General features: G+C 69.1%; 52 protein-coding genes (2 of these 52 cut by a window edge). 22 read left to right on the plus strand and 30 right to left on the minus strand.

The features are described 5' to 3' along the window. Nucleotides 1–898, minus strand: partial view of a mandelate racemase/muconate lactonizing enzyme family protein gene (locus ACKTT0_RS12795; protein WP_407850251.1) — the 5' portion only. It extends 254 nt beyond the left edge of the window; the window shows 898 of its 1152 coding nt (coding positions 1–898); it begins with the start codon at nt 896–898; the stop codon falls past the left edge of the window. 101 nt (nt 899–999) lie between these two features. Further along, the gene (locus ACKTT0_RS12800) at nt 1000–1989 is read right to left on the minus strand and encodes a Bug family tripartite tricarboxylate transporter substrate binding protein (protein ID WP_028356785.1); all 990 of its coding nucleotides are present in this window, start codon (nt 1987–1989) and stop codon (nt 1000–1002) included. A 157-nt stretch (nt 1990–2146) separates the two neighbouring features. Here ACKTT0_RS12800 and ACKTT0_RS12805 point away from each other — a divergent pair, with 157 nt between their 5' ends. Further along, nucleotides 2147–3076: a LysR family transcriptional regulator gene (locus ACKTT0_RS12805; RefSeq protein ID WP_407850252.1), complete on the plus strand. Its 930-nt coding sequence runs from the start codon at nt 2147–2149 to the stop codon at nt 3074–3076. A gap of 8 nt (nt 3077–3084) precedes the next feature. Here the strand turns inward: ACKTT0_RS12805 and ACKTT0_RS12810 are convergent, their stop codons facing one another. Then, complete coding sequence (locus ACKTT0_RS12810) at nt 3085–3396, minus strand: hypothetical protein (RefSeq protein ID WP_407850253.1); 312 nt, start codon at nt 3394–3396, stop codon at nt 3085–3087. 215 nt (nt 3397–3611) lie between these two features. Between ACKTT0_RS12810 and ACKTT0_RS12815 the strand changes: the two genes are divergently transcribed. From ACKTT0_RS12815 to ACKTT0_RS12825, 3 genes are all read left to right on the plus strand, one after another. Continuing rightward, a complete protein-coding gene (locus ACKTT0_RS12815; protein WP_407850254.1) occupies nt 3612–5057 on the plus strand; it encodes a Hint domain-containing protein in 1446 nt (481 codons plus the stop codon). Nucleotides 5058–5226: 169 nt separating this feature from the next. Next, entirely contained in the window at nt 5227–5901 is a 675-nt protein-coding gene (locus ACKTT0_RS12820; RefSeq protein WP_407850255.1) for a hypothetical protein, read from the plus strand. A gap of 151 nt (nt 5902–6052) precedes the next feature. Further along, complete coding sequence (locus tag ACKTT0_RS12825; protein WP_407850256.1) at nt 6053–6535, plus strand: carboxymuconolactone decarboxylase family protein; 483 nt, start codon at nt 6053–6055, stop codon at nt 6533–6535. A gap of 18 nt (nt 6536–6553) precedes the next feature. Here the strand turns inward: ACKTT0_RS12825 and pdxR are convergent, their stop codons facing one another. After that, a complete protein-coding gene (pdxR, locus tag ACKTT0_RS12830) occupies nt 6554–7972 on the minus strand; it encodes a MocR-like pyridoxine biosynthesis transcription factor PdxR (RefSeq protein WP_407850257.1) in 1419 nt (472 codons plus the stop codon). 122 nt (nt 7973–8094) lie between these two features. Between pdxR and ACKTT0_RS12835 the strand changes: the two genes are divergently transcribed. Further along, nucleotides 8095–8541 (plus strand): GNAT family N-acetyltransferase, encoded by a 447-nt coding sequence (locus ACKTT0_RS12835; RefSeq protein ID WP_407850258.1) that lies wholly within the window; start codon nt 8095–8097, stop codon nt 8539–8541. Next, the gene (locus ACKTT0_RS12840; RefSeq protein WP_407850259.1) at nt 8538–9185 is read left to right on the plus strand and encodes an FMN-dependent NADH-azoreductase; all 648 of its coding nucleotides are present in this window, start codon (nt 8538–8540) and stop codon (nt 9183–9185) included. The genes ACKTT0_RS12835 and ACKTT0_RS12840 overlap by 4 nt, the downstream gene beginning before the upstream one ends. A 98-nt stretch (nt 9186–9283) precedes the next feature. On the opposite strand, the gene ACKTT0_RS12845 is transcribed toward ACKTT0_RS12840, so the two are convergent. The 4 genes from ACKTT0_RS12845 to ACKTT0_RS12860 form a co-directional block, all read right to left on the minus strand. Then, nucleotides 9284–10276: a Bug family tripartite tricarboxylate transporter substrate binding protein gene (locus ACKTT0_RS12845; protein ID WP_407850260.1), complete on the minus strand. Its 993-nt coding sequence runs from the start codon at nt 10274–10276 to the stop codon at nt 9284–9286. A 184-nt stretch (nt 10277–10460) separates the two neighbouring features. Next, nucleotides 10461–11801 carry an NAD(P)/FAD-dependent oxidoreductase gene (locus tag ACKTT0_RS12850; protein WP_407850261.1) on the minus strand — a complete coding sequence of 447 codons (1341 nt, stop codon included), beginning with the start codon at nt 11799–11801 and terminating at the stop codon, nt 10461–10463. A 34-nt stretch (nt 11802–11835) separates the two neighbouring features. Next, a complete protein-coding gene (locus ACKTT0_RS12855; protein ID WP_407850262.1) occupies nt 11836–13854 on the minus strand; it encodes a hydantoinase B/oxoprolinase family protein in 2019 nt (672 codons plus the stop codon). Beyond that, a complete protein-coding gene (locus tag ACKTT0_RS12860) occupies nt 13851–15902 on the minus strand; it encodes a hydantoinase/oxoprolinase family protein (protein ID WP_407850263.1) in 2052 nt (683 codons plus the stop codon). The genes ACKTT0_RS12855 and ACKTT0_RS12860 overlap by 4 nt, the downstream gene beginning before the upstream one ends. A 105-nt stretch (nt 15903–16007) precedes the next feature. On the opposite strand from ACKTT0_RS12860, the gene ACKTT0_RS12865 reads away from it, so the two are divergent. Then, the gene (locus tag ACKTT0_RS12865; protein WP_407850264.1) at nt 16008–16655 is read left to right on the plus strand and encodes an IclR family transcriptional regulator; all 648 of its coding nucleotides are present in this window, start codon (nt 16008–16010) and stop codon (nt 16653–16655) included. A 94-nt stretch (nt 16656–16749) separates the two neighbouring features. Here ACKTT0_RS12865 and ACKTT0_RS12870 read toward each other — a convergent pair whose 3' ends face one another. Beyond that, nucleotides 16750–17994: an MFS transporter gene (locus ACKTT0_RS12870; protein ID WP_407850265.1), complete on the minus strand. Its 1245-nt coding sequence runs from the start codon at nt 17992–17994 to the stop codon at nt 16750–16752. Between the two features lie 97 nt (nt 17995–18091). Between ACKTT0_RS12870 and ACKTT0_RS12875 the strand changes: the two genes are divergently transcribed. Then, entirely contained in the window at nt 18092–18994 is a 903-nt protein-coding gene (locus tag ACKTT0_RS12875) for a LysR family transcriptional regulator (protein ID WP_407850266.1), read from the plus strand. A gap of 33 nt (nt 18995–19027) precedes the next feature. Here ACKTT0_RS12875 and ACKTT0_RS12880 read toward each other — a convergent pair whose 3' ends face one another. From ACKTT0_RS12880 to ACKTT0_RS12895, 4 genes are read right to left on the minus strand one after another with little or no spacing between them, the layout of a single operon-like run. Then, on the minus strand, nt 19028–19486 hold the full coding sequence (locus ACKTT0_RS12880) for an MEKHLA domain-containing protein (RefSeq protein WP_407850267.1): 459 nt from the start codon (nt 19484–19486) through the stop codon (nt 19028–19030). A gap of 27 nt (nt 19487–19513) precedes the next feature. Further along, on the minus strand, nt 19514–20497 hold the full coding sequence (locus ACKTT0_RS12885; RefSeq protein WP_407850268.1) for a Bug family tripartite tricarboxylate transporter substrate binding protein: 984 nt from the start codon (nt 20495–20497) through the stop codon (nt 19514–19516). After that, nucleotides 20494–21696: a CaiB/BaiF CoA transferase family protein gene (locus ACKTT0_RS12890; protein ID WP_407850269.1), complete on the minus strand. Its 1203-nt coding sequence runs from the start codon at nt 21694–21696 to the stop codon at nt 20494–20496. The genes ACKTT0_RS12885 and ACKTT0_RS12890 overlap by 4 nt, the downstream gene beginning before the upstream one ends. 47 nt (nt 21697–21743) lie before the next feature. Then, entirely contained in the window at nt 21744–22679 is a 936-nt protein-coding gene (locus tag ACKTT0_RS12895; protein WP_407850270.1) for a hydroxymethylglutaryl-CoA lyase, read from the minus strand. A gap of 186 nt (nt 22680–22865) precedes the next feature. On the opposite strand from ACKTT0_RS12895, the gene ACKTT0_RS12900 reads away from it, so the two are divergent. Then, entirely contained in the window at nt 22866–23594 is a 729-nt protein-coding gene (locus ACKTT0_RS12900; protein ID WP_407850271.1) for an IclR family transcriptional regulator, read from the plus strand. Nucleotides 23595–23607: 13 nt separating this feature from the next. Here the strand turns inward: ACKTT0_RS12900 and ACKTT0_RS12905 are convergent, their stop codons facing one another. Continuing rightward, nucleotides 23608–23793, minus strand: coding sequence for a hypothetical protein (locus ACKTT0_RS12905; RefSeq protein ID WP_407850272.1), 186 nt, complete (start codon nt 23791–23793; stop codon nt 23608–23610). A gap of 276 nt (nt 23794–24069) precedes the next feature. On the opposite strand from ACKTT0_RS12905, the gene ACKTT0_RS12910 reads away from it, so the two are divergent. From ACKTT0_RS12910 to ACKTT0_RS12920, 3 genes are read left to right on the plus strand one after another with little or no spacing between them, the layout of a single operon-like run. Continuing rightward, nucleotides 24070–25029 (plus strand): tripartite tricarboxylate transporter substrate binding protein, encoded by a 960-nt coding sequence (locus ACKTT0_RS12910; RefSeq protein ID WP_407850273.1) that lies wholly within the window; start codon nt 24070–24072, stop codon nt 25027–25029. Nucleotides 25030–25062: 33 nt separating this feature from the next. Next, entirely contained in the window at nt 25063–25542 is a 480-nt protein-coding gene (locus tag ACKTT0_RS12915; RefSeq protein ID WP_407850274.1) for a tripartite tricarboxylate transporter TctB family protein, read from the plus strand. Nucleotide 25543: 1 nt separating this feature from the next. Beyond that, nucleotides 25544–27031 (plus strand): tripartite tricarboxylate transporter permease, encoded by a 1488-nt coding sequence (locus ACKTT0_RS12920; RefSeq protein WP_407850275.1) that lies wholly within the window; start codon nt 25544–25546, stop codon nt 27029–27031. Nucleotides 27032–27046: 15 nt separating this feature from the next. Here the strand turns inward: ACKTT0_RS12920 and ACKTT0_RS12925 are convergent, their stop codons facing one another. Continuing rightward, nucleotides 27047–27649, minus strand: coding sequence for a helix-turn-helix domain-containing protein (locus ACKTT0_RS12925; protein WP_407850276.1), 603 nt, complete (start codon nt 27647–27649; stop codon nt 27047–27049). Nucleotides 27650–27850: 201 nt separating this feature from the next. Between ACKTT0_RS12925 and ACKTT0_RS12930 the strand changes: the two genes are divergently transcribed. The 5 genes from ACKTT0_RS12930 to ACKTT0_RS12950 all read left to right on the plus strand — a co-directional run bounded on the left by ACKTT0_RS12930 (nt 27851) and on the right by ACKTT0_RS12950 (nt 31833). After that, a complete protein-coding gene (locus ACKTT0_RS12930; RefSeq protein ID WP_407850277.1) occupies nt 27851–29110 on the plus strand; it encodes an ABC transporter substrate-binding protein in 1260 nt (419 codons plus the stop codon). Nucleotides 29111–29132: 22 nt separating this feature from the next. Next, nucleotides 29133–29570, plus strand: coding sequence for a cupin domain-containing protein (locus tag ACKTT0_RS12935; RefSeq protein WP_407850278.1), 438 nt, complete (start codon nt 29133–29135; stop codon nt 29568–29570). A 4-nt stretch (nt 29571–29574) separates the two neighbouring features. After that, nucleotides 29575–30714 (plus strand): iron-containing alcohol dehydrogenase, encoded by a 1140-nt coding sequence (locus ACKTT0_RS12940; protein WP_407850279.1) that lies wholly within the window; start codon nt 29575–29577, stop codon nt 30712–30714. A gap of 97 nt (nt 30715–30811) precedes the next feature. After that, nucleotides 30812–31459 (plus strand): YiaD family glycine zipper/OmpA-like lipoprotein, encoded by a 648-nt coding sequence (locus ACKTT0_RS12945; protein ID WP_407850280.1) that lies wholly within the window; start codon nt 30812–30814, stop codon nt 31457–31459. A 59-nt stretch (nt 31460–31518) separates the two neighbouring features. After that, nucleotides 31519–31833, plus strand: coding sequence for a 4a-hydroxytetrahydrobiopterin dehydratase (locus ACKTT0_RS12950; protein ID WP_407850281.1), 315 nt, complete (start codon nt 31519–31521; stop codon nt 31831–31833). A 6-nt stretch (nt 31834–31839) separates the two neighbouring features. Here ACKTT0_RS12950 and ACKTT0_RS12955 read toward each other — a convergent pair whose 3' ends face one another. The 3 genes from ACKTT0_RS12955 to ACKTT0_RS12965 all read right to left on the minus strand — a co-directional run bounded on the left by ACKTT0_RS12955 (nt 31840) and on the right by ACKTT0_RS12965 (nt 34418). After that, on the minus strand, nt 31840–32538 hold the full coding sequence (locus ACKTT0_RS12955; RefSeq protein ID WP_407852423.1) for a DUF6776 family protein: 699 nt from the start codon (nt 32536–32538) through the stop codon (nt 31840–31842). A gap of 141 nt (nt 32539–32679) precedes the next feature. Beyond that, nucleotides 32680–33378, minus strand: coding sequence for an N-acetylmuramate alpha-1-phosphate uridylyltransferase MurU (gene murU / locus ACKTT0_RS12960; RefSeq protein WP_407850282.1), 699 nt, complete (start codon nt 33376–33378; stop codon nt 32680–32682). Further along, on the minus strand, nt 33378–34418 hold the full coding sequence (locus tag ACKTT0_RS12965) for an aminoglycoside phosphotransferase family protein (protein WP_407850283.1): 1041 nt from the start codon (nt 34416–34418) through the stop codon (nt 33378–33380). The genes murU and ACKTT0_RS12965 overlap by 1 nt, the downstream gene beginning before the upstream one ends. A 187-nt stretch (nt 34419–34605) precedes the next feature. On the opposite strand from ACKTT0_RS12965, the gene ACKTT0_RS12970 reads away from it, so the two are divergent. Genes ACKTT0_RS12970 through rsmA form a run of 3 tightly spaced genes read left to right on the plus strand, consistent with a single transcriptional unit; the run spans nt 34606 to nt 39288 of the window. After that, entirely contained in the window at nt 34606–36951 is a 2346-nt protein-coding gene (locus tag ACKTT0_RS12970; RefSeq protein ID WP_407850284.1) for an LPS-assembly protein LptD, read from the plus strand. After that, nucleotides 36948–38486, plus strand: a complete 1539-nt coding sequence (locus tag ACKTT0_RS12975) for a peptidylprolyl isomerase (protein WP_407850285.1) — start codon at nt 36948–36950, stop codon at nt 38484–38486. Before ACKTT0_RS12970 ends, ACKTT0_RS12975 begins: the two co-directional genes overlap by 4 nt. A 13-nt stretch (nt 38487–38499) precedes the next feature. Continuing rightward, nucleotides 38500–39288 carry a 16S rRNA (adenine(1518)-N(6)/adenine(1519)-N(6))-dimethyltransferase RsmA gene (gene rsmA / locus ACKTT0_RS12980; protein ID WP_407850286.1) on the plus strand — a complete coding sequence of 263 codons (789 nt, stop codon included), beginning with the start codon at nt 38500–38502 and terminating at the stop codon, nt 39286–39288. A gap of 27 nt (nt 39289–39315) precedes the next feature. Here the strand turns inward: rsmA and ACKTT0_RS12985 are convergent, their stop codons facing one another. After that, on the minus strand, nt 39316–40458 hold the full coding sequence (locus tag ACKTT0_RS12985; protein WP_407850287.1) for a glycerate kinase: 1143 nt from the start codon (nt 40456–40458) through the stop codon (nt 39316–39318). Between the two features lie 111 nt (nt 40459–40569). Here ACKTT0_RS12985 and pyk point away from each other — a divergent pair, with 111 nt between their 5' ends. Beyond that, on the plus strand, nt 40570–42012 hold the full coding sequence (pyk, locus tag ACKTT0_RS12990) for a pyruvate kinase (protein ID WP_407850288.1): 1443 nt from the start codon (nt 40570–40572) through the stop codon (nt 42010–42012). 160 nt (nt 42013–42172) lie between these two features. On the opposite strand, the gene ACKTT0_RS12995 is transcribed toward pyk, so the two are convergent. Further along, a complete protein-coding gene (locus ACKTT0_RS12995) occupies nt 42173–43402 on the minus strand; it encodes a nucleoside recognition domain-containing protein (protein ID WP_407850289.1) in 1230 nt (409 codons plus the stop codon). Between the two features lie 136 nt (nt 43403–43538). Here ACKTT0_RS12995 and ACKTT0_RS13000 point away from each other — a divergent pair, with 136 nt between their 5' ends. After that, nucleotides 43539–45761, plus strand: coding sequence for an acyl-CoA dehydrogenase (locus ACKTT0_RS13000; RefSeq protein ID WP_407850290.1), 2223 nt, complete (start codon nt 43539–43541; stop codon nt 45759–45761). Between the two features lie 200 nt (nt 45762–45961). On the opposite strand, the gene def is transcribed toward ACKTT0_RS13000, so the two are convergent. From def to glyS, 10 genes are all read right to left on the minus strand, one after another. Then, complete coding sequence (gene def / locus ACKTT0_RS13005) at nt 45962–46495, minus strand: peptide deformylase (RefSeq protein ID WP_407850291.1); 534 nt, start codon at nt 46493–46495, stop codon at nt 45962–45964. Between the two features lie 10 nt (nt 46496–46505). After that, nucleotides 46506–46901, minus strand: coding sequence for a lactoylglutathione lyase (gloA, locus tag ACKTT0_RS13010; protein ID WP_407850292.1), 396 nt, complete (start codon nt 46899–46901; stop codon nt 46506–46508). An 84-nt stretch (nt 46902–46985) separates the two neighbouring features. Beyond that, nucleotides 46986–47963 (minus strand): Bug family tripartite tricarboxylate transporter substrate binding protein, encoded by a 978-nt coding sequence (locus ACKTT0_RS13015; RefSeq protein WP_407850293.1) that lies wholly within the window; start codon nt 47961–47963, stop codon nt 46986–46988. A 62-nt stretch (nt 47964–48025) separates the two neighbouring features. Beyond that, nucleotides 48026–49228, minus strand: a complete 1203-nt coding sequence (gene tcuB, locus ACKTT0_RS13020) for a tricarballylate utilization 4Fe-4S protein TcuB (RefSeq protein WP_407850294.1) — start codon at nt 49226–49228, stop codon at nt 48026–48028. Further along, nucleotides 49215–50630: an FAD-dependent tricarballylate dehydrogenase TcuA gene (tcuA, locus tag ACKTT0_RS13025; protein WP_407850295.1), complete on the minus strand. Its 1416-nt coding sequence runs from the start codon at nt 50628–50630 to the stop codon at nt 49215–49217. The genes tcuB and tcuA overlap by 14 nt, the downstream gene beginning before the upstream one ends. An 84-nt stretch (nt 50631–50714) precedes the next feature. Then, nucleotides 50715–51641 (minus strand): LysR family transcriptional regulator, encoded by a 927-nt coding sequence (locus ACKTT0_RS13030; RefSeq protein WP_407850296.1) that lies wholly within the window; start codon nt 51639–51641, stop codon nt 50715–50717. 12 nt (nt 51642–51653) lie between these two features. Continuing rightward, complete coding sequence (locus ACKTT0_RS13035) at nt 51654–52544, minus strand: M48 family metallopeptidase (RefSeq protein ID WP_407850297.1); 891 nt, start codon at nt 52542–52544, stop codon at nt 51654–51656. Further along, a complete protein-coding gene (locus tag ACKTT0_RS13040) occupies nt 52522–53259 on the minus strand; it encodes a lysophospholipid acyltransferase family protein (RefSeq protein WP_407850298.1) in 738 nt (245 codons plus the stop codon). Before ACKTT0_RS13040 ends, ACKTT0_RS13035 begins: the two co-directional genes overlap by 23 nt. Before the next feature lie 3 nt (nt 53260–53262). Further along, nucleotides 53263–53802 (minus strand): D-glycero-beta-D-manno-heptose 1,7-bisphosphate 7-phosphatase, encoded by a 540-nt coding sequence (gene gmhB, locus ACKTT0_RS13045; protein WP_407850299.1) that lies wholly within the window; start codon nt 53800–53802, stop codon nt 53263–53265. Then, nucleotides 53799–55203: the 3' portion of a glycine--tRNA ligase subunit beta gene (gene glyS / locus ACKTT0_RS13050; RefSeq protein ID WP_407850300.1), read on the minus strand. 734 nt of this gene lie beyond the right edge of the window; only the last 1405 of its 2139 coding nucleotides appear in the window; its start codon lies beyond the right edge, outside the window; its stop codon occupies nt 53799–53801. Before glyS ends, gmhB begins: the two co-directional genes overlap by 4 nt.

Below are 55203 nucleotides of genomic sequence, written 5' to 3' on the forward strand. Positions count from 1 at the left end.
CGCGCTGCCATTCGGTGATGCCGCCGCACAGGGTGCAATCGAGGTTGAGGATCGAGACGCCGCCCTTGGTGATCAGGTCGCGGCAGGCGCGTCCGCTGATCTCGCCCTGGCCCACGTTGATGGGAATGGAGGTCTTCATGGCCAGCAGCATCAGCCCGTCGGTCTGGTCGTACCATTTGCACGGTTCTTCCATCCAGCGCACGCCGAGGTCGGCACGCTCCATGGCGACGCAGAACTTGACGGCGTCGAGCGGGTCCCAGCCCTGGTTGGCGTCCACGGTGATGACGAAGTCCGGCCCGCCGGCCTGGCGGGCCGCCCGCACGCGGGCGAAGTCTTCTTCGAGGCTGGCCCGGCCGACTTTCATCTTGATGCCGATGCAGCCGGCCGCGCGCACCATGTCGACTTCTTCGGCAATGGCGTCGAGCGGATCCTTGCCGTCCTTGGGGTAGTACCCGCCGATGGAGATGACCGGCACGCGATCGCGCACGCCCCCCAGCAGTTTGTACACGGGCGCGCCGTAGAGTTTGCCGCGGGCGTCCCACATGGCGTTGTCCAGGCCGCTGACCGCCTGCATCAGGATGCCGCGCGGATGCATGTCCAGCTGGTGCAGGCCGCGGTTGCCCAGATCCAGGTCGAGCTTGAACATGACATCCCACAAGCGCTGGTAGTCGCGCACGTCCTGGCCCGCCAGCAGGGGGGCCATGTGGTCGCGGATGACCCGCACGATGTCGCGCTGGGTGTGGAATTCGTCGCCGCCGTAGGTTTCGCCGACGATGCCGTTGTCCAGGTGGACGCGGGTGACGATGGTGGGGCGGGTGCTGACCTGGTAGGTGCCGCCCTTGAATACTTCGCTCAGGCTCATGTCCAGCGCAATGGCTTCGACGTGGGCGATCTTCATCTGCATTCCTCTCGGTGATGGTTCGTGGCCCGCGGCGGGCCGGGCTGGAAAAGAGAGCGGCCCCGGCCCGCCGGCGCCGCCGCCGGACCAGTAGTCCGGCCTTACTGCGGCGCGATACCCGCGTCGCGGATCACGCGCTGCCATTTTTGCTGTTCGCTGGCGGTGAAGTCGCGCAGGGCGTCGGGTCCAGTTTGCGCGGCGGGCAGGACGTCGATGCCGTTCTGCCGCAGGCCGTCGGTGAAGGACGGGTCGGCCAGCGCTTTCATGTAGGCGTCGCGCAAGGCATCGATGGCCGGCTGGGGCGTGCCGGTCGGCGCATAGATGCCGTACCAGGTGGAAGCCAGGAAGCCCGGCAGTTCGCCGCCCGCCAGAGTCGGCACGCCGGGAAACAGCGACATCTCCGATTGCGAAGTAAGGGCCAACGCCTTGAGCCGCCCGCCTTGCACCTGGGGCAGCGAGACGTTGGTCTGGTCCAGCATGGCGTCGATCTGGCCACCCATCAGATCGGTCATCGCTGGCCCGGTGCCCTTGTACGGTACGAACGTGAATTTCACTTGGGCCGTGGCGGCCAGGTGTTCGGCCGCCAGGTGCGACGACGAGCCGACGCCGGCGGTGCCGAACGTGAGTTTCTCGGGGTGCTTGCGCGCCTCGGCCAGCAGGTCGGCCGCGCTGTTGTAGCGCGCATCCTGCTTGACCAGCAATACCATCGGCGTGTCGGGGAAGCGGAAGACCGGCGTGAAGTCGCGCAGCGGATCGTATTTCAGCGACTTGAACAGGTATGGCGCGGCGGCCATGGTGCCGATGTGGCCGACGAACAGCGTGTAGCCATCGGCTTGGGCGCGCGCGGCGCGCATGGCGCCCAGGGTGCCGCCCGCGCCCGGCACGTTCTCGACGATGATGCTCTGGCCCAGTTCGGTCGCCACGCGTTGTGCGACAGTGCGGGCGATGGCGTCCGTGGGGCCGCCCACCGCGAACGGCACGATCCAGGTGATGGCCCGCTCCGGATAGGGCGCGGCGCTGGCCGAGCCCAGGATGGCGGCGGCGGCCATGCCCGCCGCCCAGCGCCATGCTGCTGTGGCAATGCTTGTCATGATGTCTCCCCTCTCTGTGCCTGAAATTCCCGCAACCGGGCCTGGCACCACGCCCTTGCCGCGGTGAGGCGGACGCTTGGGCGAGGCACGGAGGGAATCATATCGGCCACAGTTGGATATACAATTCGCCGGATTGTCACTTCATGATGCACGAATCGTGGCCGATCTTTCCAACCTGTCCGACCTGCGCCTGTTTGTCGAAGTGATCCGGCATGGCAATTTCGTGCGCACCGCCACCGAACTGGGCATGTCCCCTTCCTATGTCAGCAAGCGCATCGGGTTACTGGAGGCGGAACTCGGCGTGCGCCTGCTGCACCGGACCTCGCGGCAGATCAGCGCCACGCCGCAGGGCGAGAAGACCTATGAATGGGCGCGCGGTATTCTCGACCGGGTGCGGCAGATGCAGGACGCGCTGGCCGAAGACGCCAGCGAGCCGCGCGGCTCGCTGCGGGTCAGTTCGAGCTTCCGGCTGGGACGCAACCATGTGGCGCCGGCGATTTCGTTGCTGGCCAAGCGCTATCCCCGGCTGGACGTGTCGTTGACGGTCCTGGACCGCCCGGTCGACCTGCTGAGCGAGGGGCTGGATATCGACATCCGCATCGGCCAAGTGCCCGAGCCTCATCTCGTCGCGCATCGCATCCTGCAGAGCCACCGGATCCTCTGCGCCGCGCCGTCCTACATCGAGCGCCACGGCGTCCCGACGCAGTTGTCCGACCTGGCACGGCATTCATGCCTGGTGTTCCGCGAACGCGACCAGCCCTTTGGCACCTGGCGGCTGACCGGGCCGCGCGGCCTGGAGTCGGTCAAGGTGACCGGAACCCTGTCTTCCAACAACAACGACATCATCCGCCAGTGGGCGCTGGACGGGCACGGCATCGTGCGGTTGGCCGAATGGGATTGCGCCAAGAGCCTGCGCGCGGGCGAACTGGTTCAGGTACTGCCGGCCTACCGATGGCCGGCCGATATCTGGGCGGTGACCACGGGCCGCCTGTCGGAGTCGGCCAAGGTCAGGGTCTGCGTCAACTTCCTGCGCGAGCAGCTCACCTCCGGGCCCTATGCACTGTGGCCCACCTTGCCGGCGCGGTGACGCCGGCGCTAGCTGCCACCTGTTGTGACTGCGGGGCGCGCATCGTCGATGCCCGTCGTCCGGGCGCAGCCTCGCGGCTGCGCGTCACCCTTTTTGTGGCGGCGGATCGCCAAAAGATGAAAATCAGATTGAATTGAGATATTTGGGAAAGATTTTAAATCTGGGCTAAATATCATTGGTTCTTGGGTATTGATTTCAAATAAAAACGCCATTATTTCGGGTGTGGATTCCTGATTATTCATTTGCATTTCAAAAGCATTGAAAAGTTGGTTTCCGGACCGTGGTTGTTTTCCATCCGCGCAGATACGATCGCCGGGCATTCAGTTGTTTCCCGGGCCGCAAGGCCGAATGCCATTGATTTATCGACTCGAATGGAAAGTTAATAATGGCGAAAATAACGCTCGGCCCATGGCCTCTTTCGAATACCCAGAACGTAGAGCAGTCTGATTATGTCGGTGACACGCTCACCGTTGATACGATTATCGGGAATTCCACTGTCAATATTTCCAATTCCGGCGGTTCCGATGAAACTCTGATGCTGAAATTGACGCGTCTGAGTCCGATCGGCGGCACCACCACGGTGAATATCGGGGAAAATGCCCATGTGGGCCTGGCGGAAGGCTTCGATTTCAGCGTCGGGCAAGTCAATAATTTCAATCTCGCCGATGGCGCGACGCTGGAGTATTCGTCCGCCACGTTCTCGGTGGGCGGCCTGAATTCGGCCAATTTCAACCTGGGAGCGGGCGGCCAGTCCACGCTGATCTACGACCCGCGAGGCACCAGCCTGACCCTCTTCAACAGCACGCCCAAGGTCAGCGGCCTGTCGGCCGGCGACCAGATCCAGGTGCTGGGCGCCGCCAGCGGCAACGTGGAAGGCAGCGAACTGGTGTTCCGCGGTGCCGATGGCAGGGTGCTGGGCCGGTTCAATGCCGAAGGGGAAGATCTTTCCAAGGTGGTGTTCGAGAACGGCGTCATGACGTACGCCTGCTTCTTGAAGGGCACGCACATCGCCACCCCGGGCGGCGAAGTGGCGGTGGAAACGCTGCGGGCCGGCGACCGCGTGCTGACTGCGGATGGCAAGGTCGCCGCGGTGAAATGGGTGGGCCACCGCAAGCTGCACAAGGCCAGGATCCCGGCGCGCGACGCGGTGCGGGCGTTCCCGATCACGTTCAAGCGCGGCTCGATCGCCGACAACGTCCCGCACCGCGATCTCTGCCTGTCGCCGGGCCACCACCTGTACTTCGACGGGCTGCTGGTGCCCGCCATGGCGCTGGTCAATGGCCAGACCATCGTGCAGGACTTCAAGGTATCGTCGTTCGAGTACTTCCATGTCGAACTGGACGAGTTCGGCATCCTGCTGGCCGAGGGGCTGGCGGCCGAATCGTATGTCGATACCGGCAACCGCTCCATGTTCCAGAATGCCGGCGAGGTCGCCATGCACCCGGATTTCGGTCCGGCGCCCGGCCGTCCGGTCGTCGAGGGTATCCGCGTCGTGCAGCAGGGGGCGCCGGTCGAGGCGCTGCGCAAGCGCCTGCTGGACCGCGCCGCGCGGCTGAGCGGCGCCCGGCTGGTCAAGGATGCCGAACTGCGCTTGATGGCCGGGGCGCAACGGCTCGATTGCGACGAGCCCTGCGACCGCGGCGGGATATACCGCTACGCCCTGCCTGCCGGGTTGCGCGACGATGTACGCATCGTGTCCAACAGCGCCGTGGTGCGCGACGTCTCGGCTTATGCGCGGCGCGATCTGCGCTGCATCGGCGTGGGCATCGTCGGCCTCTCGATCGAGACGGCGGACGGCGTGCGCAGCATTGCCCTGGACGATCCGGCGCTGCAAGGGTTCCATCCCGTGCAGGATGTGCATGGCGCGAAGATGCGCTGGACCACGGGCGAGGCCCGCATCCCGGCCGCGCTGCTGCATGGCGCGACGGCGATCGAGGTGCACGTGCTGCGCACTTATCAATACTGGAAGAAGGCCGCCTGAGCGGCGCTGGCGTGAGAAGGCCCGCCCCGGGCTGGAGCATTGCCGGGGCGGCCGGCCTGCAATCACGGTATTTTGCAGGCGGGCAGGTAGCGTGCGGAAAAGAACCAAGTACAGCGCGAAGATACTGATCTGCTCGGATGTTCGCGCCGCCAACCTCATCGCAGATGGCTTGACCGCCCTGGGCTGTCCCGCCCGGGCGTATCGGGAAGACGAGTGCCCGCCTGGCGACGGCCGCGGCAGCCGCGCCGTCATTGTCCGCGCCCCGCCGGCGCAGCGGGCGCTGGCGGCGGCGGGCGATATCGCGCGCACCCGGCCCGATGCCTTGCTGATCTGTGTGGGTTATGACCAGCATCTGGGCGCCCGGCTGCTGCTGGCCGGCGCGGACAGCTGGATGCCGCTGCCGGACAGCGATTTGCTGGTGTTCGCCATGCTGCAGGCGCTTGACCGCCTGTTGCGGCGGCGCGCCTGCCGGGAAGCGGCGGAGGGGCGCGGCCCGCCAGCCGCGACGGCGCGCGCGCTGGCGCCTGGCGCGGCCGGCAACGCGCCGCGCGCGGCGGCCTGGCGCCTGTCGAAGAACAATGCCCTGATCGCGCCCGATGGCACGGGCGTGGTGCTCTCCGCGCAGGAGGCCCGCCTTATCCAGGGCTTCATCCGCAGCCGCGATCACATCGTCATGAAGGGCGACCGGGAAATTTTCGGCGGCCACGCGCTGGCGGTCCGCTCGACGGCGCTGATGATCAGCCGCCTGCGGGTGAAGTTCCGCCGGCTCGGCGCCGAGCTGCCGATCAAGTCGCTGTACGGCATCGGCTACCGGTTCCACGCGCAGATCGAGGGCGAAGCGTAATGCCGGCGGGGCGGGCGCTCATCATGGCCCAGGCCGAATCATCATTCTTGGCACTTCCGGCCATGGCATGAATGCCGCAGCATAGGCGTTGCGCGCCAGGCCCGGCCTGGCGATCCGCGGCGCCGCCCGTTCCTGATCCAAAGGCATATCCATGAACCCCCAACGCCTGGACTATTTTGAAGCCTCCCCCGAGTTCTCCAAGGCCTATCTGGCTTTCAGCACCGCCCTCAAGGCCAGGCCCGTCATACGCGAGTTCGAAGACCTGGTGACGATCCGGGCCTCGCAGATCAATAGCTGCGGCTTCTGCCTGGACATGCACGTCAAGCAGGCCAAGATCCATGGCGAGCGCGAGCTGCGCCTGCATCACATTGCCGCCTGGCGCGACTCCACGCTGTTTTCGCCGCGCGAGCGGGCCGCGCTGGCCTGGACCGAGGCGCTGACCACGCTGTCGCCGCAGGGCGTGCCGGATGCGGTGTACGAGTCGGTGCGCCGGGAGCTGTCGGAAACCGAGATCTCGGACCTGACCTTCCTGGTGGTCGGCATCAACGGCTGGAATCGCCTGAACGTCGGCTTTCGCACCACGCCGGGCTCGGCCGACCGGCAATTCGGCCTCGACAAGGCCGGGCTGGCCTGAAGGCGGGGCTGCGCGGCGTCATAGCAGCGCGACGATGCGCCGGCCGAATTCCTCGGCCTGCTGCCGCGAGGCGATGTTGGTGAAGCTCAGCATCAGCCCGCGCGGCCCCATGGCCGACGACCAGCGCGACAGCGCCTGGGCATACAGGCCATGCTCCAGCATGCGGTCGGCCAGCCGCGCGTCGCTGGCGCGGCCCGCCAGGCGCACCACCAGGTGCATGCCGCCCGGCTGGGGGTCGATGTGCATGCGCGATCCGAAGGCGGCCGCCAGCCCGGCCGCGGTGGCCTGCCGGCGTTCGGCGTAGAGCTTGCGCATGCGCTGGATGTGTCGCGCGAAATGCCCCTCGGTCATGAATTGGCTGACCATGGCTTGCGCCAGGCCCGGCGCGCCCGCGCCCAGCACCTGGTTGACGTGCTCGAAGCGGGGCACCAGGGCGGTCGGCACGACCAGGTAGGCCAGCCGGATGCCCGGGAACAGCACCTTGCTGAAAGAGCCGGAATACAGCACACGGCCGTGGCGGTCCAGGCTTTTCAGCGCCGGCAGCGGCCGGCTGGCATAGCGGTATTCGCCGTCATAGTCGTCTTCCACGATCCAGGCCTTGCGCTGGCGGGCCCAGTCCAGCAGCGCCTGGCGCCGTGGCAGGCTCAGCGACATGCATAGCGGGCTCTGGTGCGCGGGCGTCACGATGGCGGCCTGCGCGTCCGGATGCTGGGCCAGCCCCTGCGCGACCTGCATGCCGTCGGCGTCCACCGCCACCGGCGCCGCGTCGATGCCGGCCTGGGCCAGCAGTTCGCGGGTGGGCGGATAGCCGGGGTCTTCCACCCATGCGCGCGCGCCCGCTTGCAGCAGCGCCTGCGCAATCAGTTGCAGGCTGCCGCGATAGCCGGTGGTGACGAATACCTGTTCGGGCGCGCACTGGATGCCGCGCGCCACCTGCAGATGCGCGGCAATGGCGGTGCGTAGCGCGGGCAGGCCATGCGGCGGCGGGTACATCAGGTCGGCCGCCTGCATCCCGCGCAGGTAGCGGGCGCCCAGCCGTGCCCAGAGCTTGCGGGGAAATGCATCGAGCGCCGGCATGCCCATCTGGAACGGCAACAGTGCGGCGGGCGACAGCCAGGCGTCGACGGCAGCCGTGCGCGCCGCGGCGGGCGCGGCGACTGCGGCGGCCTGCGGCTTCAGGCCCGGCGTCACGATGGTGCCGGCCTGGCCGCGCGGCTGGATGTAGCCTTCGGCGCCGAGCAGGGCGTAGGCGGTTTCAACCGTGCCGCGGGCCACCCCGAGTTCCTTGGCCAGCGCGCGCGCCGCCGGAATGCGCCCGCCCGGTTTGAGCACCCCCTTGGCGATGGCATCGCGAAAGCGGGCGTAGATCTGCCGGTACAGGGGCGCGGCCGCGCTGCCCGCGAGCGGGGCGAGGTCGTGCGGGGGCGGGAATTTCATGGACTAGTCCATATGTCATTTTATGGATCTTTTGATTATGGCATGAGCGGCCTAGCATGACAGTGCCCGTGACGGCGCCAGGCGCCGGCCGCGGCGCAGCCCACGTTTCACCAAGGACAGACATGAACCCATCGCCCATCCGCCATATCGAGACCGCCGCGGACCTGCGCGCCTGCTTTCCGGTCATGCGCCAACTACGGCCGCGCCTGGCGGACGCCGCCGATTTCAGCGACCGCGTTGCGCGCATGCGCGCGGAAAGCTACCAATTGCTGGCCGCCTGGGACCAGGACCAGGTCGTGGCGCTGGCCGGCTATCGCCTGCAGGAAAACCTGATCTACGGGCGGTTTCTGTATGTGGACGACCTGGTCGTCGCCGAGGCCCGGCGCGGCGCCCAGTGGGGCGCCCGGCTGCTGCAGGTGCTGGACGGCATCGCGCGCCGCGCGGACTGCCGGCAGCTGGTGCTGGACACCGGCCTGTCCAACGCCCTGGCGCAGCGCTTCTATTTCCGCCAAGGCCTGCTCACCGGCGCGATCCGGTTCAACAAGATCCTGGATAATCAAGCCTCATGAGCATCCTGCGTGTTACCTGCAGCCCGCGCGGCGCCGGCTCGGAAAGCCATCGCCTGTCGCAGGCCATCATCGGCGAGATCGCCCGCGCCGATGCCTCCGCCGCTGAATCCATCGTCGAGGTCGATGCCAGCCGGTTGCCGCACGTGGACCCCGATTACGCGGCCGCGCTGTGCGCGGCGGCTGATCCCGCCGGGCCGGTGGCCGAACGCGGGTCGCTGGGCCTGTCGGCGCGCCTGATCGCCTCGCTGGCGCAGGCTGACTACGTGGTGATCGCCACGCCCATGCACAACTTCACGGTGCCGTCGGCCTTGAAGGCATGGATCGACCATGTCGTGCGCGTACGCCACACCTTCCGCATCACGCCGGAAGGCAAGATCGGTACCCTGGCCGACCGTCCCGTGTTCGTGGCGGTTGCCTCGGGCGGCCGCTACTCGGGCGACGGCCCGCGGCAGCCGGATTTTCTGACGCCCTACCTGAAGACGGTGCTGGGCACCATCGGGCTGCACGACCTCATGTTCTTCGCGGTGGAGGGCACCGTCCAGGGGCTGGATGGCTTGCGCGCCGCCCGCGCCGCCGCCGAGGCGCAGGTCGCGGCGGCAGTGGCGCGGACCGTGGCGCGCCGCGCCACCGTTCTGGCCCCCTAGGGCCTGTTCGCTCTGAAAGATGCGCCGCACTGGCGGGAATCGGGAGGCCAGGGTGGCGCACAGGCCACGGCATGGCGCCGCCGCCACGGCGATGAAGTTCAAGATGGCGTGATACCCGCCGCTTCGACATAGCCCTTCCAGCGCAGCTTGTCCTGCTTGACGAAGGCGTCGATCTCTGCGGGCGAGGCGGGCGGATAAACCAGGAAGCCTTGCTTCATATACGTTTCCCGCACGCTGGGCGTATCCAGCGTCTTCTGGAATTCGCGGTTCAGCAGTTCCACCACGTCGGCGGGCGTCTTGCGCGGCGCGAACACGGCGTGCCAGGTGACCACGTCATAAGCGCTCCCGACCACGCTGGCGATGGTGGGCAACTTGGGCGCCCAGGGCAGCGTCTCGCTGCTGGACACGGCCAGCGCCACCAGCTTGCCGGCCTTGACCAGCGGGTCGACGACCGACCACGCGTCGATATGGAAAGTGTTGCGGCCGGCCGCCAGGTCGGACATGGCGGTCATGTCCTTGTATGGCACGTGCAGCACGCCCGGCGCGCCGATTTTCTGGCAGAAGATCGAGCCGGCGATATGGCTGGACGTGCCCACTCCATAGGAACTGAAACTGCACTTCGCCGGGTCCTTGCGGATGTGGGCGACCAGTTCTTCGGCCGTCTTGATTCCCAGGCCGGCATGGGCCACCAGCACCAGCGGCAGCTTGGCGGTGCGCGAAACGGCCGCGAAGTCATGGTCCGGATCGAAAGGCAGGCTGCGATACACGTACGGGTTGATGCAGAACGGCGTGGCGGTGGAATACAGCAGGGTTGCGCCGTCGGGACGCGAAATGGCCACCTGGCGGGTGCCAATGTTGCCGGCCGCGCCCGGCTTGTTCTCGACAATGAAATTCCCGCCCAGGCGGTTGGCGACGTCATCGACCAGCAGGCGGGCGATCACGTCCGTGCTGCCGCCCGAGCCGTACGGGACGATGACGGTCACCGGGCCGGCCGGGTAGCCGCCGGATTTGGCCAGCGCGAAACTGGGCAGGGCGGCGCTTCCGCACAGGCTGGCCAGCACTCTCAAGGCATTGCGACGCTGATGGTTCATGGATTGCTCCTGTAGTTAGGATCACGTCCGACCCCTTCATCGCGGCCCGGGCGAGAGACCCGGGCCGCACCGGACGGTGCAAGGCTGGAGCCGGCTGCAGAGTGCGTGGGCACAGAACGAACCGGATAAGTCACGACAGCTTATGGAGGACGGACGGAGCGCTTGCGTGCGCCGCGCCCGCCGATCAGCGGGCCCTCCAGTGGTCATAGGCATCCCGCGCCTGGTACCAGCTGCCTATGCCGAACAAGAACCAGGTATTGCCGAAATAAAACGGGTGGCCGGGTATTTCCCCCATGTCGAAGGCGTTGATCGGCTCGCGCGATTGCGCGGCGATCTTGCGGCCGACGCTGTCGCCGAGGTAGCTCATCATGGCGACGCCGCTGCCGTTGCAGCCCAGCGCGTAATGCAGGCCGTCGGCGCCGCCGATGTGCGGCATGGAGTCGAGCGTCATGGCGACATTGCCGCCCCAGCTATGGCTGATGCGGACGCCCGCCAGTTGCGGAAAGCGCTTGACCATCGCGCGATGCAGCAGCCGGGCGGTGGTGTCTTCGCTGGTCGGGGTGAAGCGCGCGCGCCCGCCGAACAGCAGGCGTCGGCCATCGGGCGACAGGCGATAGTGGTTGACCACGCGCCGCGATTCGGACACCGCGCGATTGGTGGGCAGCAGGCTGGCTGCCAGGTCGGGCGACAGTTCTTCAGTGGCGATCATGTAGGTCGTGATCGGCACCACCTTGCGGCCCAGGTCCGCCAGGCCGGGGCCGGTGTAGCCGTTGGTGGCGATCACCACCTGTTGCGCGCGCACGGTGCCGCGCGGCGTGTCGATGTCGTAGCCGCCCCCGCCCGCCAGGCGGGCGATCCGCCGCACCGGGGTGTTGCCGTGGACCCGCGCGCCGGCGGCGCGCGCGGCTTGCAGCATACCGCCGTACAACTGCGCCGGATGCAGATGGCCGGCCCGTTCGATCAGCGCCGCGCCATGGTAGACCGGCGAGCCGATCTCCGCGCCGAGCTGGTCGCGGGGAATCATCCGGGCATTGGCGCCCGTGCAGGCGTTCAGCTGGTCCAGGCGCTGTTGCCAGGCCTGGTAGTGTTGCGGCACCCACATGGTGGTCAGCCGGCCGGTTTTCTGCCAGCCGCATTGGATGCCGTGCGTCTCGATCAGCGATTCCACGTAGGTCATGGAATCGGCCGCATCGCGCAGGCGCTGGGCCAGGCGCTGCTCGCGCTGCGCCGGGCTTTCGCCGACGGACGCGAGCGCCTTTTTCTGCACGTTCACGCCGCCGGACACCTGGCCGCCGGAGCGCGTGCTGGCCCCCTGGCCCGGGCGTCCGGCCTCGAGTACCAGGGCATCCATGCCGGCCCGGCGCAGGGCCAGGGCGCAGCAGATGCCTGTGTAGCCGCCGCCTACGATCACCACGTCGGCGCGGGCCGGCAGGGTGTCCGTGCCCGGCTCGGGCGGTTCGTAGGCTTCCCACCAATAGGGGCGCCGCTGGAAATCCGACGTGAATATGTCCGCGCTAGAGGCCATGCGAGGCTCCTGATGTGGTGCAAGCCGCCAGGCGTCAGGCCCGGGCCGTGGCGCGCTGGCCAATGGCCTGCGGCGACGGCAGGTCGGCATAGCGCTCGCTCAGTTGGGCGTAAAGGCGCTCGATGTCGGCCGCGCCGCCATCGGCGGGCGGCGGCGTATCCGACAGGGCGGCGAACATCTGGTGCTTGACGAAGTGCCGCCAGGCGACCGGAATGGCCGCCAGGATGCGCGTCATCGCGTCATAGCGCGGTGTCGTCCAGATGCTTTCGAAGCGCGTGCGCCCCGGCCCATAGTCGAAATGGCCGCCCGCGTCGCGGGCGCCGCCGCGCAGCTCGCGCGTGGCGGCCTCGTCCACCGTCAGGTCGTCGCGCACCGCGACGCCGTAGGCGGCGCGGGCGCGCGCCGGCGACACAAAGCCGCAGCGCACGTCTTCCAGCACCTGTTCCACCGGCCGTTCATGGGGATGTCCGTAGCCGCCGCCGGCCGGGCCTTGCAGGCGGATGACGTCGCCCGGGGCGCAGTTCACCAGGTCGCTGTTGCGCAGTTCTTCGGGGTGGTCGGAGTCCGGGTTCTTGATGAAGCGCGAGTTCGCTCCGGCCTTGCCGCCGACCACGCCCCAGGCGGCCAGTTCCGAGCGGTTGCGGTTGCGTGCCGTGACGACGCCGTTGGGCGCCAGCAGCTTGAATTCCATGGTGGCGGCATTGCCGCCGCGCAGCCGGCCGGCGCCGCCCGTGTCGGGGACCAGGCCGTAGCGGATGATCTCGATGGGGACTTCGGCTTCGTTGATTTCCACCGGGGTGTTCTTCAGGAAGGCATTGTTCGCGCCGCAGCCTTCGACGCCGTCATATTCCGGCCCGCCGCCGGCGCCGCCGCCGCAGGGGCCGATGGACGACAGCACCTGGCGGCCTTCGCGCGTGGCCGTCTTGACGTTCAGCAAGGTCGACCCGCCCGCCGGGCAGGCCGGCAGCCGGTTGGGCAAGGCGCGGTTGAAGACGCCGAAGGTGCAGGCCTGGATGACGGCCGCCATCAGGCTGCGCATGCCGACCGCGGCGGGGGCGTGCGGGTTCACCACCGAGCCTTCGGGCAGGACGGCGTTCATGGGGCGCACCGACCCGGCGTTCAGGACGTTGCGCGGCGCCAGCGTATGCATGACATAAATCAGCCCCACCGTGATGACCGAATGGTGCCCGTCCCCGCCGGTAGGCACGTTCAGCGACGAGGCCACCTGGGGGTCGCTGCCGGTGAAGTCGAGCTCCAGTTCGTCGCCGCGCACCCGCAGGGTGATGTGGATGCGGCAGGGATAGCCGCCCACCGAGTCTTCATCGGCGTACTCGGAAAACTCGTACTCGCCGTCGGGAATGTCGCGAATCAGGGCGCGCGTCTGTTGTTCGGCGTAATCCAGGATGGCTTCGGCGCCCTGCATGAATTCTTCCACGCCGAAGCGGTCGATGATTTCGTGCACCTTGCGCTCGCCCACGTTCAACGCGGCGATTTGCGCATTCAGGTCGCCCTGGTTCTGTTCGGGCATGCGCACATTCACTTGCATGATGCGCAGCAGTTTTTGGTCGATGACGCCATCGCGCATCAGCAGCATGGGTGGAATGCGCAGCCCTTCCTGGTGCACTTCCGTCAGGGTGCGCGACAGCGAGGCCGGCACGGCGCCGCCCATGTCGGTATTGTGGATGTGGGTGCCCACGAAGCAGACCAGCCGGCCGTCGCGGAAAACCGGCTTCCACACGTGCATATCGGGCGTGTGCGTCGACACATAGCCGCTGTAGGGGTCATTGGTCAGGTAGATGTCGCCTTCGCGGTAGTCATCGAACATCGCGATGACTCGGCCGTAGTCCAGCCCGGTGTACCAGGTGGCGCCGAAGGTCTTGGGCGAGGCGAAAGTCTTGCCCGACGGCGTCATCAACTGCGCCGAGAAGTCCTCGGTTTCCTTGACGAAGGTGGAGTAGGCCGTGCGCATCAGCGTATAGCCCATCGCCTCGGCGGCGGCCGTGCAGTGGTTGGCCAGGACTTGCAGGCGGAAATTGTCCAGGGTCGTGCTCACGACGCGGCTCCTTCGGAAGTGATGCGCAGGTTGGCGAACTCGTCGACATGGCAGGCGTAGTCGCCCGGGATCACCGTGGTGCAGTCGTCTTGCGTAACGATGGCCGGCCCGCTGAAGCGTTGCCCGGCCTGCAGGGCCGTGCGGGTGTACAGGTCGACCTCGCGGAAGCCGCCGTCCAGCCAGACGCGCAGCGATCGTTCCGGCCGCGGGGCGCCCGGGCGCAATGGGTGGCGCGGGAAGCGCGGCTTGTCGTTGTTGCCGGCAATGACGACGCGCAGGCTGACGACCTGCACCGGGGCGCGCTCGTCGGCGTGCCCGTACAACTGGCGATGCATGGCATGGAAGGCCTGGCCTATGGCCTGCAGGTTGCCGGCCTGCAAGTCGGCCGGGTCCAGCACGGTGTCGATTTCGTACGACTGGCCGCGATAGCGCATTTCCGCGGAATAAACCAGTTCGGCCTGGTCGATATGCCCCTGTTCTTGCATCAGCCACTGTTCCGCGCGTTGGCGCAGCGCGGCGAACTCGTCGCGCACGGCGGGCAGGCTGGCCGGCGTCAGGTCCGTGTACACCGTCTTGAGGAAGTCGCTTTTCAGGTCGGCGATCAGGCCGCCCAGGGCGCTGAGCGTGCCGGGCGAGGGCGGCACGACGATTTCCTTCACTTTGATCTCGCGCGCCAGGAAGCAGCCCAGCATGGGGCCCGCGCCGCCGAACGCCAGCACGGCATATTCGCGCGGGTCGATGCCGTAGCGCGATACCAGTCCGCTGACTTCCGCGTACATGCCCGACACCGCGATCTGGATGATGGCCTCGGCGGTTTCTTCGATGCCGCGGCCCAGCTGCCCGGCCAGTTCGCCCACGGCTTTGCGCGCCGCCTCGACGTCCACTTCCACCGCCTGGTAGCCCAGGTCGGAATGGCCCACCAGGCCGCAGCAGACAAAGGCATCGGTAATGGTGGCGCGGGTACCGCCGCGCCGGTAGCAGGCCGGCCCCGGGCGCGAGCCGGCGCTTTCCGGACCGACCTTCAGCACGCCCAGCGGGTCGACCCAGGCGATGGAACCGCCGCCTTCGCCGACCGACGAGACCGATACGGAGGGGATGTGGATCTGGAAGTCGCCGATCAGCTCGCCGACCCCGTACATCGGCTTGCCGTCCATGATGACCGCGATGTCGGCGCTGGTGCCGCCGATGTCGAGGCTCAGGCAGCGGGGAATGCCGGCGGTGGCCGCCACATGGCTGGCCCCGATCACGCCCGCCGCGGTGCCCGACAGGATCATCTGCACGCAGTCGCGCTTGCCTTGTTCGGCGGTCATGACGCCGCCGTTGGACTTGGTCAGCCGGGGCTCGGGCCGCACGCCGGCATTCTTCAAGGCGCTTTGCAGCGACCCCAGGTAATGCGCGACGCGCGGCTGCACGTAGCCGCCGATGACCGCGGTGATGGTGCGCTCGTATTCGCGGATGATGGGCCAGGTCTCGCTGGAGCAGGACACCGGCAGGTCGGGCGCGAGCGACTCGATGATTGCCTTGGCGCGCAGTTCGTGGGCCGGGTTGCGGTAGGAGTGCAGCAGGGAAATCACGATGCCTTCGGCGCCGGCCGCGCGCGCCGCCTGGACGGCGCGCTGCACGCTGGTTTCGTCCAGCGGCTTGCGCACCGAGCCGTCCGGCGCCATGCGTTCGGCAATGCCGAACACCATGCTGCGCTTGACCAGCGGTTCGGGGCGCCGCGACAGCAGGTGGTACATGTCCGGCGTCTTCAGGCGGGCGAGCTCCAGCACATCGCAGAAGTTCTCGGTGGTGAAAAGCGCCAGTTTCAGGCCCTTGCGCTGGATGACAGTGTTGATGCCCACCGTCGTGCCATGGGTGAAGTAGCTGATCTGCCCCGGCTGGATGCCGTAGCGCTCGCCCAGCATGCGCACCCCGGCGATGACTTCCTGCCCGGGTTCATCCGGGCGGGAGAACACCTTCAGGCTCTTGATTTCGCCGCTGTCTTCGTCAAACACGGCGAAATCCGTGAACGATCCGCCGATGTCGACGCCTACTCTGTACCCCATGAGTGCTCCCAAATCTGTGTCGCGGAGTGAGAGGACCGCTTGCAGGCGCCCCTGAAGCGGGTTATTATGTTCACTAGATGAACAATAATTTCATACAGTGGTCAAATGAATGATAATAGGTCGGTCCAGAGGTGTCTAGCCATCCTGCGCACTTTTCGCAGCGGCCCCGGGCAATCCCTGACGGCGCTGTCCAAGGCGGTCGACTTGCCCCATTCCACGGTGCTGCGCCTGCTCAACACGCTGCAGAGCGAAGGCTATGTGCGCAAGGAAGGCACGCTGTGGTCATTGACGCCGCAACTGCTGGAAATCGGCTTTGCCGCCCTGGCCAACACGGGCGTCAACGATGTCATCCAGGCGTCGCTGCAGGCGCTGGCCGAACGCTGTTCGGGCACGGTGAACATCGGCGAAAAAAGCAAGGACGAGGTCATCATCATTGCGCGCGCCAGTTCCGAGTCCGAGCGCCGCAAGATCCTGGTCGTCAACCTGCGGGTGGGCAATTCCCTGCCGCCGGGCAGCGCCCTGTGCGCCGCGCTGGACCTGCCCGAAGACCAGTGGTCGATCGCGGTCTACCCTGACCGCAAGGTCACCACGGTGGGCATTTCGCTGTTCAGCGGGCCCGCGCGCAGCCTGTCGCTGGGGCTGTCCGTGAATGACGAGGACTATTCTCGGGAACGCATAGAAAGCGAACTGCTGCCGATGCTGCGGGCGGCGCGCGACGAGATCCGGCGCCTGATGCGGCTGGGCGAGGTATGAGCAAGCCTGCTTCGCCTGGCCGGACAGATCCGCTGCCGGCCGGCGGCGGATTATCGAAACTCGACACCTAAGCGGCAGAAAACCGCACGGGCAATCAATGGCTTGAAGCGGCGGGGTCCTGGCGTCGCGCTTGCCGCAGCCTGCGGCGCAAGGCGGCGGCCGCGGCCACGGCCAGCAACGCCGCCAGGCCGACGACCAGCGCGGCCGCGCGCCAGCCATAGGCGTCGATGGCGCGGCCCACCGCGACCGGCCCGACGATCTGCCCCAGGTTGTTGCCCTGCATGATCAGGCCGATGACCATCGGCGTCAGGGCGGCCGTCGGCGCCGCGAGCGGCGCGCTCGACAGCAGGGTGGCCGGGACCAGGCCGCCCACCGCGGAGAACAGCATGCAGAGCAGGAAAGTCGGCGTCGCGGGCAGCATCGCCAGGAAGACCAGCAAGCCGGTCACGCCCATCGCCAGGCTGGCCGACGCCAGCAGCAGGGGCCGCGGGACACCGCGCGACAGCAGGTAGCCGGCGGCCAGGTTGCCGAGGATATTGACCGCGGAGGCCAGCGCGCTCAAGGCGCCGGCAGCGCCGTGGGCCACCGCCATGCGCTCCATGAGCAGGACGGGCAGGAAGCTGAACAGCGCGAAGAACATCAGACTGTATAGCCCGAAGGCGCCGGCCAGGATGGCGGGGCTGCCGGCGCGCCATACGCCGGCGGCATCGCGCAGCAGGCCGCGCCACGCCACCGCGCGCCGGCCACTGGCCGCCGGCACGCAGGCCATGACGCCGAGCGTGGCCAGCAGGGCCAGGCCCGCGCCGGCCCACCACAGCGCTTGCCAAGTACTCGCCAGCGGCCCCAGCAGCATGGCCGCCGCCATGCCGGCGGGCATGAAGCAGCTCCACAGCGCGAAGGCCTGGTCGCGATGGCGGGCCGCCACCACGTCGGGTCGCCCCAGTATGGCGGGCGCCGCCACGGTGACGAACAGAAAGCCCGCGCCTTCGAGGACGCGCGACCCCAGCAGTACGGCGTAGGAACTGGTGGCGGCGCCCAGCGCCGCCCCCGCGGCGATGCCCAGCAGGCCGGCCGCCAGCACGCGCTTGTCGCCCGCGCCGCTGACCACCGCGCCGGCCGGGATGCCGCCGATCACGCCGAGGATGGCGAAGATGCCTGTCAGCCAGCCGATCGCGCCCAGGTTCAGGCCGAGGTCGGCCTGCAGCATGGGCACGGCGATAGCCGCCTTGCCGACCTGCACGGCGGCGACCACTCCGCTGGCGACCACCATCGCGACGGTGGCCCATTGTGTCGTGCCGGCCGGCGAGCGGGGCTGCGCGGCCTGGGTGAGCGTGGACATGAGCGTTTTTTCAAGGCGGGAACAGGCACATCCTAGCGAGCCGGGGGCAACAGCAAAAGTGAGATAATTAAGATAGTTTTGATCGGAAAAATAGATCATGCTGGACGCCCTGACCCTGGACCAGATCCGCACGTTCGTGACCGTGGCCGACTGCGGCAGTTTCCGCGCCGGCGCCGGCAAATTGCGGCGCGTCCAGTCGGGCGTCAGCGCCAGCATTGCCAACCTCGAAACTCATCTCGGCATCCAGCTGTTCGACCGCTCGGGCCACCGCCCGGTCCTCACGGCCGAAGGCCAGGCGCTGCTGGCCAACGCGCGCGACATCCTGTTGCGCGTCGATGCCATGCGGGCCCGCGCGCGCGGTTTCGGCGACGGCGTGGAAGCGGAGCTGGGGCTGGTGGTCGATACGCTGTTTCCCCTGCACCAGATCGGCCAGGCCATCGCCGCCTTGCGGCCGGCGTATCCGTGGGTGTCGGTGCGGCTCGCCATCGAGCCGCTGGGCGGCCCGCTGCAGGCCCTGCTGGACCAGCGCTGCACGCTGGCAGTCACGGTCGGCGAAAACTTCCGCGATCCGCGCATCGCGCTGGAAGCGCTGTCGTCTGTTGAACAAGTGGCGGTAGTGGCGGCCGCGCATCCGCTGGCCGCCGCCGACACGCGCGTGCTGGATGCGGCGGACCTGGCCGACCATGTGCAGATCGTGCTGGCCGACCCGACCTCCCTATCCAGGGGGCGCGATTTCGGCGTCATGTCGCCGCAAACCTGCCGGGTAAGCACGCAAGACGCCAAGCACGCGCTCATCCTGGCGGGCGTGGGGTGGGGGCGCCTGCCCTTGTGGCTGGTGCAGCACGACCTGGACGAAGGCCGGCTGGCCCGGGTGCGCACCAAGGCGCTGGGCCGCAATGGCGCGGCGGCATCGGAGGTCTACCTGGCGCATCGCGTCGACGCGCCGCTGGGGCCGGCGGCGCGCCACCTGGCCGACGCGCTCAGGCACTGCGCGGGCTAGAGGCTGTTCTGGCCAAGCGCGGCTTCCGTGCGGTCAGGCCTTCGCTTGCACCGCGGGGATCATCGCCGCCTGGCCATGCAACAGGCCGTCGGCATCGCGCAATTGCCAGACCGTGGCGCCGGTGATCCAGAAATGGCGCTGGTGCTTGGTGATGCGTTCGCCGCGGTAATCATCCACATAGCCGTCGCGCCGCACCCGCTGCAGGAAGCGTTCGCGCTCGTCGCGCTGGGGCGCCGCGGCCGACAGCCGCGATGGCAGGGCGGTGAGTTCGCGCCAGTCGTATTCGAACAGCGCCTGCGCGCGTCGATTGCCATAGACGAACACCGGGTCGGCGGCGGTGTTGTGCGCCAGCAGCCCGAATGGGGCTTCGTCATACAGCCAGCGGGCGGCAGCGTGGGCGGGCAAGCCCGCCGGCAGCAGCGGCCGGCCGGTCAGGCGCCGGTAGCTGCCGGCCAGCAGCGCGGCGAACGCGGGATCGGTGCGCAGGTCCATGCGGGCATTGTAGCGATGCCGCGCGCTTCAGGCCGCGGTCTGGATGCGGGCTGCGCGGATCAGGCGGGCCCATTTCTTCTGCTCGTCCTCGATGTACTGCCGCGCCGCTTCTGGCGATCCGCCCATGGCGGTGCTGCCTTCGGCCGTGAACATGGCCACGGTGGCCGGGTCGGCCAGGATTTTCTCCATTACCCGATTGACGGCGGCGATCACTTGCGGGGGCGTGCCGGCGGGTGCGACCAGGGCCTTCCAGTCGAGCGCCTCGAAGCCGTCGTAGCCGGATTCGGCCACGGTGGGCACGTCGGGCAGGATGGAAAGGCGCGTCCGCGCGGTGACGGCCAGCGGCCTCAGCACCTTGCCCTTGAGCATTTCCTGCGATGCCTGCGGCGTGGCGAACATGTAGTCGGTGCTGCCGCCCAACAGGTCATTGAGCGCCGGCGCGGCGCCGCGGTACGGCACGTTCAGCACCTCGAACCTGGCCTGGTGGGCGAGCAGCTCGCCAGCCAGGTGGCCTACGGTGCCCGAGCCCGCCAGCGCCTGCTTGATGGCCCCGGGGCGCGCCTGCGCGTCCTCGATCAGCGCGCCCAGCGTTTGCCAGGGCGCATCGGCCTTGACCACCAGCACGACGGGCAGCGAGGCGACCAGGGCGACAGGAGCGAAGTCCTTTGCGGCGTCGAACGGCATGCGCGGCATCAGGGCGGGATTGATGGCCAGGTTGGACGTCTGGCCCAGGCCCAGCATGTGCCCATCGGGCTCGGATTCGGCCACGGCGTCCATGCCGATGTTGCCGCCCGCGCCCGGGCGGTTTTCCACCACGATGGTCCAGCCGGTGCTCGCGGTGATCTTGGCGGCGATGGCGCGCGCGACGGTGTCTGTGCCGCCGCCCGGCGTATAGGGAACCACCAGGCGCACGGGCCGGCCGCCGGGATAGGCGGCGGCGCGGGCCTGCAGGGGTAGGGCGCCGGCGCAGAGCGCGGCGCCCAGGAAAGCACGGCGGGAAAAGGCGGTCATGATGACGGGTCTCCTTGGGTGATCTGCTTTTTTTTCAAGGCTTCGATTTCATCGTCGCGATACCCGACGCTGCGCAGCAGCTCGTCGGCATGTTCGCTTACGCGCGGCGGCTGCAGGCGTATGCCGGGCTGGGCGCCGCCCAGCGTGAAGGGCGCCAGCGGCGCCATCGATGCGCGGCCGTCCGGCAGCGTGATGGGGGCCAGGCCGCCGGTCGCCGCCAGATGGGGGTCGTCGAACAATTGCTCGGGCCGGGTGATCGGCGCGCAAGGCAGTCCTTCGCGTTCGAACACGGCGGCGAGTTCCGCCGCCGTGTGCCCGGCCAAGGCCTGGCGCAGGCGCGGCATCAGCCACTCGCGCGCCCGCACGCGGTCGTTGTTGCTGGCCAGCCGGGCATCGTCCAGCAGCTCCTGCAGGCCGAAGGCGCGGCAGAAGACGGCCCACTGCTTGTCGCTTACCACGGCCAGGAATATCTGTTCGCCGTCCTTGACGGTGAACACGTCATAGACTGCCCAGGCGGAAATGCGCGCCGGCATGGGGGCGGCGGCATTGCCGGTGACGGCGTACTGCATCATGTGCTGGCCGACCAGGAAGACATTGTTCTCGAACAGCGACGCCTGCACCTGCGTGCCCACGCCGGTCTTCTCGCGCTGGGCAAGCGCCGCCATCGCGCCCAGGGCGCCGAACATGCCGCCCATGATGTCGTTGACGCTGGCGCCCGCGCGCAGCGGGTCGCCGGGCCGGCCCGTCATGTACGCCAGGCCGCCCATCATCTGCACGACCTCGTCCAGCGCCGTGCGGTTCTCGTACGGGCCGGGCAGGAAGCCCTTGTGACTCACGTAGATGAGGCGCGGGTTGCGCTGCTTGAGCGCGGCGTAGTCCAGGCCGAGCTTTTCCATGACGCCGGCCTTGAAGTTCTCGCTGACGATGTCGGCCGAGTCGATGAGGCGCAGCGCGGCCGCGATGCCGTCGGGCTGCTTCAAGTCCAGCACGATGCTTTTCTTGTTGCGGTTGAACATCGGGAAGAAACCCGCGCCCGATCCGAGCAGGCGGCGCGTGCTGTCGCCGTCCGGCGGTTCGACCTTGATGACTTCGGCGCCCAGGTCCGCCAGCAGCATGCCGCAGGTGGGGCCCATGACCATATGGGTGAATTCGATGACGCGGATGCCTTCGTAGGGCAGCGGCTGGCCTGCATTTGCCATGGGACGGTATGCCTGGGTCGGAGATGGGGGGCGCGGGGCGGCGCCGGCTAGCGAAGCGGGGCGAAGCCCTTGGGCAGCCCGGCGTCCGGCGTCATGCCGTACAGCGGCTCGCCGGGCAGGCCGGCGGCCAGCGGGACGCGCGCGGCCAGCAGCTTGTCCAGGTCGATGCCGGTGCGGATGCCCATGGCTTCGAACATGAACACCAGGTCTTCGGTGACGACGTTGCCGGAGGCGCCGGGCGCGTAAGGGCAGCCGCCCAGCCCGCCGAGCGAACTGTCGAAGGTGCGCACGCCTTCGTCCCAGGCGGCCAGGCAGTTGGCCAGGCCCAGGCCGCGCGTGTTATGCATGTGCGCCGCGCCGGCCTGCGCGCCGAGTTCGCTGCGCAGGCGGCGGAACAGCCGGCGTACCTGGACGGGGTTGGCATAGCCGACGGTATCCGACAGGCCGGACTCGTCGGCGCCCGCGGCCACGCACAGCGTGGCCAGGCGGATCACGTCGTCTTCGGCGACTTCGCCCTGCAGGGTGCAGCCGAAGGCCGTCGAGATGCCGGCCTCCAGCTTCACGCCGGGGGCGATCGCGTCGCGCAGTTTCGCTACCGCGCGCACTTCTTCCACCATTTCCTCGGGCGTCTTGCGCACATTGGCCAGTGAATGGGCGCGGCTGGCCGACACCGGCATGGTCAGTTTGTGGGCGCCGGCTTGCAGCGCCGCCTGGGCGCCACGCAGGTTGGGGACCAGGGCCATGACGGTCACGCCCGCGTGGGTGGCGGCGTGGCGCACGATTTCGGCGGCGTCCGCCATCTGGGGCAGCAGCCGGGCCGGCACGAAAGAAGCAACTTCGATCTCGCGCACGCCGGCCGCCACCAGGGCGTCGATCCAGCGGCACTTGGCCGCCGTGGGCATGGTGGCTTCGACCGATTGCAGGCCGTCGCGGGGGCCTACTTCGCTGATCAGGATGTCGGGCGCCGCAGGGGTGGCAGGCATGGGCTTGTCTCTTGTTCTATAAGATAGAATAATATTCTTTAGTATGGAATGTTGCGGCCAGGCGGCGCGGCTGTCAAGCGCCTGTGCGTCCGCGCGCGGGTCGGCGCCTCCTACAATGGCCCGTCGATCGTTCTGAAGGATGGAATCTGATGCTGCTTGCGGCGCATTTTCGCGAAGGGCCGGGGCATGCCGCGTAAGGCCGCCACGCAATCACTGGCGGATGCCGACGCGGCCCAGGGCGGCGTGGCGGCGGTCGATCGCGCGCTGAGCCTGATGTCGGTGTTCGGGCCAGGCGACGCCGCCTTGTCGCTGGGCGACCTGGCTGAACGCACCCGCTTGTACAAGAGCACGGTGTTGCGGCTGCTGGCCTCGCTGGAGCATGCCCGCTGGATCCAGCGGCTCGAGGACGGCCGCTATGCGCTCGGCCCCGAAGTAGCCCGCCTGCATGGCATTTATGCGGCCTCGTTTTCGCTGGAGCACGTGGTGGTGCCGGCGTTGCAGGAACTGGTCGCGGCTACCGGCGAAAGCGCGGCATACCACGTGCGCCAGGGCAATGCCCGGCTGTGCCTGTACCGCGTCGATTCACCGCATCCGGTGCGCGACCACATCCGTTCGGGCGATCTGCTGCCGCTCGACCGCGGCAGCGGCGGGCGCGTGCTGACCGCCTATGATCCGGTGCTGGGCCGCGCGCCCGGCCCGGACCAGCACTTGTATGCCCGCATCCGCGCGGACGGCTATTTCGCCGCCATTGGCGACCGGCTGGCCGAGGTCGCCGGCATTTCCGCGCCGGTGTTCCTGGCCGGTGGCGGCATCGCCGCCGCCGTGACATTGACGGCGCCCGCGCATCGCTATGACGTGCGCCACCTGGACACGGTGCTCGGGACCGCGCGACGATTGACGGGCAAGGTGGGGTAGCTGCGCGCGCGGATCAGCGCGGGTTCAGGGGCCGCTTGCGAGGCTCGGCGCACGCGGGCCGGGCGCTCGTTGCGTCGGCGAAGATCTCCCGCTTGAGCTTGCGCAGCAGCCGCGTGGCGTCCCGGTTCGAGTCGCCGATGGCTTCGGCCAGCTTGGCGAGGGTGTAGGCGATCTGCTCGCGGCGGTAGGGGTCGATCATGGTGGAGCGCCCGGGCGGGGCCGGGTCTTCGGTGGGTCAGACATGCGCAATGCGGCGACCGTCAATGTTTCACCAAACAGCCGGCGCCCATCCGTGCGAATAAGCCAGGGAAAACGGCCTTGAACGAGGCTTTGGCTTGACGCCCAGTAAGCCGGCCCGGGCGGCATGGCGTCAAGCAACAAAATTGTCTAGTATCAAGGGCAGTTGCAATACTTGAATAACCAGGCAACGGCCCCGCATGCGCAGCCGCGCCAGACGGCCGAGGAGACATCGTTCATGCAACGCATCATCAAAGTACTGGCTGCTTCCATCGTGACAGCCGTCACGCTGCCGCTGGCCGCCCTGGCGGCGCCGGCCAAGGTGATGGCGCCGGGCGGCCCGGGCGGCGGCTACGATGCGGCGGCGCGAGTGCCGCTGCAGATCATGCAGGAGGCCGGCATTTTCACCGACGGCTTCCAGGTCACCAACAAGGGCGGCGCCGGCGGCACCATCGGCCTGGCCGAGTTCATCAACACCAGCAAGAACGACGACAACGCCATCATGTCGATGGGCGCCATCCTGGTGGGCGGCATCATCCTCAACAAGTCGCCCGTGTCGCTGGACGGCACCACGCCGCTGGTGCGGCTGACCGACGACGCCGACGTGCTGGCGGTGCCCGTGGACTCCCCCATCAAGACGGTCGATGACGTGATCGCCGCGCTGCGCAAGAATCCCGGCGCGCTGGCCATCGGCGGCGGCTCGGTGGGCGGCGTGGACCACGTGGCGGCGGGCCTGATCGCCAAGGCCGCCGGCGTCGCGCCGGGCAAGCTGAACTACATCCCTTATCCGAGCGGCGCCGAACTGGTGCCCCTGCTGGTCAGCGGGCAACTCAAGCTGGCGCTGTCGGGGTTGTCGGAATTCAAGCCTTATGCCGACCAGAAGCGCCTGCGCATCATCGCGGTCACGTCGGAACAGCGCCTGCCCGGGGTCGACGCCCCCACGCTGAAGGAGTCGGGCGTGGATGTGGTCATCGGCAACTGGCGCGGCATTATCGGCGCGCCGGGCATGAGCGACAAGGGCCGCGCCATGTGGCTGGAGCGCTTCGAGAAAATGCACGCCTCGCCGCAATGGAAGAAGACCCTGGCCGACCACGGCTGGGCCGACGCCTATCTGGCCGGCGACGCGTTCGCCAAGTTCCTCGACGCGGAAAAAGTCCGCCAGGAGCAAGTGCTGAAGGACCTGGGCCTCATCAAGTAATACGCCGGGCCACGGGAGACCGCGATGTCAGCAATGCCGCAACGCCGCCGGCCATGGTGGCTGGGGCTGGCCGTGATCGCCATCGGGGCGGTCTGGGTGCAGCAGGGATACGGGCTGCCCAAGATGGGCGGCTATGCCGGGGTGGGACCGGGCGATTTCGTGGTGATCGTCGGTCTGGCGCTCATCGCGCTGGGCCTGGCGCTGCTCGCGCAGATCGCGCGCGGCGCCTCGTTCGAGCCGCAGGAAGCCGAGAGCGCGGAGGCGGACGCGCCGCCGTCGCGCAAGGCCCTGGCCTGCGCCGCCGCCGGCGCCGCCATTCCGCTGCTGACGATGCGGCCGCTGGGTTTTCCGCTGACCGCCATGCTGGCCTTCGCCCTGGTCACGCACGCGTTCGGTTCGCGTCGCCTGGCGCTGGACTGCGTCATCGGGCTGGCGCTGGGGCTGATCTGCTGGTTCGGTTTCTCCAGGCTAGGCGTGACCCTGGGCGGCGCGTTGCCGCTGGCGGGGTGGTGACATGGGCGCGTTCGATTCCTTGATGGCGGGCTTCGGCGTGGCCCTGCAGCCCGCCCACCTGATGTGGGCGTTTTTTGGATCGATGCTGGGCACGGCGGTCGGCGTGCTGCCCGGCATCGGCCCGGCGCTGACTATCGCGCTGCTGCTGCCGGTGACGGTGAAAGTGGCCCCCACCGCCGCCTTCATCATGTTCGCCGGCGTGCTGTACGGCGCCATGTATGGCGGATCGACCACCTCCATCCTGCTGAACACGCCGGGCGAGAGCGGGTCCATGATGACCGCGCTGGAAGGCAACAAGATGGCCCGCGCGGGGCGCGGTGCCGCGGCGCTGGCTACCGCCGCGATAGGTTCGTTCGTGGCCGGCACGCTGGCCACGCTGGCGCTGACGTTCCTGGCGCCGGCCATCGCCGAACTGGCCTTCGTATTCGGGCCGGCCGACTACTTCGCGCTGATGCTGCTGGCCTTTACTTCGGTATCGGTGGTGCTGGGCGCCTCGCGCGTGCGCGGCTTCATTGCCCTGTTCCTGGGACTGGCCATGGGCGTGGTCGGCATCGACGGCCCGACCGGCCAGGCCCGGCTGGCGTTCGGCTCGCCCGACTTGCTCGACGGCATCGACGTCACGGTGGTGCTGGTGTCGCTGTTCGCGGTCGGCGAGATCCTGTACGTGGCCAGCCGCTACCGCAACGCGCCGCCGGCGGTCAACCCGCTGGCCGGCGGCCGCTGGATGACGCGGCAGGACTGGCAGCGGTCCTGGAAGCCGTGGCTGCGCGGCACTGTCATCGGCTTTCCCATCGGCGCGTTGCCGGCCGGCGGCACCGAGGTGCCGACGTTCCTGTCCTATACGCTGGAGCGGCGGCTCAGCCGTCACAAGGACGAGTTCGGCCGCGGCGCCATCGAGGGCGTGGCCGGGCCGGAGGCCGCCAATAACTCGGCCGCCGCGGGCATCCTGGTGCCGCTCCTGACGCTGGGCTTGCCTACTTCCGCGACGGCCGCGGTGCTGCTGGCCGCGTTCCAGAGCTATGGACTGCAGCCCGGGCCGTTCCTGTTCGTCAACAGCGCCGACCTGGTCTGGGGGCTGATCGCCTCCCTGTATGTCGGCAACCTGATGCTGCTGGTGCTGAACCTGCCGCTGGTGGGCCTGTGGGTGCGCCTGCTGCTGATCCCGCGCCCCTACTTGTATGCCGGCATCCTGGTGTTCGCGCTGGTCGGCATCTGGGGCGTGGGGACGTCCTGGATGGACCTGCTGCTGATGTTCGCCATCGGCCTGCTGGGTTATGTGATGCGCGTCTACGACTTTCCCATCGCGCCGGTGCTGATCGGGCTGATCCTCGGCCCGCTGGCGGAAACGCAGCTGCGCCGCGCCCTGTCCATCGGCGAAGGCAACCCGCTGGTGCTGGTGTCGTCGCCGCTGTCGGTCGCCTTCTTGGTGCTGGCGCTGGCGGTGCTGTTCCTGCCGGGCCTGCTGCGCAAGCTGCGGGCCGGCGCGTAGCGCCACGGCGCGGCGTCAGCCGCGCTTGGAGTGCGCCGGCGTCACCACCATCAACATGCGCGCTGGCGTCTTGCCGATGTTGCGGCCCATGTGCGGCTTGCTGCAATTGAAGTGCACGCAGTCGCCGGCTTTCATGGTGAAGGTGTGGTCGGCGATCTGGAACTCGATCGCTCCTTCCAGCAGGTAAAGGACTTCCTCGCCTTCGTGCGTCAACAGCTTGGGCTTCATCTTCCCGTCGGGAGGGAAGCTCAGCTCGAAGGCGCTCATCTGCTGGTCGGGCAGGTCGCCGCTGGAGAGACGGTAGGTGTAGCCGTGCGCGGTCAGCGCGGGCGTTTCGGCGCGTTCGTCGGCGCGGTACAGCACGTAGTCGGGGCTGGCTGCCGGCGGTTCTTCGAAGAACTCGCGCAGCGGAATATCCAGGTGCGTGGCGATGGCGATCAGGTTCGAGATGGAGGCGCTGGCCTCGCCGCGTTCCAGCCGCGACAGGAAGCCGGCCGACAGCCCGGTTTCCTCGCTCAATCCCTCAAGCGTGATGCGATGCGCCTGGCGGGCATTGCGGATGCGCGCGCCCAGCTGGCGCGCCACGAATTCGATGCGCTCGGTGACTTTCTGGTTCATGGGTCCTGGATAGTCATGGAGCCGGCCCAACAAAAACCGGCCGCCCATTGTAGTGGCGCGGCGCCATCGCCCGGGCAGCGCGAATGGCCATTGCGCCTCGGCGCAAACTGGCTATAATTTGCCCTAGATGCAAAAAAATTTGCATCTAGGGCAAATATGACGCCGTCCGACCCAGGCCGGCGCGGGAGAGAGAGACAAATCATGAACATCCAGCAAAGCAGCCGGCCGCCAGCGCGGCGGGCGCGCCACTGCCGGCTTCGCGCCGCCCTGCGGGCGGTGCTGTTGGCGCCTGCGGTCGTCATGATGTCCGCCGCCACAGCATCGGGCATTTCCGGCGACGTCGTCAAGATCGGCATTCTCAACGACCAGTCCGGCACGTATGCCGACCTGGCCGGGCCCGGTTCGGTCGAGGCGGCCAGGATGGCGATCGAGGAAATGGGCGGCACGGCGGCCGGCAAGAAAATCGAGCTGATCGCCGGTAATCACCAGAACAAGGCGGACGTGGGAGCAGGCATCGCGCGCACCTGGTTCGACCGCGAAGGGGTGGACGCCATCGCGGATTTCTCCAATTCCGCCGTCGGGTTCGCGGTGCAGGCGCTGGCCGGCGAGCGCGGCAAGGTCACCCTGATCGCGGCGGCCTCGCCGGATTTCACCGGCAAGGCCTGCACGGCAACCTCGGCCCAGTGGGTCTACACCAGCTACACCAACGGCTATGGGCTGGCCAAGGTGTTGACCGCCCAGGGCCACAAGAGTTGGTTCCTGCTGACGGTCGACTACGCGTTCGGCCATGCCTTTGCCGCCGACATCCGCCGCGCCGTCGAGGCCGGCGGCGGCAAGGTGGCCGGCGAGGTGCGCCACCCGTTGAATACGGCCGATATGAGTTCCTTCCTGCTGCAGGCGCAGGCTTCCGGAGCGTCGATCGTCGCGCTGGCCAATGCCGGCAGCGACATGACCACCGCCATCAAGCAGGCCGCCGAGTTCGGCATCACGCCGAAGCAGGCGCTGGCCGCGCCGGCGGTGTTCCTGACCGACATCCATGGCATGGGCCTGAAGGCGGCGCAGGGGCTGCAGTTCGTGACCGCCTTCTACTGGAACCGTACGCCCGCGACGCGCGCCTGGTCGATGAAATTCTTCGAGCGGCACGGCGCCATGCCGACCATGACGCAGGCCGGCGTGTACTCGGCGGTGCTGCATTACCTGCGCGCCGTGGACGCGGCCGGCACCGATGACGGCAAGGCCGTCATGGCCAAGATGCGCGAGTTGCCGGTGCGCGACGTCTTTGCCGGGGAAGGGCGGTTGCGCGCCGACGGGCAGATGGTGCACGACATGTACCTGGTGCGCGCCAAGGCGCCGCAGGATTCGAAAGAGCCCTGGGACTACTACGAAATCCTCGAGACCATCCCGGGCGACGAGATATTCAAGCCTTTGTCGGCCAGCGAATGCCCGCTCGTCCGGCAGTGACGCACGACCCAAGGAGACCGCGATGAATGCCACCCAACACGCTACGCAAGACCCTCCGCCCCGCATCCGTCATGTCGACGAGATGGACTGGGAGACGATCCGCTGGCCGGGCGAGACCGGCAAGATGTTGTTCCATCCCACGCCCGAAGAGCCGACCCTGCCGAACGCCGGCCTGCTGCGGCTCGAGCCCGGCGCCTATCATCCCTGGCATCGGCACGACTTCGCCCAGGTCTGGTACATCCTGGAAGGCGAGTTCACCATCGGCGGCCGGCGCTGCGGCCCCGGCACCATGTTGTGCCATGGCGACCCCCACTGCGAGGAGGAACTCAAGACCGAAACCGGCGGATTGATGGTGATCGTGCAGTATCCCGGCCCGAGCACCGGCGGCCGGCCCATCTACGACAAGCGCTTCAACATGTACCAGCGCATCGACGTGGCGCGCGAGCGGACCGACGTGTGACGCCATGGCGCTGATCAACTATCTGACCCAGATCCAGTTCGGCTATGGCGCGCTGGCCACGCTGGCCGACGAATGCGCCAGGCTGGGCGTGCGCGCGCCGCTGGTGGTCACCGATGCCGGCGTGCGCGCGGCCGGGCTGGTCGACCGCGTGCTGGAGGCGCTGGGCGGCGCCGCCGGCGCCACGGTATATGACGCCACGCCGCCCAACCCCAACGAGGCCGCGCTGCGCGATGCGGTCGTGCTGTTTCGCGGCGGCCGCCATGATGGCGTCATCGCGGTCGGCGGCGGGTCGGCCATCGACCTGGCCAAGGGCGTGACGCTGTGCGGCACGCACGAGGGGCCGCTGAAGACCTATGCGGCGATCGAGGGCGGCGCCCCGCGCATCACCGCGCGCGTGGCGCCGCTGATCGCCATTCCCACCACGGCCGGCACCGGCAGCGAAGTCGGGCGCGGCGCAATCCTCATCCTGGATGATGGGCGCAAAGTCGGCGTGCTGTCGCCGCACTTGATTCCCAAGGCGGCGATCTGCGATCCCGAATTGACCCTCGGCTTGCCGGCGCGCCTGACCGCGGCCACCGGCATGGACGCCATCGCGCATTGCATCGAGACTTTCCTGGCGCCGGCCTTCAACCCGCCCGCCGACGGCATCGCGCTGGATGGGCTGCGCCGTGCCTGGCGGCACATCGAGCGGGCCACGCGCGAGCCGGGCGACCGCGAGGCGCGGCTGAACATGATGAGCGCCTCCATGCAGGGCGCGCTGGCCTTCCAGAAGGGCCTGGGATGCGTGCACAGCCTCAGCCACGCACTGGGCGGCATCGACCCGAAGCTGCACCATGGCACCCTGAACGCGATTTTCTTGCCGGCCGTCATCGCCTTCAATGGGCAGGCCGATTCGGTGCGCGCCGAAGCAAAGCTGGACCGGCTGGCCCAGGCCATGGCGCTGCCCGGCGGCGACGCGGTCGGCCCGGCGATCCGCGCGATGAGCGCCCGGCTGGGCCTGCCCGGCGGGCTGGCGCAATTGGGCGTGGCCGAGGACCAATATCCCCGGATCGTCGCCGGCGCGCTGGCCGATCATAGCCACAAGACCAATCCGCGCGAGGCGTCGGCGCAGGATTACGTCGAACTGTTGCGGAATTCCATGTAAGGGTGGCGGTACAAAAAGTTGCAGCGCCGCATGGCCGCCTTGCTAGCATAGGTATGCCGGTTCGCCGGTACCGTCAACAAGAGCCATGGAGGCTGCCATGCAAGCAAGAAGAACATTCAACCGTATTGCCGTCGTCGCGGCCGTCGCCGCGCTGGCGGCGGGCTGCGCTACCCAGCAGCAGACCAACACCGCGGTCGGCGCGGGCGCGGGCGCTGCCGCCGGCGCGGGTATCGGCGCCCTGATCGGCGATGGCAAGGGGGCGGCCATCGGCGCCGGCATCGGCGCCGTGGCGGGCGGCCTGATCGGCTACAACTGGTCGGGCGTCAAGAAAGACGTGCAGCAGTCGGGCGCCAGCTCGCTGGGTATCGACGTGGTGGAAATGCCCGACGGCAGCCTCAAGGTCAACATTCCCAGCAACGTCTCGTTCGACACCGACAAGGCCGTCCTCAAGCCGGCCCTGCTGCCGGTGCTCGACAGCGTGGCGCGCGCCCTCAGCCAGCATCCCGAGCTGCGCACCAAGGTGGTGGGGCATACCGACAGCACCGGCTCGGCCGCGCACAACCAGACCTTGTCCGAGAACCGCGCCAAGAGCGTGACCGCCTACCTGGCCCAGCAGGGCGTGGCGCCGGCGCGCATGTCGATCGAAGGGCGCGCCGCGCGCGACCCGATCGCCGACAACGGCACCGCCGAAGGGCGCGCCGCCAACCGGCGGGTCGAAGTCTACCTGTACGCGGTCAAGCAGTAACCAGCCGCCGGGCGGCCGCGGGCAAGGCGTCCGCGGCCGCTTTTTTATGGAGCGTCATCATGAGCGAATCATCATTGCCGCGTCTGGGCGCCCAGGCCGTGCTGGGTGGATTGCCCGGCTGGCGCGCCCAGGACGGGCGCGACGCCATCGGGAAGAGCTTCCGTTTCGACGATTTCAACGCCGCGTTCGGCTTCATGGCGCGCGTGGCCCTGCACGCCGAGAAACTGGACCATCACCCGGAATGGTTCAACGTCTATAACCGCGTCGACGTGGTGCTGGCGACCCACTCGGCCGGCGGCGTCACCGACCTGGACGTGCGCATGGCGCGCTTCATGGATGAGGCGGCCGCCCGCCAGGGCGCCGCCGGGGCCTGAGGCGGATCAGCCGCGCACGTAATAGATGCGCATGGCCTGCTGGCGCTGCGACGGGTCCAGCACCTGGATGCGCACCGAGCGCGGGGTGAAGCCTTCCGGCATTTCGGCCGTGCCCTGCGCCACCTGGTAGCGGCCCAGCGAGACTTCGATCGGGTCCAGTTCGATGGTGCCGGACCGGCCATTGCGGTAGACGCCCTGCACCGCCAGGTGCAGCGTGCCCTTGAAGGTCGGCGCGTCGGCCTTGTCGCGCATCAACAGCACTTGGTAGTCCAGCTTGCCCGGATCGCGCGAGAACGAGCCCGAGCGCACGCCGATGTCGGTGCCGCGCGGATCGGGCGGGACGGCATCCTGGAACACCTGGAATTCCTGGGTCAGTTCCTGGATGCGGCTGCGCGCTTGCGCCAGGTCGGTCGTGAGCTGCGTGTTCGAGGCCTGGTTGCTGTCGCGCTGCTTGGTCGCTTCCTCGAGCTGGGTGCGCAGGCGCTGGCGGTCGAGGTTGGCGGCGTTGAGCTCGGACTGCAGTTGTTCGGACTGTTCGGCCGTCAGGCGCGGCGGGCCGTAGTTGGCTTGCAGGAACAATACGCCGCCGGCTCCCAGGCCGATGCCGATGAGCAGCAGCACCAGCCAGCGCGGCATGCGGCGCGTGCGCTTGCCGGGCTGGTAGACCGACGGTTTGAAAGCGGGCCGTTGCGAGCGTCCGAACATCCCCATGTGAGAAAAATCCTGTATCGAGTGTATACGCGGCCGGCCCCCTGGAGCCGGCCAAAGCTGTAAAGGATAACGTGTCGTGGTCTGCCAAGGTTACGTCAGACAAGTCTAGTTGCCTACGTACGACTTGGAAACACTTTATTGGGCGGCGCGCGGGCCCCCCAGGGCCGCGTCCAGCCGGGCCAGCCGTTCTGGCGTGCCGACGTCGGTCCAGGCGCCGCCGTGGCGGGCGCCCAGCACGGCGTCGCGGGCCATGGCCGCGCGCAGCAGGGGCGCCAGCGGCGCCGGCGCATCCGGGTCCAGCCCGGCGAACAGGGCGGGGCGGTACAGGCCGATGCCGGCGAAGGTCAGGCGTTGCGCGCCCTCGGCCTGTACGCAGCCGTCGGCCGACAGGGCGAAGTCGCCGCGCGCGTGGTGTTCCGGGTTGTCGACCAGCAACAGCCATGCGTCGGCGCGTTCCGCGTCCAGGCGGGCGGCCCAGCCCGCGGCCTCGCGCGGGTCCCAGTCGCACCAGATGTCGCCATTGATGACCAGGAACGGCTCCGCGCCCAGCAGGGGCAGGGCGTGCGCGATGCCGCCGGCCGTCTCCAGCGCGGGGGACTCGGCGGAATAGCGGATGCGCACGCCATGGGCGGCGCCGTCGCCCAGGCGTTCCGGCAACTGGGCGCCGAGCCAGGCGTGGTTGATGACGATATCGCGGATGCCGGCCGCCGCCAGGCGCTCGAGGTGCCAGACGATCAGCGGCTTGCCGCCCGCCGGCAGCAGCGGCTTGGGGGTGCGGTCGGTCAGGGGGCGCATGCGTTCGCCGCGCCCCGCGGCCAGGATCATGGCGCGCATCAGAACGTGTACCCCACGCGCACTTCGCGCTCGTCGAGCCGGTCCAGCAGGCGCAGCAGCGGCGTGAACACGCCGTAGCGCTGCGCCACCTGGCGCACGTAGCCGTTCATGCGCGGCATGTGCGCCAGGTAGTGCGATTTGCCGTCGCGATGGTGCAGCCGCGCGAACACGCCCATGATGCGCAGGTTGCGTTGCAGGCTCATCCATTCGTAGGCCTGGTGGAAGGCCGCGAAATCGCTGTCCACCGGCAGGCTGGCGGCGCGCGCCATTTCCCAGTAGCGCACCGCCCAGTCCAGTTGCTGCGGTTCTTCCACGGTGGTGCGGGCGTCGGTCACCAGCGAGGCCAGGTCGTACGTGATGGGGCCGGCCAGGGCGTCCTGGAAATCCAGGATGCCGGGGTTGGGCCCGTAGGCGGGCTGGTCGCACACCATCAGGTTGGGCGAATGGTAGTCGCGGTGCACCAGCACGGTGGCTTGCGCCGCGTTGGCGTCGGACAGCAGGTCGAAGATCTGCCGCAGGGCGGCGGCCGTCTTGTCGTCGAGCTGCACGCCGTGATGGCGGCCTATGTACCATTCCGGGAATAATTCGAGCTCGGCGGCGAGGCGGCCTCGGTCGTAGGCCGCCAGGCCGTCGGCGCGCGCCTGTTGCAGGCGCACCAGGGCCGCGAGGGCGTCGCGGTAGAGGCCCTGCAGCTCGGCGTCGGTCAGGCCGGCCTGGATGCGCTGGTAATACGTGTCCTGGCCCAGGTCGGACAGCAGCAGCAGGCCCTGGTCGAGGTCGCGCGCCAGCACCGCAGGTACGTTGAGGCCGGCGTCGCGCAGCAGGTCGCCGACGTGCAGGAAGGGGCGCACGTCTTCATGGGGCGGCGGGGCATCCATGACGATGGCGGTGCGGTCGCCGGCCTCCAGGCGGAAGTAGCGGCGGAAGCTGGCGTCGCTGGACGCCGGGCGCAAGGTGTCGGGCGCCAGCGCCAGGTCGGCGGGCAGGGTGCGCAGCCAGGCGTGGATCTGGGCCAGGCGCGGGTCGTGGTCGGTGCTCAAGGGGGCCGTCTCGTCGTGCGGTAGAGTTTGGTTGCGAACCGCGCGTGCCTGTTGACGGTCATAACGCGCGGCTTCTCTATAATACCGGGTCGTTCCCGCTCGTACGCGCCTTTGGCGCCTGCCGGTCGGGCCGCCACCGTCGCCGCGCCGCGGGGCGGAGTCTCTGTCGATAAGGTTTGCATTCACGGTGCGTATGGTCCGGTGGTTGATCCTCTCTGCTGTCAGCATGGCCGGGGCCGTTCACGCCCAGGGCAGCGGAACGGTCCCGCCCGCCGATAACGGCCTGCAACTGGCGCCCCAGCTGCGCACCTCGCCGGGCCTGCGCGTGCACCGGCTGCCCGACGACGACATTCCCGCCTACCTGCAGGCCGACCACATGCAGGGCGACCCGGACTCCAACGTCACCCTGACCGGCACCGCCGAAGTGCGCCGCATCGACGGCGTGGCCAAGGGCGACCGCATCGATTACCGCAGCGACACGGGCGCCGTCGACATCCAGGGCAACGCGCGGCTGATGCGCGACGGCACGCTGGTGACGGGCCCTTCGGCGCAGTTCAATATCGATACCGACAGCGGCGAGATCGAATCGCCCAATTTCTGGATCGGCGCCAGCGGCGGCTCGGCCCGCGCCGAGCGCGCCGAGATATTCAGCCGCTCGCAGATGCGCCTGACCACCGTGCGGTACAGCGGTTGCGCGTGCGTCGAGCCGTCCTGGTACATCGAGGCCGACAGTGTCGACCTGGATTTCGACGAGAACGAAGGCGTGGCGCGCAACGGCGTGCTCTATTTCAAGGACGTGCCGCTGCTGGCATCGCCCTACCTGACCTTCCCGGTCAAGAAAGAACGCAAATCCGGTTTCCTGGTGCCCACCTATGGCTACACCAGCAACAGCGGCCTGGATCTGTCGCTGCCGTACTACTTCAACCTGGCGCCCAACTACGACCTGACCCTGCAGCCGCGTTTCCTGAGCAAGCGCGGCCCGCAACTGGGCGCCGAGTTCCGCTACCTGGGCCAGTCGTACTCCGGCAACATGGTCGGCACGTACTTGTCGAGCGACCGCGAGACCGGCGATTCGCGCTGGATGTTCCGCTCGCGCCACCAGCAACTGCTGGGCGCCGGCTTCTATGCCGACTGGGATTTCGCCAAGGTCTCGGACGACGACTACTTCCGCGACTTCTCCTCGCTGGGCCTGAACGAGGCCTCGACCACCTACCTGCCGCAGCGCGGCCGCGTGGGCTGGGGCAGCCGCTACTGGGAATCCTACGTGCAGGTCTTCAAGTACCAGACCCTGCAGGATCCGGACGCGCCGCTCGCCCCGCCCTATGACAAGGTGCCCGAGTTCTACCTGAAGGGCGCGCGCTACGACTTCGGCGGCTTCGACCTCGAATGGACCAGCTCCGCGGTGCGCTTCGAGCAGCCGCTGCTGGACGGCGTGCGCCTGGGGCCGGACGGCGACCGCCTGCAGACCTATGCCACGGCTTCGTATCCCATCGTGCGGCCCGGCTGGTTCCTGATCCCGAAGGCGGGCATCAACTACACCCAGTACGACACCGACTGGTACAGCCTGTCCGACAACCCGCGCTCGATGTCGCGCACGGTGCCGATCTTCTCGTTGGACGCCGGCCTGGTGTTCGAGCGCGACACCACGCTGTTCGGCAACGCTTCCATCCAGACGCTGGAGCCGCGCCTGTACTACCTGCGGGTGCCGTACCGCGACCAGTCCCAGCTGCCGGTCTATGACACGACGCTGGCTGATTTCAGCTTCGACCAGGCCTTCCAGGAAAACATCTACACCGGCGGCTGGGACCGCATCGCCAACGCCAACCAGCTCACGGCCGCGCTGACCACGCGCTGGCTGGACGCCGACACCGGCTTCGAGCGCCTGGCGCTGTCGGCGGCGCAGCGGCTGTATTTCGAAGACCAGAAAGTCACCTTGCCGGGCGAGACGCCGCGCGACAACGTGCGTTCCGATTTCCTCGTCTCGGCCAGCGCCGCCCTGACCGACACGCTCAGCACCGAGGTCGCGGCGCAGTACGACCCATACCGCAACAACTGGTCGCGCGGCCTGATCAGCGCGCGCTGGCGGCCGCAGCGCCTGACCTCCGTGGCGGTGGCGTACCGCTACCAGCGCGACCCGCTGCCGGGCGTGGCCTACCAGCCGCGCGGGCAGGACCAGATCAGCGTGGCCTTCCAGTGGCCGTTCAGCGAACGCTGGTACGGCGTGGGCCGCGTCGATTATTCGCTGCGCACCGAGGCCGCCACCGACACCGCCGCGCGGGAATCGCCGCGCGTGACCCAGGCCATCGCCGGCCTCGAGTACAAGGGCGACTGCTGCTGGACCGGCCGCGTGGTGTTCCAGCGCTACGCGGTGTCCTCGGCCGACACCAACAGCGCGGTGTTCTTCCAGTTGGAACTGAACGGGCTGGGCTCGCTGGGCACCGATCCCATGAGCCTGCTGAACAAGAGTATCCCGGGGTACCAGTCGGTCACTCCGGCGCCGCCTCCCGGCACGACGTTTGAAAGGTATGAATGATGCGTAGCTTGCACACTTTGCGCCGGCTGCCCGGCAATCTGCTGGTCCTGGCCGCGTGCACGGCCGCGCCCGCCGTGCTGGCGGCCCAGCAGCCCGCGCCGGCCCGGCCTGGCGCGGCCGCGGCGCCCGCGCCGCGCGAGCAATTCGTCGACGGCATCGCCGCCGTCGTCAACAAGGACGTGATCACCCTGCGCGAAGTCGACGTCGCGGCGGGGCGCGCCACGACGGAGCTCAAGCAGCGCGGCATCCAGGTGCCGCCGCAGGACATCCTGCGCCGGCAGGTGCTGCAGAACCTGATCATGGAACGCCTGCAGCGGCAGGAGGCCGACCGCCTCGGGATCCGCGTCAATGACCAGCAGGTCGACCAGGCCATCGAGAGCATCGCCGCGCGCAACAACATCCCGGTGGCGCAGATGCGCGCCGAGATCGAAAAAAGCGGCGTCGCCTGGAATCAGTACCGCCAGTCGCTGAGCAACGAAATCCGCATGAACCGCCTGCGCCAGCGCACGGTGGATTCCACCATCGTCATTACCGATGCCGAGGTCGATGCCTTCCTGAAAGACCAGGAGCGCAATCCCGCCGCTGCCGCCGCCGCGCGCGCGCCGGCGCCCGGCCAGGCCGCGCAGCCGGCCCCCGCGCCCGCGCAGCAGTCCGGGCCGGTGCAGGTCGCGCTGGCGCAGATCCTCGTGCGCGTGCCGGAAGGCTCCAGCCCCGACCAGGTGGCGGCCCTGCGCAAGAAGGCCGAGGACCTGCTGGCGCGGATCAAGCAAGGCGGCGATTTCGCCAGCCTGGCGGCGGCCGAGTCCGACGGACCCGAAGCCTTGCAGGGCGGCGTCATGGGCGCGCGGCCGCTGCAGGGCTGGCCCGACCTGTTCATCAAGGCGGTGGGTTCGCTGCAGAAAGGGCAGGTCAGCGGCCTGGTCCAGAGCGGCAACGGCTTCCATATCCTGAAGGTGCTGGACCGTTCCGGCGGCGCGCCGGCGCGCCCGGCCGCGCCGCCGCAGCAGGCGGCCGTGGCGCCGCAGCCCGGCGCGGGCATGCCGGCCCGGCAAGGGCCCGTGCAGGTCACCCAGACCCACGCGCGGCATATCCTGATCAAGACCTCGGCGGTCATGAACGACGACCAGGCGCGCCAGCGGCTCGAGCAGATCCGCCAGCGCATCGTCAACGGCGGCGTGTCGTTCGGCGACATGGCGCGCCAGTATTCGCAGGACGCCAACGCGCCGCAAGGCGGCGACCTGGGCTGGGTCAACCCCGGCGAGATGGTGCCGGCCTTCGAGCAGGCCATGAACGCGCTGCCGGTCGGCGGCATCAGCCAGCCGGTGCTGTCGCCGTTCGGCTGGCACCTGATCCAGGTCGAGGAACGCCGCGAGCACGACGTCAGCGATGAGCTGCAGCGCATGCAGGCGCGCCAGATCCTGTTCGAGCGCCGCGCCGAGCCGGCCTTCGAGGACTGGCTGGCGCAGCTGCGCAACGAGGCGTATATCGACAATCGCCTCGAGAAGCAGGTCCGCATGGAAGAGAACGCCCGCTGAGGCGCCTGCCGCCATGTCCAGACATCAGGCGCGCAAGCGCTTCGGGCAGCATTTCCTGACCGACGAGAGCGTGGTCGAGGCGATCGTGCGCGCCATCGCGCCGGCGCGCGACGATTGCATGGTCGAGATCGGCCCGGGGCTGTCGGCCCTGACCCAGCCCCTGCTGCGCAGCCTGGCCCGCCTGACCGTGGTCGAGATCGACCGCGACCTGGCGGCCCGCCTGCGCGGCCAGTATCCCGCCGACCGCCTGGCGGTGGTCGAGGCCGACGCGCTGACGGTCGACTTCGCCAGCCTGGGCGAACGGCTGCGGGTGGTCGGCAACCTGCCCTACAACATTTCCAGCCCCTTGCTGTTTCACTTGATGGCCGCGGCCGACCAGGTGCGGGACCAGCACTTCATGCTGCAGCGGGAAGTCATCGACCGCATGGTCGCCGCGCCCGGCAGCGCCGACTACGGCCGGCTGTCGGTGATGCTGCAATCGCGCTATCGCATGGACAAGCTGTTCGATGTGCCTCCCGAGGCCTTCGACCCGCCGCCGCGCGTGGTGTCGGCGGTGGTGCGCATGGTGCCGCTGCCGTCCGATCGGCTGCGCCCGGCCAGCGAGGCGGCGCTGCAGGCCGTGGTGGCGCGGGCTTTCGCGCAGCGGCGCAAGATGCTGCGGCGCGCGCTGGGCGACTGGGCCGGGCTGGTGCCCTGGGATGCGCTGGACATCCCGCCCACCGCGCGCGCCGAGGAAGTGCCGGTGGAGAAATTCATCCGGCTGACCGATGCGCTGCTGCAGGCGGGCGCCGTGCAGCCCTGAGCCCGGCCGCCTGCTGCCGCACTTCGTCTACAACATCCGCTTGCCGGCCGCGAGCCACAGCTGCATGACGTCGCGGGCGCGGTCGGCCAGGTATTGGGCCGCGTTGTCGCAGGCCTGTCGCAGCGTGAGCGGCCCGGGTGCCAGGCTGAACGCCGCGGTGATGCCGCCGGCATGCAGTTCCTGGTAGCCGTCGCCCAGCGAACCCGCCAGCGCCACCACCGGCACGCCGGCCTGCTGCGCGATGCGCGCCACGCCGGCGGGCGTCTTGCCGCGCAAGGTCTGGGCGTCCATGCGGCCTTCGCCGGTGAAGGCCAGCGCGGCGCCCTGCATGGCTTGCGCCAGGCCGCCCAGCTCGGCCACCAGCTCGACTCCCGGCCGGAAATGCGCGTCCAGGAAAGCGTGCGCGGCGAAGCCCAGGCCGCCAGCCGCGCCGGCGCCCGGCGCATCGCGCAGGTCGCGCCCCAGGTCGCGCGCGCAGACATCGGCCAGCCGCGCCAGGCTGGCATCGAGCTCGGCCACCTGCTGCGGCGAGGCGCCTTTCTGCGGGCCGAAGGTATGCGATGCGCCCTGCGGACCGCACAAGGGGTTGTCGACATCGGAAGCGATCTCGATACGGGTATCGGCCAGGCGCGCATCGAGGCCGCTGGTGTCGATGCTGTCCAGCGCCGCCAGCGCCGCGCCGCCCGGCGGCAGTTCGCGTTTGCCGGCATCGAGGAAGCGCACGCCCAGCGCGCGCAGCAGGCCGGCGCCGCCATCGTTGGTGGCCGACCCGCCCAACCCGAGGATGATGCGGCGCGCGCCGGCATCGAGGGCGGCGCGCACCAGTTGGCCGACGCCGTGGCTGTCGGCGCGCAGCGGGTCGCGGCGTTCGGGCGGGGTCTGTTCCAGCCCGGCCGCCGCGGCCATTTCGATGACCGCGGTGGCGTCCGGCAGCCAGCCCCAGTCCGCGTCGAGCGCCTCGCCGAGCGCGCCGCGCACCGGCGTGCTGCGCCACTGGCCGCCGGTGGCCGCCAGCACCGCAGCCACCGTGCCTTCGCCGCCGTCGGCCATGGGGATGCAGACCGTATGCGCGCCCGGATAGGCCTGCTTGATGCCCCGGGCGATGGCGGCGGCGGCGTCCGGGGCGGACAGGCTTTCCTTGAAGGAGTCGGGGGCGATGACGATTTTCACGGCGGTCGGTGGCGGGGGCGCAACGGAGTGGAATCAGGTATCCGCATAATACCCGTGCAATAGGCGGGCGGCGTACCATAGCGATTTCGTCGTTTTGCGAGAGGGGTTTCCATGTCCGTATTGCGCCGCACCAAAATCGTCGCCACGCTGGGTCCGGCAAGTTCCACGCCCGAGCAGCTCGAGGCCCTGGTGCGCGCCGGCATCGACGTGGCCCGCCTGAATTTCTCGCACGGCACCGCCGACGACCATCGCGAGCGCGCGCGCCTGGTCCGCGAGATCGCGGCGCGCCAGGGCCGTTTCGTGGCGCTGATGGGCGACCTGCAAGGTCCCAAGATCCGCATCGCGCGCTTTGCCGACAAGCAGGTCGTGCTGCGCGCGGGGCAGCCCTTCACGCTGTCGAACAGCCATCCCAAGGACGCCGGCGACGCCACCATTGTCGGCATCGACTATCCCGAACTGGTGCAGGACTGCAAGCCCGGCGACGAACTGCTGCTCGACGACGGCCGCGTGGTGCTGGTGGTGGACCGCATCGCGGCCGACGCGGTGCACACCACGGTGGCGGTGGGCGGGCCGCTGTCCAACAACAAGGGCATCAACCGGCGCGGCGGCGGCCTGTCGGCGCCCAGCCTGACCGACAAGGACCGCGCCGACATCCTGGTGGCGGCCGAGCTCAAGCTCGACTACGTCGCCGTGTCGTTCCCCCGCTATGGCCGCGACATCGACGAGGCGCGCCAGCTGGTGCGCGCGGCCGGCAGCGAGGCCTGGATCATCGCCAAGATCGAGCGCGCCGAGGCCGTGGTCGACGACGAGGCGCTCGACTCGCTCATCCGAGCCAGCGACGGCGTCATGGTGGCGCGCGGCGACCTGGGCGTGGAAGTGGGCGATGCCGAGCTGGTGGGCATCCAGAAGCGCATCATCCAGCACGCCCGCACGCTGAACAAGGTGGTCATCACGGCCACCCAGATGATGGAGTCGATGATCTCCAGCCCGCTGCCGACCCGGGCCGAAGTTTCCGACGTGGCCAACGCGGTGCTGGACTACACCGACGCCGTCATGCTGTCGGCCGAGAGCGCCTCCGGCCAGTATCCCGTCGAGGCCGTGCAGGCCATGGCGCGTGTCTGCCTGGGCGCGGAAAAGCATCCCACCACCACGCATTCGCATCATCGCCTGGGCGAGACGTTCTCCCGTTGCGACGAAACCATCGCGCTGGCCGCCATGTACGCGGCCAACCATTTCCCGGGCGTGAAGGCCATCATCGCCCTGACCGAGAGCGGCCACACGCCGCTCATCATGTCGCGCATCCGCTCCGGCGTGCCCATCTATTGCTACAGCCCACACAGCCAGACCCAGAACCGGGTCGCCATGTTCCGTGGCGTGTACACCGTGCCGTTCGATCCGGCCGCCTACGACCCGGCCGACCTTAGCAACGCGGCCATCGACGAACTGAAAAAGCGCGGCCGCGTGCAACCCGGCGACTGGATCATCCTGACCAAGGGCGATTTCTATCGCGACAGCGGCGGCACCAACGGCATGAAGATCCTGATGGTGGAATGAGTCCCCCGGGCGCGCCGGTCGCCAACTTGCCAGGTGTCAGACACCCAGAAGGTGTCTGACACCTTTCCGTGCAAAAGGTGTCCCGGCCTGCCAGGCGTCGAGCGTGCGTTGGCTGCACCAGGTGTCAGACACCCAGAGGGTGTCTGACACCTTTCATCCTTCACCCGAAGAACCAGTAGCACACGCCGATCGCGGCCAGCACCCCGGCCAGGTCGGCCAGCAGCGCGCATCCCACGGCATGGCGGGCGCGCAGGATGCCCACCGAGCCGAAGTACACCGCCAGCACGTAGAAGGTGGTCTCGGTGCTGCCCTGCATGACGGCCGCCAGCAGCGCCGGGAAGCTGTCCACTCCGAAATGGGTCATGGTCTCCAGCATCATGGCGCGCGCCGCGCTGCCCGAGAACGGCTTGACCAGGGCGGTGGGCAGGGCATCGACGAAGCGGGTGTCCCAGCCGGCCGCGTGCGCCAGCCAGCGTATGCCGTCCAGCGCCACATCCAGCGCGCCGGAAGCGCGCAGCACTCCGACTGCGCACAGCATCGCCACCAGGTAAGGCAGCAGGCTCTTGGCCACATCGAAGCCTTCCTTGGCGCCGGCGATGAAGGTCTCGTACACCGGCACGCGCTTCCAGGCGCCGACGGCCAGGAACGCCAGCAGCACGCCGAACAGCATCAGGTTGCCCAGCAGCGACGACAGGCTGGCGATGGCGGCGGCCGACATGCCGGCCAGCAGGGCCATGAAGCCGCCCAGCAGCAGGGCGATGCCGCCCAGCCAGGCCAGCGCCACCGGGTCGTACAGCTTCAGGCGCTGGCAGGCGGCCACCGCCAGCAGCCCGGCCAGCGTCGACGCGCTGGTGGCCAGCAGAATGGGCAGGAACACCAGGGTGGGGTCGGCCGCGCCCTGCTGTGCGCGGAACATGAACAGCGTCACCGGCAGCAGGGTCAGCGAGGACGCGTTCAGCACCAGGAACAGGATCTGCGCGTTGCTGGCGGTGTCCGGGCGCGGGTTGAGGCTTTGCAGTTCCCGCATGGCGCGCAGCCCGATGGGCGTGGCGGCATTGTCCAGGCCCAGCCCGTTGGCGGCGAAGTTCAGGGTGATCAGGCCGATGGCGGGATGGCCGCGCGGCACCTCGGGCATCAGGCGGGCGAACAGGGGGCCGAGCAGGGCGGCCAGCTTTTCCACCAGGCCGGCCGACTCGGCAATGCGCAGGAAACCGAGCCACAGCGTCAAGGTGCCGAACAGCAGCACCATGACTTCGACCGAGACGCGTGCCATGTCGAACAGGCTGGCGACGATCTGGCGGAACACGTCCGCATCGCCGATGGCCAGCCAGCGGTACAGGCCCGCCACGGCGGCGGCTGCGAAGAAACCCAACCAGAGCTTATTGAGCATGACAGAGGACAAGGCTGCGTGGAAAAAAGGCCGCTCGCGGCGCCGTCATTGTCGCAGACTTGCCGCCCCGGGGATGTCGGCCGGCCGGCAATTCTGTTAACTTGGGCCGGTACGTGCACCGCATAAAAGGTTGAACATGGACTTCAATGCCTGGCGCCGCCGCCGCATTTCCGACCCCGCCTACCGTTGGGCCCGCGGCGCCATGCCGGGCCTGTCCGACACCGAACGCGAGGCCATCGAGGCCGGCGACGTCTGGTGGGATGCCGACCTGTTCACCGGCGACCCCGACTGGAACAAGCTGCTGGCCGTGCCGCAGGCCACCCTCACGCCCGCCGAACAGCAGTTCCTCGACGGGCCCGTGGCGCAGCTGTGCGCCATGCTCGACGAATGGGACATCACCTGGAATCTCGGCGACCTGCCCGAGCCCGTGTGGCGCTTCATGCGCGAACAGCGCTTCTTCGGCATGATCATCCCGCAGCAGTACGGCGGGCTGGGGTTCTCGCCCTATGCGCATTCCGAAGTGGTGCGCCGCATCTCGGCCCGCTCCATCACCGCGGGCGTCACCGTGATGGTGCCCAATTCGCTGGGGCCCGGCGAGCTGCTGCTGCAGTTCGGCACGCCCGAGCAGCGCGACTACTGGCTGCCGCGGCTGGCCGACGGCACCGAGGTTCCATGCTTCGGCCTGACCAGCCCCGAGGCCGGCTCCGACGCCGCGTCCATGACCGACACCGGCGTGGTGTGCCGCCAGGTGGTCGACGGCCAGGAAATCCTCGGCATCCGCCTGAACTGGCACAAGCGCTACATCACCCTGGGGCCCGTCGCCACCGTGCTGGGGCTGGCCTTCAAGCTGCATGACCCGGACGGCCTGCTGGGCGGCCCCGCCGACGTGGGCATCTCGGTGGCGCTGGTGCCCACCGATGCGCCCGGCGTCAGCATCGGGCGCCGCCACCTGCCGTCCATGCAGGTCTTCCAGAACGGCCCCAACCAGGGCCAGGACGTCTTCGTGCCGCTGGAAGCGCTCATCGGCGGGCCGGCCAAGGCGGGCCAGGGCTGGCAGATGCTCATGAGCGCGCTGGCGGCCGGGCGCGGCATCTCGCTGCCGTCGCTGTCGGCCGCGGCGGCGGTCTACAGCGCCCACACCACCGGCATGTACGCGCGCGTGCGCCAGCAGTTCGGCATCCCGGTGGGCCGCTTCGAGGGCGTGCAGGAAAAGCTCGGCCGGCTGGCCGCCAACGCGTACGTGGTCGAGGCCGCGCGCCGGCTCACCTGCGCCGCGCTCAACCAGGGCCACAAGCCGGCGGTGGTGTCCGCCATCATGAAATACCACGCCACCGAACGCATGCGCGAGTCCGTCAACGACGCCATGGACGTGCACGGCGGCAAGGCGGTCATCGACGGCCCGGCCAACTACCTGAGCCCGCTGTACCGCGCGCTGCCCATCGCCATCACCGTCGAGGGCGCCAACATCCTGACCCGCTGCCTGATCATCTTCGGCCAGGGCGCCATTCGCGCGCACCCGTACCTGATGCGCGAGGTGCTGGCGGTCGGCGACGCCGACGAGGCCCGCGGGGCGCAGGCTTTCCACGAGGTCTTCTGGAAGCACCTGGGCCATGCCCTGAAGAACGGCTTGCGCGCCTGGGGGCGGGCCTGGACGGGCGGCCTGCTGGCGCGCGCGCCGGCCACCGCCACCGCGCGCCACTACCGGCGCCTGGGCCGCTATGCGTCGGCCTTCGCGCTGCTGGCGGACGCGGCCATGGGCACGCTGGGCGGGGCGCTCAAACGCCGCGAGATGCTGTCGGCGCGCCTGGGCGACATCCTGGCCGAACTGTACCTGCTGTCAGCCGTGCTCAAGCGCTGGGAAGACGAAGGCCGTTGCCATGCCGACCTGCCCCTGGTGCAGTGGTGCATGGACGACGGCTGCGCGCGCATCGAGACCCGCCTCGACCAGGTGCTGGCCAACCTGCCGGCACGGCCGCTGGCGTGGGCGCTGCGGGCGCTGGTGCTGCCGGTGCGGCTGAACCGCGGCCCCGGCGATGCGCTGACCCGCGATTGCGCCGACCTGCTGCTGGCCCCATCGCCCACCCGCGACCGCCTGGTCGCGGACCTGCAGCGCGGCGGCGCCGGCGACGACGCCCTGGCCGAACTCGAACGCGCCTTCGGCCTGGTCGATACCGTGCAGCCCCTGCATGACCGCCTGCGCCGCGAAGGCGTGCGCGACTGGCGCGATGCCCATCGCGGCGGCGCCATCACCGACGAGCAGGCCCGCCAGATCGAAGCCGCCGAAGCGGCCGTGGCCAAGGTGGTGGCGGTGGATGACTTCGCGCCGGGCGAGTTCGCGCGCACGCGTGCGCAGACCTGAAGGGCGTCATTGCGGGCGCCGCAAGGTGTCTGACACCCGGGCCAGGCCTCGGCAAAAGCTGGGCTGTCTCGACGGGTGTCAGACACCTGACTTCGAAAAACTGGACTGTCTCGACGGGTGTCAGGCACCTGCCTTCGGCAGGACGGGGGGCGGACACCTGCCTTCGGCGCCATCCCAGCCCTCGCCGCATGGCTCGGCCGTCAGTCGTCCCGGTTCGGGTCCATGCCGGGAAACAACACTTCCGTGAAGCCGAACTTGGAGAAGTCCTCGATCCGCGAGGGGTACAGGCGGCCGATGAGATGGTCGCACTCGTGCTGCACCACGCGCGCATGGAAGCCTTCCGCCTCGCGCTCGATGCGCTGGCCGTAGGGGTCCAGGCCGCTGTAGCGGATGTGGCGGTAGCGCGGCACCAGGCCGCGCAGGCCGGGCACCGACAGGCAGCCCTCCCAGCCGTCCTCGCGCTCGTCGGACAGCGGCGTGATGACCGGGTTGCACAGCACCGTCTGCGGTACCGGCGGCGCGTCGGGGTAGCGTTCGTTGTGCTGGAAGCCGAAGATCACCAACTGCAAGTCCACGCCGATCTGGGGCGCGGCCAGGCCCACGCCTTGGGCATGGGCCATGGTCTCGAACATGTCGGCCACCAGCGCGTGCAGGTCGGGGGTATCGAAGCGCTCGACCGGCTGCGCCACGCGCAGCAGGCGCGGGTCGCCCATCTTGAGAATGGCGTGGATCATGGCCGGGCGGTCAGTCGTCGCGGCCCTTGCGCTGGATGAACTCGATCTTGTAGCCGTCCGGGTCCTCGACGAAGGCGATGACGGTGGTGCCGTGTTTCATGGGGCCGGCCTCGCGGGTGACCTTGCCGCCCTTCTGCTTGACCTTCTCACAGGCTTCGTAGGCGTCTTCCACTTCCAGGGCGATATGGCCGTAGCCGTTGCCGAGGTCGTAGCTGGCGGTGTCCCAGTTGTGGGTCAGCTCGATGACGGCGCCTTCGCTTTCGTCCTGGTAGCCGACGAAGGCCAGGGTGAACTTGCCGTCGGGGTAGTCTTTGCGGCGCAGCACGCGCATGCCCAGGACATTGGTATAGAAATCGATGGACTTGTCCAGGTTGCCGACGCGCAGCATGGTGTGCAGGAGACGCATGGGGGAATTCCTTGTGCTTGTAATGCCAGTCTGACATCGTAGCAAACCGCAAGGCCAGGCGCTCCTGCTGCCATGTCCTCCGGCTCAGTTCGCCGAGGCGCCCGAGGCCTTGACCGCTTCCGCCCAGGCCGCGATCTCGCTCTGGATGAACGCGCCGAACTCGCCGGTATTGATGGCGGCCGCCTCGGCGCCTTCCTCCATCAGCCGCTGGCGCACCTCGGGCGCGGCCAGTGCTTTCGAGAAGGCCTGGTTCAGCGTATCCACCACCGCCGGGGGCGTGCCCGCCGGCGCGACGATGCCGTGCCAGGAGATCGCCTGGAACCCGGGCAGGCCCGATTCGGCCATGGTGGGCAACTCGGGCAGGGCGGGCGAGCGGCGCGGCGAGGTCACGGCCAGCGCGCGCAAGGTGCCGGCCTTGATGTGGGGCAGGGCGCCCGGGATGGTGGTGAACAGGAACTGCACCTGGCCGCCGATCAGGTCGGCCAGCGCCGGGCTGCCGCCCTTGTACGGGACGTGCACGAACTCCAGCCCGGTGCGTTGCTTGAACATCTCGCCGGCCAGGTGGCCAGGCGTGCCAGCGCCAGCCGATGCCATGTTGAAGGCATTGCCGCCGGCCTTGATCTCGGCGATCAGCTCCTGCACATTGGTGGCCTTGACCTGCTTGTTGACCACCAGCACGTTCGGCACGGTGGCCAGCAGCGTCACCGGGGTGAAGTCCTTCACGGCGTCGTACTGCAGCTTCTTGTACAGCGACGGGTTGATGCCGTGCGTGCTGGCCGTGGCCAGCAGCAGTGTGTAGCCGTCGGGCGCGGCGGTGGCCACCGCCTTGGCTGCGATCGAGCCGTTGGCGCCGCCCTTGTTGTCGACCACGATGGTCTGGCCCAACGTCTTGCCGACCTCGGAGGCGACCGTGCGCGCCAGGATGTCGGAGGTGCCGCCGGCGGAGTGCGGCACGATCAGCGTGATGGCGCGCCGCGGGAAGTCCTGGGCGGCCGCGGGGAAGGTACAGGCATATGCCGCCAGCGCCGCTCCGCAGGCGGCGCGGGTAAGGATTTTCTTCATCGGAATGTCTCCGTGGTTCCGCAATGTAAAGAGGGAACGCCCGCCCCGCGCGGGCGCGGGTGTCAGTCGGCCCCGAGCTTGAGCGGGTCCGGCTGGCGTTTCTCGATGGCCCATTTCAGCAGGGCCGCGCAGCGGAAGATGCCATGCGCGAACTTGCCGTAGGGCAGAGTCAGGAACAGCGCCATGACCACCCCCAGGTGGACAGCGAGCAGCAGGCCCATCAGCGCGGTGTCGCGCAAGGCCAGCAGCAGCAGGCCGGTCAGGCTGGTCAGGAACAGCAGCGCGATGAAGCCGCGGTCCATGGGGCGCTGGTCCGGGTCGCCCTGCAGCGGGTGGCGGCGCAGGTTCAGCCACAGCAACCCGGCCGGGCCGATCAGCAGGCCGATGCCGCCTGCCGTGCCCAGCAGCACCGGCAGGCTCAGGAAGGGGTAGGGAGCCTGCCAGCCCAAGGCGTAGTGGTACAGCGTGGCCACGCTGGTGGCGGCGAAGCAGAGCATGAAGCCGTAGAAGGTGAAATGATGGAAGCGCCGGCGCCACAGCGTGAATGCGTCGTCGGCGTTGTTGCAGCCCTTGCCGTGCCCGCCGTCCAGGTACTTGAGGCGCAGCGCGTCATGCGTGGCCTCGGCCACGGCGGGGCCGGAAGCCGCGCCCGGCGACACATCGCGCCAGAAGCGCGCCACGCCGATGCCCAGCGCCACGATGGCGAACACGAACACCAGGCCGAACATCAGCGCCAGCGTGTTATGCGGGAAGATGGCGTAGAAATTGCCGGCCAGGGGTTCGTGCAGCAGGCCGCCGGTAATGGCCACCGTCAGCGCCAGGAACAGCGCCAGGGCGCCGGCGGCGGCCAGCGACAGCGCCAGGCCGTTGCGCTTGTACAGCTTGCCCAGCGCCGCCGGCCAGGCATAGTCGCTGTATGTCTGGACCCGCACCTTGGCCATGGCCTGCGGCACGTTCACGCCGAACTCGTGCGGCGGGGCATACTGGCAGGCGTGCAGGCAGGCGCCGCAGTTGTGGCACAGGTTGGCCAGGTAGTTGACGTCGGCCTTGCCGAACTCCAGCCGCCGCGTCATGGCCGGGAATACCGCGCAGAAGCCTTCGCAATAGCGACAGGCATTGCAGATCTGCATGACGCGCGCCACTTCGGTTTCGTCGGCGGTCAGGCTGGCCGGCGCCTTGCCGTGCCAGCGCACGGGTTGTTCGGCCATCATGGCCGGCGCCGCCTCGCCGCGCGCCTGGCGGGTCAGTTCTTCAAGCTGCTTCACGTTGTGCTCCGTTTGCCCCCTGGGCGCGCGCGGCGGCGGCCGCGCGGGTGCCGGCGATGCGGCCGAAGGCCGTGCCGATCGACATGCCGACGCCGGCGGTATAGCCTTTGCCGAGCACGTTGCCGGCCATCATTTCGCCGGCCACGAAGAGGTTCTGGCTGGGGCGGTCGTTGAACCGCACGGCCGCGGTGTCGTCCACCTTGAGGCCCAGGTAGGTGAAGGTGATGCCCGGCCGCAGCGCGTAGCCGTAGAACGGCGGCGTGTCGATGGGGCGCGCCCAGTGTGTCTTGGCCGGCTCCACGCCTTCGGTGTGGCAGTCGTCGAGCCTGGTGTGGTCGAACGTGCCGACGCGGCATGCCGCGTTGTATTCCGCCAGCGTGCGCGTGAACTGCGCCTCGTCCAGCCCCAGCTTGCGCGCCAGCTCGGGCAGGGTGTCGGCCTGCACGCCCGGGAACACCGGCGGCATGAAGCGGCCGACCGCCTTGGAGTCGATGATGGAGTAGGCGATCTGGCCCGGCTGCATGGCCGTCAGCCGGCCCCAGATGGCGTAGCGCTTGGGCCAGAAGTCCTCGCCTTCGTCGTAGAAGCGGCGCGCCTCGCGGTTGACCACGACCCCCAGCGACACGCAGTCGATGCGGGTACAGATGCCGCCGTCGTAGAGCGGTGCGCGCGCGTCGATGGCCACGCAATGCGACTGGGACGGATCGCCGATGGTGTCGGCCCCGGCGTCGATCATGAATTTCAGCAGCACGCCCATGTTGAAGCGGGTGCCGCGGATCAGGAAGTTGTCGGCCGGCCATTCGCCGCGCTCGTTCTGGCCCCAGGCCTCGCGCAGCCATTCGCGGTTCGATTCGAAACCGCCGGCGGCCAGCACGCAGGCGCGCGCCTCGATGCGCTCGGCACCGATGCGGGCGGCCACGAAGCGGCCATTGTCGAGCTCCAGCGCATCCACCGGCGCTTCGTAGCGGATCTGTACGCCGAGGGCTTCGGCGCTGCGGTAGTAGGCGTTGACCAGGGCCTTGCCGCCGCCCATGAAGAAGGCGTTGGTGCGCGCCACGTGCAGCGCGCCCGACAGCGGCGGCTGGAAGTTCACGCCATGCTTGCGCATCCAGTCGCGACAGGTGGACGATTCGCGGATGACCAGCCGGGCGAGGTGTTCATTGGTGAGGCCGCCGGTGACCTTGAGCAGGTCCTGCCAGTATTCCTCTTCCGGGTATGCCTCCACCAGCACGTCCTGCGGGGCGTCGTGCATGCAGCGCAGGTTGCGGGTGTGTTGCGAATTGCCGCCGCGCCATTCGCGCGGGGCTGCTTCCAGCAACAGCACGCTGGCGCCTGCTTCACGCGCCATCAAGGCCGCGCACAGGGCCGCGTTGCCGCCGCCGATTACCAATACATCGATCATGATCAGGGCCTGGCCTAGGGAATCAGGCCCGGACTATAGGACGGCCCGGCGCGGCGGCGCCATCCCCATATCGTCAATAGCTGTTCACGATTTGTGAAGGGTCGCCCCGGGCCAGGCGCCCGCCCGGACCAGCGTTTCGGCCGTTTGCGCGAGCAGGACGCGGGCGGCCAGGGCGGCCGGCGACAGCTCGTCGTCGGACACGCTGGCCAGCAGGTTGGCGCGGCGCACCTGGCGGTCGGCGATCTGCCGCAGCGCCAGCGGCTCGCCGCGCAGGCGCACGGTCGCGGCGCCGGGCTGGATGGTGGCGCCGAAGCCCGCGCGCACCAGGTCCATGAGCACGTCCAGGCCGTCGATCTCGGCGGCGATGTTGGGTTCGATGCGCAGGCGCGCGCAGGAGGCGTCGACCAGCGCGCGCAGCCCGTGGCTGCCGCTGGGCAGCAACAAGGGCAGGCTGGCGACGTCGCGCAGGCGCGTAGGCCCTTCGGGCGGCAGCCCGGGCAGGCCGGGCGGGGCGATCAGGAACAGCCGCTCGTCGATCAGCGGCAGCGTGCTCCAGCGGCGCGCCGCCTCGGTGCGAAACACTACGGCCAGGTCGAGCTGGCGGGCATTGAGCATGGCGCTCAGGTAGCCTGACAGGCTTTCCACCAGGTGCACGCGCACGTCCGGATAGCGCTCGCGCATGGCGCGCAGGAAGGGCACGGCCAGCACCGAAGCCGTGGTGGCTGGCAGCCCGACGCTGACCTCGCCGGTCAGGCGCGAGGCCTTGGCGGCGCGCGCCGCGCCGTCGACATGGCGCAGGGCCAGTTGGGCCTGGCGCAGGAAGGCCAGCCCGGCGTCGGTGGGCACCACTCCGCTGGAGGTGCGGGTCAGCAGCCGCGTCGACAGTTCGCTTTCCAGGCGGCTGATCTGCTGGCTGAGGGCGGAGGTGACTACGCCGAGGTCGGCGGCGGCGCGCCCCATGCTGCCGAATTCGGCCACTTTGACGAAATAGCGGAGCTGGCGCAATTCCATGGCAACGGGCCGCTAGAACTGCGGCAGGCTGGCGGGATCGTGCCGGCGCAGCACGTTCTTGGCTTCTTCGAAGCCTGGCAGGATGTTGCCGACTTCGGCCCAGAAGTCGCGGCTGTGGTTCATTTCGCGCAGGTGGGCGAGCTCGTGCGCGATGACGTAGTCGATGATGGACGGCGCGAAGTGGATCAGGCGCCAGTTCAGCATGATGTTGCCGTCGCTGGTGCACGAGCCCCAGCGGGTGGCCGCCGACGACAGGCGCCAGCGGCGGATCTTCAGGCCGCTGACCTGCAGGAAATGCGCCAGGCGCGCGCCGAACCAGGCACCGGCGCGTTGTTGCAGCCAGGCCTGCGCGGCGTCGCGGATGCGCGCCTGGTCGGCGTCGGCCGGCAGGGCCAGCCAGAGGGTGTCGCCGTCGTTGGGTGCGTCGGCATCGCCCGAGAGGAACGCCTGGCGCCGGTCGGCGCCCATGCCCAGCACGATGCGCCGGCCCAGGTAGGGCAGTTCGCCGCCGGGCTGCCAGCGGGTCCGGGACATGGCCAGTTGTTCCTTGCGGGCCTGCCAGTCGCGCAGCTTGGCGAGGATCCAGCGCGCTTTCTCGCGCACCGCGTCGTCGATCTGGGTCAGCGTGACCCAGTTGGGCGCGGTGACGCGCAGGCCGTCGTCGGCCACCACGAAGCCGATGCTGCGCCGGCGCGAGCGCAGCAGGACGAAGCCGATGGTTTGCTGCTCGGTGGCGACTTCGCGCCAGCGGGCGCCGGGCGGCAGGGGATCGGGGCGCGGCGTGGCCACCGTGGACGCGGCGACCGGCGCCGGCGGAGTCAGCAGGGGGGCCGCCTGCGGCGCGCCGGGCGCCGCAGGCTCGGGTTCGGTGAACAGCAGTTCAAGCTGACCGTTGCTGGGCATACCTTTCGGGATTGAGTTGGCGCATTTCCCCTTCGATCCAGGCCTGTACCTTGGCGTTCAGGTCCTCGGGGGAGATTCCCTGCGATTCTATCGCGGGCCCGATGGACACGGTGATCAGCCCCGGCTGCTTGACGAAGGCGTTGCGGCGCCAGCATTCGCCCGCATTGTGCGCCACCGGGATCACCACCGCGCCGGTGCGCGAGGCCAGCAGGGCGCCGCCCATCTTGAAGCGCCCGGCCTGCCCGGGCGCCACCCGCGTGCCCTCGGGGAACAGCAGTGGCCAGCGGCCTTCGTCGAGCCGCACCTGGCCCTGGCGGATGACCTGTTCGAAGGCGTCGCGGCCCTTGGAGCGGTCGATGGGGATCATGCGCAGGAGCGCCAGGCCCCAGCCGAAGAACGGCAGCATGTGCAGTTCTTTCTTGTACACGTAGCAGACTTCGCGCGGCATGTGGGCCGGGAAGAACAGCGTTTCCCAGGCGGACTGGTGCTTGGACAGCAGGATGGCGGGCCCGTCGGGGAGGTTTTCGGCGCCCTTGATCTGCCAGCGGATGCCGCAGAAGGCGCGCGCGCCCCAGATCGCCAGGCGCGGCCAGCCCACCGTGAGCTTGTAGCGCCAGTGCAGCGGCAGCGGCGCCCACAGAATGCAGGCAATGGCGTACGGGATGACGGTGACGACCAGGAACACCATGTAGAACAGCGAACGCAGCCAGGCCATCGGTCAGGCTTCCTGTAGCAGGGCGTCGGCGACGGCCGACAGGTCGGCGGCGATGCGGGTGCCGGCCGGCAGGCCGCCCTTGTCGCGCGTCTTGATGCCGTTGCCGGTGAGCACCAGCCAGGGCGCGCAGCCGGCCGCGGCGGCCGCCTGCAGGTCGCGCAGCGAGTCGCCCACCGCCGGCACGCCGGCCAGGTCGGCATCATAGCGGCTGGCGATGTCATGGTACATGCCGGGCAGCGGCTTGCGACAGGCGCAGCCGTCGGCGGGGCCGTGCGGGCACAGGAAGATGGCGTCGATGATGCCGCCCGCCTGCATCAGCTCGCGGTGCAGCTTGGCATGGATGGCGTTCAGCGTGGCCATGTCGAACAGGCCGCGCGCCAGGCCGGACTGGTTGCTGGCCACCACCACGGTGTAGCCGGCCTGCGACAGGCGCGCGATGGCCGCCAGGCTGCCGGGCAGGGCGATCCATTCGTCGGGATTCTTGACGAAGGCGTCGCTGTCCTGGTTGATGACGCCGTCGCGGTCGAGGATGATGAGCTTCACTGTGCCAGCCTGGAGATGTCGGCCACCTGGTTCATCAGGCCGTGCAGTTGGGCCAGCAAGGCCAGCCGGTTGGCGCGCACGGCGGGGTCGTCGGCCATCACCATGACGTCGGCGAAGAAAGCGTCGACCGGTTCGCGCGCCTGGGCCAGCGTACTGAGGCTGCCGGCGAAGTCGCCGGCCTGCAGCTGTGCCTCGGCCTGCGGGCGCAGCCGGGCGACCGCGGCGGCCAGGGCCTGTTCGGCGGGCTCCGCCAGGCGGGCGGCGTCGACCGCGCCGATCTCGCCTTCGGCCTTCTTGAGCAGGTTGCCGATGCGCTTGTTGGCGGCTGCCAGGCTGGCGGCCTCGGGCAACTGGCCGAAGGCGGTGACGGCGCGCACGCGGGCGGCCGCCTGGTGCAGCGGCGGCGCCAGCGCGATCACGGCGTCGACCGCGTTGCGGTCGAAATCGGCGGCCAGCTGGTTGCGGTAGCGTTCGTACACGAAGGCGCGCACTTCGTCCGCTGTCGCGGGCGCGATCTTGCCGGCCGGGAAGGTGCCGGCGGCCAGCGCCAGCAGGCCGTCGAGCGACAGGGGGCCGTCGGCGCTGGCGGCCAGCAGGCCGCCCGCCGCCAATTGTTCGAACGCGCTGATCAAGCCCAGCGCGGCGCGCCGCAGGCCGAAGGGGTCGCGTTCGCCGGTGGGCGCCAGGCCGATGCCCCAGATGCCGACCAGGGTCTCGGCGCGCTCGGCGATGAACAGGATGGCCGCGGTCAGCGTGTCGGCGGCGACCGGGGCGTCCAGGCGGATGCGGTACTGGTCGCGCAGCGCCCGCACCACGTCGGCGGGCTCGCCGTCGCCGGCGGCGTAGTAGGCGCCCATGATGCCTTGCAGCTCGGGGAATTCGCCCACCATGTTGGTGCCGAGGTCCGCCTTGGCCAGCAGGGCGGCGCGGTCGGCCGCGGCGGCGTCGCCGCCCAGCAGCGCCGCCACGCCGCGCGCGATGGCGCGCACGCGCTCGACGCGCTCGAGCTGGGTGCCGAGCTTGTTGTGGTAGACGATGTTGCCCAGTTGTTCCACGCGCGCGGCCAGCGGGGTCTTGCGGTCGGTGTCGAAGAAGAACTGCGCGTCGGCCAGGCGCGGACGCACCACGCGCTGGTTGCCTTCGACGATGTTGGCCGGGTCGTCGACCTGCATGTTGCTGACGATCAGGAAACGGTGCGTCAGCTTGCCGGTGGCCGGGTCGAACAGCGGGAAGTACTTCTGGTTCAGCCGCATGGTGAGGATCAGGCATTCCTGCGGGACCTGCAGGAATTGCTCGTCGAACTGGCCCACGTACACGGTGGGGTGTTCGACCAGCGCCGTGACTTCATCCAGCAGGGCGGCCACCTCGGGGTCGTCGCCCAGCGTGGCGCCCAGGCGGGCG

It is taken from the genome of Bordetella saccharivorans, assembly GCF_045862855.1.
Taxonomy (GTDB): Bacteria; Pseudomonadota; Gammaproteobacteria; order Burkholderiales; family Burkholderiaceae_B; genus Bordetella_A; species Bordetella_A petrii_F.

Coding starts and splice junctions, on each gene's coding strand:
- ACKTT0_RS12875 (WP_407850266.1), top strand. CDS start 18,092: ATGCTGGACGCCCTGACCCTGGACCAGATCCGCACGTTCGTGACCGTG.
- ACKTT0_RS12835 (WP_407850258.1), top strand. CDS start 8,095: ATGAACCCATCGCCCATCCGCCATATCGAGACCGCCGCGGACCTGCGC.
- ACKTT0_RS12920 (WP_407850275.1), top strand. CDS start 25,544: ATGGGCGCGTTCGATTCCTTGATGGCGGGCTTCGGCGTGGCCCTGCAG.
- ACKTT0_RS12810 (WP_407850253.1), bottom strand. CDS start 3,396: ATGCCCGGCGATCGTATCTGCGCGGATGGAAAACAACCACGGTCCGGA.
- ACKTT0_RS13000 (WP_407850290.1), top strand. CDS start 43,539: ATGGACTTCAATGCCTGGCGCCGCCGCCGCATTTCCGACCCCGCCTAC.
- murU (WP_407850282.1), bottom strand. CDS start 33,378: ATGCGCGCCATGATCCTGGCCGCGGGGCGCGGCGAACGCATGCGCCCC.
- def (WP_407850291.1), bottom strand. CDS start 46,495: ATGATCCACGCCATTCTCAAGATGGGCGACCCGCGCCTGCTGCGCGTG.
- ACKTT0_RS12890 (WP_407850269.1), bottom strand. CDS start 21,696: ATGGCAAATGCAGGCCAGCCGCTGCCCTACGAAGGCATCCGCGTCATC.
- ACKTT0_RS12800 (WP_028356785.1), bottom strand. CDS start 1,989: ATGACAAGCATTGCCACAGCAGCATGGCGCTGGGCGGCGGGCATGGCC.
- ACKTT0_RS13015 (WP_407850293.1), bottom strand. CDS start 47,963: ATGAAGAAAATCCTTACCCGCGCCGCCTGCGGAGCGGCGCTGGCGGCA.
- ACKTT0_RS13035 (WP_407850297.1), bottom strand. CDS start 52,544: ATGCCCAGCAACGGTCAGCTTGAACTGCTGTTCACCGAACCCGAGCCT.
- ACKTT0_RS12900 (WP_407850271.1), top strand. CDS start 22,866: ATGCCGCGTAAGGCCGCCACGCAATCACTGGCGGATGCCGACGCGGCC.
- ACKTT0_RS12925 (WP_407850276.1), bottom strand. CDS start 27,649: ATGAACCAGAAAGTCACCGAGCGCATCGAATTCGTGGCGCGCCAGCTG.
- rsmA (WP_407850286.1), top strand. CDS start 38,500: ATGTCCAGACATCAGGCGCGCAAGCGCTTCGGGCAGCATTTCCTGACC.
- ACKTT0_RS12905 (WP_407850272.1), bottom strand. CDS start 23,793: ATGATCGACCCCTACCGCCGCGAGCAGATCGCCTACACCCTCGCCAAG.
- ACKTT0_RS12885 (WP_407850268.1), bottom strand. CDS start 20,497: ATGACCGCCTTTTCCCGCCGTGCTTTCCTGGGCGCCGCGCTCTGCGCC.
- tcuA (WP_407850295.1), bottom strand. CDS start 50,630: ATGATCGATGTATTGGTAATCGGCGGCGGCAACGCGGCCCTGTGCGCG.
- ACKTT0_RS12845 (WP_407850260.1), bottom strand. CDS start 10,276: ATGAACCATCAGCGTCGCAATGCCTTGAGAGTGCTGGCCAGCCTGTGC.
- ACKTT0_RS12945 (WP_407850280.1), top strand. CDS start 30,812: ATGCAAGCAAGAAGAACATTCAACCGTATTGCCGTCGTCGCGGCCGTC.
- ACKTT0_RS12995 (WP_407850289.1), bottom strand. CDS start 43,402: ATGCTCAATAAGCTCTGGTTGGGTTTCTTCGCAGCCGCCGCCGTGGCG.
- ACKTT0_RS12950 (WP_407850281.1), top strand. CDS start 31,519: ATGAGCGAATCATCATTGCCGCGTCTGGGCGCCCAGGCCGTGCTGGGT.
- ACKTT0_RS12840 (WP_407850259.1), top strand. CDS start 8,538: ATGAGCATCCTGCGTGTTACCTGCAGCCCGCGCGGCGCCGGCTCGGAA.
- ACKTT0_RS12865 (WP_407850264.1), top strand. CDS start 16,008: ATGAATGATAATAGGTCGGTCCAGAGGTGTCTAGCCATCCTGCGCACT.
- ACKTT0_RS12880 (WP_407850267.1), bottom strand. CDS start 19,486: ATGGACCTGCGCACCGATCCCGCGTTCGCCGCGCTGCTGGCCGGCAGC.
- ACKTT0_RS12940 (WP_407850279.1), top strand. CDS start 29,575: ATGGCGCTGATCAACTATCTGACCCAGATCCAGTTCGGCTATGGCGCG.
- ACKTT0_RS12870 (WP_407850265.1), bottom strand. CDS start 17,994: ATGTCCACGCTCACCCAGGCCGCGCAGCCCCGCTCGCCGGCCGGCACG.
- pyk (WP_407850288.1), top strand. CDS start 40,570: ATGTCCGTATTGCGCCGCACCAAAATCGTCGCCACGCTGGGTCCGGCA.
- gloA (WP_407850292.1), bottom strand. CDS start 46,901: ATGCGTCTCCTGCACACCATGCTGCGCGTCGGCAACCTGGACAAGTCC.
- pdxR (WP_407850257.1), bottom strand. CDS start 7,972: ATGAAATTCCCGCCCCCGCACGACCTCGCCCCGCTCGCGGGCAGCGCG.
- ACKTT0_RS12825 (WP_407850256.1), top strand. CDS start 6,053: ATGAACCCCCAACGCCTGGACTATTTTGAAGCCTCCCCCGAGTTCTCC.
- ACKTT0_RS12815 (WP_407850254.1), top strand. CDS start 3,612: ATGCTGAAATTGACGCGTCTGAGTCCGATCGGCGGCACCACCACGGTG.
- ACKTT0_RS12860 (WP_407850263.1), bottom strand. CDS start 15,902: ATGGGGTACAGAGTAGGCGTCGACATCGGCGGATCGTTCACGGATTTC.
- ACKTT0_RS12935 (WP_407850278.1), top strand. CDS start 29,133: ATGAATGCCACCCAACACGCTACGCAAGACCCTCCGCCCCGCATCCGT.
- ACKTT0_RS12915 (WP_407850274.1), top strand. CDS start 25,063: ATGCCGCAACGCCGCCGGCCATGGTGGCTGGGGCTGGCCGTGATCGCC.
- ACKTT0_RS12930 (WP_407850277.1), top strand. CDS start 27,851: ATGAACATCCAGCAAAGCAGCCGGCCGCCAGCGCGGCGGGCGCGCCAC.
- ACKTT0_RS12955 (WP_407852423.1), bottom strand. CDS start 32,538: ATGTTCGGACGCTCGCAACGGCCCGCTTTCAAACCGTCGGTCTACCAG.
- ACKTT0_RS13040 (WP_407850298.1), bottom strand. CDS start 53,259: ATGGCCTGGCTGCGTTCGCTGTTCTACATGGTGTTCCTGGTCGTCACC.
- ACKTT0_RS12850 (WP_407850261.1), bottom strand. CDS start 11,801: ATGGCCTCTAGCGCGGACATATTCACGTCGGATTTCCAGCGGCGCCCC.
- ACKTT0_RS12910 (WP_407850273.1), top strand. CDS start 24,070: ATGCAACGCATCATCAAAGTACTGGCTGCTTCCATCGTGACAGCCGTC.
- ACKTT0_RS12975 (WP_407850285.1), top strand. CDS start 36,948: ATGATGCGTAGCTTGCACACTTTGCGCCGGCTGCCCGGCAATCTGCTG.
- ACKTT0_RS13030 (WP_407850296.1), bottom strand. CDS start 51,641: ATGGAATTGCGCCAGCTCCGCTATTTCGTCAAAGTGGCCGAATTCGGC.
- ACKTT0_RS12895 (WP_407850270.1), bottom strand. CDS start 22,679: ATGCCTGCCACCCCTGCGGCGCCCGACATCCTGATCAGCGAAGTAGGC.